Raw genomic sequence first — 57,671 nt, forward strand, 5'->3', positions numbered from 1 at the left:
ACGACTGTTCGGCCGCAGCGTTGAAGTTTGAGCGAGGAGCTCGGAAAGCCCCAATGGTAATATTAGAAGGAATTTCCCAAGCCTCAGCCAAGTAATTATCTACCGCACCAGCAGGGAAACGATTGGCATGAATAGGATTTTCGGGAATACCGCCCCCTTTTACGTGAAAAGCAATCAGGTTTTTGTTTGCGTCTAAAGCCGCACGGTAAGTAGCCGTGTACATCGGACGATAGATGCCGTAAGTCATATCGTCTTCACGGGTATAAATCAATTTGATAGGAGCTTTCAAGCGTTGAGAGATACGAGCCGCTTCATATATATATTGCCCATAAGCTCTACGCCCAAAACCACCACCCATACGGGTCATCTGAATCTCTATTTTATCGGCAGGTAAATTCAAGATTTTTGAAAGTGTTGGCTCCATCCAGCCCGGTGCTTGTAAAGGCCCAGCTACCAAAGCTTTATCTTCAGAAACATGGGCGAAGAAGTTCATCGGCTCCATGGTATTATGGGCTAAAAACGGAGCGTTATAAGTACGTTCAATCACCAGAGCGGCATTTTTGAAAGCCGTTTCTGGGTCGCCATCTTTTCTTAATTGCTGTGCGGGTTTTTTAGCATACTCCGCCATCAATGCCAATTGGTCGCTTGTGGTTTCTAACCTGCCCGGAATGGTTACTTCTCTTTTGCCCCCTCGTCCCATCATGGTTTCTTTGATGTCGCCAGTGGGTTCCCATTGGGCTTTGATTTTTTTACGAGCGTTCATTACTTCCCATGTAGATTTACCCACAATGGCAATCATTTCGTTGGAAGTACGAGTATCAAAACCACCTTGTTCAAACCCATCGTCATAGAGTTTGAAACTAAAAATGTCTTTGATTCCTGGCATTTTTAAGGCTTGGGAAGCATCAAAAGATTTGAGTTTCATCCCAAAAGCAGGCGGATGCTGAATCATGGCAATGAGCATTCCGTCAACTTTATAATCTATGCCAAAAAGCGGTTTTCCCGTAACTACTTTTACTCCTTCTGTATTTTTCTTTGAATGACTAACGATAGAAAAATCTTTTGGCGTTTTTAGTTGTACTTCTTTCGGAACGGGAATAGTAGCCGCCTTGCTCACCATTTCGCCATACTTTGCCGATTTTCCGCTTGGATGCGACAAAACACCTGCTTGGGTCGTAATTTCACTGGCTGGTACGCCCCAAGTTTGAGCCGCCGCCTCGATAAGCATTTGTCTTGCCGAAGCCCCTGCGTTTCTCAAAGGTTTCCAGTACATTCTTACAGAATTACTACCGCCTGTGAATTGCATTCCTAATTTTACGTTATCGTGTGGCCCCATTTCTACGACCACATTTTTCCAATCTACGTCCAATTCTTCGGCTACCATCATCGGGAGCGAAGTCATGACATTTTGACCAAACTCGGGGTTTGGACAAATAATTTTGATAACATTATCGGGCGTAATTTTGATATAGCCATTGAGTTCATTCCATTGGTCAGGCAAATTCATTGCCTCCATTTTGTCGGCAGCTTGAGCATTGGCGAGCCAACTAAAACTCAACATGAGTCCACCACCTGCCAACATGGAAGACTTTAAAAACGAACGACGGTTTTGTGTATTGGTATTTTCCATTTTTAATCAAGGTTAAGGTTGGTTACTTTTGTGCTGCTGCCTTAATCGCCTCTTTGATACGTAAATAAGTACCACAACGACAAATGTTTCCACTCATGTAATTATCAATATCTTCGTCGGTTGGATTAGGATTGGTCTTTAGTAAAGCCGTAGCACTCATGATTTGACCAGCCTGACAGTAGCCGCATTGAGCCACGTCGTGTTCAATCCAAGCTTTTTGTACGGGATGTGTACCATCGGCAGATAGTCCCTCGATGGTTGTAATGGCTTGTTTGCCAACAGCCGAAACAGGGAGGCTACAAGAACGCACCGCAGTACCATCTAAATGAACGGTACAAGCACCACACATAGCCATACCGCATCCAAATTTAGTACCTGTCATATTCAAATGGTCTCTTAAAACCCAAAGGATTGGCGTTGAAGGGTCAACATCTATTTGTTGCGTTTTCCCATTTATTTTTAGAGAATATTTTGCCATAATGCTATGTTTAATTTATATGGATAATTAACAAAATTATAGGAATAATTCAAGGATAAATAATGTATTTCAAACAAAAACTTACGATTTTCAAACCATATACTGTCAATGGTCGCTTTTACTACTATTGACAGGCTTGTGTTTTTATATGATATTTTATTTATCTAATTTTTGCCAAATATATCTTTGTATTAGAACAAGAAGATAAACAGGAGGATAATTTTAGACCAACATCAATATATTCCCACCAACGACAATAATATCTATTTTTTAATCTGAGGAGATAGCTTACTTTGTCGGCAAAGTATAAGAAGAGTGTTGCTTAATCATTCTGAGATGGTTTACCCAAAGAGGCGTTGCGGTCATTCCAAACTCGGTGCGTAAAGAAAAGAATAATGGAGAATTTTAACAGCTTAGATTCTGACCTTGATGAAGTCGATATGGGAAGTATCAAAAATTTAGATACCAAAACATTATAAATAACATTTTGAACTACATAACATTTTGAACTACAAATTCAAAGTTTTCAGATAAGTACACAATTTGTATATACTTATTCATTAAATAGTAATTAAAATTATACTTTGAATGCTATACAAGTATTTTATACAAACGAAGGCTTCTTTAGTAAATCTTTATCGAAGTTTTAGTAAATCTAAAATTGTATAAATAAACGTCCGTTTGATTGGACATAATGTTTTAGATTAATCTTTTTGAGTTTCTAATCTTAGAGGATTAGTATTTAACTTGAAATCCTTCAAAAATAAAAATCACTCTCCAATCATTTCAAGAGAAATGCTGGAGAGCGATTTTGTAAACTTACTTAAACAATATTTGTGAAAACAGAAAAATGTCGTGTCTCCACACAGGCCAAGTATGTCCGCCAGCGTATTCGCTGTATTGGTACTTGATGCCCATGTCATCAAATTTTTTCATCATAATTTGGCAATTGGCATGAGCAATGTCTTCTTTTCCTCCCATCGAAATCCAGAAGTTTTTCAAGTTGGCATTGATAGCCGTGGCATTGTTTTTCATAAATTCATACTGAGGGTCAGACAGTTTGGTATTATTGGCCCACCAACCAGAACTAAATACGCCCAAGTGTGAAAACAAATTGGTGTTTCGGATACCTGCATACAATGTTTGCAAACCGCCCATCGAAAGCCCTGCCAAAGCACGGTTTTTAGCGTCTGTTTCTACTCTCAGATTGCTTTCTACATAAGGAATCGCTCCATTTAATAGCTCATTTTCAAAGGCTTTGAGTTGTACTTCGCCAAAACCTGCTACGCCGCCACCGTTGCCATAAAAATTGCCGTCAAGCATGACGATTACCATTGGTTTTGCTTTTTGTTCGGCTATCAAATTATCCAATATCAAGTCAGTACGTCCTTGTATAGCCCAACCTCGTTGGTCTTCGCCACCGCCGTGTAGCAAGTATAAAACGGGGTATTTTTCATTAGATTTGTCGTAACCTGGCGGTGTATAAACATACATTTCACGCCAAGCATTACTGGCTTTCGAGAAGTACTTTTTGATACGAATATCGCCATGAGGTACGTCTTTGAGGGCATAAAAACCGCCTTCCTTATAAGGAATTTCAATGCCACTTGCTTGGCGACCCATACCGTAAAAGGTTTCACTGGCAGGGTCGGCAAGGGCTACGTCGTCAATCAACAAAGAGTAATAATGAATCCCTCTGCTAATAGAATCGGTGGTAACGTGCCAAAAACCGCTGCTATCTTTTACCATATCGTATTTTTTGCCTAAATCAATTTGTACTTTGTGGGCATTGGGGGCTTTTACTTTGAATACCACACGGTTATCGGGTAAAATTTGAGGGTACTGAGCATTGCGAACGTTGGTACTGGCAGGCGTACCCAACACCGTGTATTTAGTAAATGAAGCTACATCAACAGGTTTAAACAAAAATTGTACATACATATACAAACCGTTTTTCCAAACCTTAAAGTCGTGTCCGCCGGGTTCTAAATAGTAAATATGTGGTACATCGTTTTGGTATAAATAATCGTGGGTACGTTTGCTAAACGAAAGTAAGCCGTCGTTATCGCCGCATGAAATCCATAGGAGTTTTAGTTTTTTTTTGGCTTCTTCTGGATTGGGAACTAATGCCTGCGGAACTTTGGTATTGGGAGCTGACGAAAAACCACCAACCCATGCAAATGTATCTAAATTACCCAAGCCAAAATTCAAGGACTGTCCGCCTCCCATCGAAAGCCCAGCAATGGCACGGCTTTCACGGTCGGTTAAAGTCGGATAGCTTTTTTCAACGAAAGGAATTAAATCGTTTAATAAGTCTTTTTCAAAAGTAGCAAAAGCATCTACTTTTTCTTTGTCGAAAACGTTTCCAACAGCACGGTCGTCTTTCATGGCACGACCATTGGGCATGACCACAATCATCGGTTGAATTTTTCCTTCGGCATATAAATTATCCAAAATCACCTGTGGTTTACCGCCATTGAGCCATTCTTTTTCATCGCCACCGATGCCATGCAACAGATACAATACAGGATATTTTGTTTTTTTATTAAAACCTGGTGGCGTATAAACTAAAGCTTTTCGGGTAGTGCCTACGGTTTTCGATTGATACTTGATGGTGTCTAATTTACCCGTTGCAATGCCCATTCGCACTTGGTCGAAGCCTTTGGGTGCTTCTTTTTCTATTTTTTGTGCATAAACCATCAGGTTCATAAGGAAAAATATAGAAAAATAAATGCTCGTTTTTTTCATATTTGTATAATTAAAAGGTTGATTGTGTTTTGTTCTGGGCTTAATTTGCAAATTGTCCCCGAGTTACTTGTCTGGTATTATTGAGTGGTCAGGTAATATTTATTATTGAAATAATTGTGGTAAAGTATTGGCTAAGAATAATTTACAGTTCATCCAAGTATGTCCGCCAGACACAATAAAAGGATTTAGTTTGACTTTCTTTTCTTGAAACATCGCAATATTTTGTTTCACACTTTCATACAAAAAATCTTCCGTTCCTACGCTTATCGTGAACAATTTCAGTTGTTTGTTGATGTTGGCAACGTCTGGATTCCAGTCTGTAAAATTCTTTTTAAATTCGTCTGTTGCGGTATAAGGAGCATACGAACAGATATAGGCAAATTTATCGGTATTGGTCAGTCCAATATTAAGGGTTTGTCCACCACCCACCGAAAAGCCTGCTACTGCCCGATTTTTACTATCGGTTAGTACGGAATAATTACTTTCTACAAAAGGGATAATGTCGTTGACAACATCTTTGGTAAAATCAGGCATCGGGGCAGGTCTTACATTTCCGTAAGGCATCACAATAATCATGGGTTTGGCTTTGCCTTGTGCTATCAGATTATCGGCAATGAGGTTGGCTCGTCCTACTTTTGTCCATGTTTCTTCGGTATCAGAACCCCCGTGAATCAAATACAAAACGGGGTATTTGATATTTGAAAAAGGATTGTAACCAGGCGGAGTATAGACAAGCAGTTGTCGAGTAGTGCCTAAAGTAGATGATTGATAATAGCAATAGTTGATTTTGCCATGTGGTACATTTTGCAAGGAATGAACCAGCGGTTTATCGCCTTTAATGTCTATAATACTTCGCTTAAATCGCTCATTAGCAAAGATATAAGTGTTGTTTGGGTCGGCTATTTGTACGCTATCTACAAAAAAACTATAAGGGTAAATATCGGGCTTTATGGGCGGCACGGTTACACTCCAAATACCAGCAGTATCTTTTTTGAATGCAACAGGATTGGCTAAAAACTCACCTGCAAGCGTTACTTTCTGAGCGGTTTTAGAAAAATACCTAAAAGTAACGCTGTTGTCGGCGTGTACATCTGGCGAACTAATAGAGGGTGGTCGCTGTGCTACAACCGCAACAGTCGAAAACAACAAGACTTGAAAAAGGTAAATTATTTTTTTCATGGTTTTGATTCTTTTGAATACTTTACGTTGGAAAATGAATTTGAAAAACCTACTTAAACAATAAGGGTAGGGTTTCATGAAGGTATTTTTTTACATTCATCCAAGTATGTCCGCCGTCGTTGACAAATTTTTTATGGTTGATATTTTTTGCAGTTAAATAATCCATAAACTCTAAAGCACCTTTGTACAAAAAGTCTTCGTTGCCAACACTTTTCCAAAGTAACTTTAATTGTTTGTTAGTTTTGGCGGCATCGCCAGTGATATAGCCGAAACTTTTGTCCATTTCGGCAGGCGATAAATAGGAACTATAACTACACACCCAAGCGAAAGTATCCATGTTGTTAAAAGCGGTTCTCAAGGTTTGTCCACCCCCACGAGAAAAGCCCCCAATCGCACGACTTTCACGATTATTTTCGGTATGGTAATTTTTTTCGATATAAGGTAAAATGTTTTTAACTAAATCATTTTCAAAATCTTTCGCCCGTTTTACTGCATCTTCGCCGTCACGTACAGTCGGGTCGGCTGGTTTTTGTCCGCCCAATTGTTCTGATAATCTGGCGGCAATATTGCCATAAGGCATGACAATAATCATGGGTTTTACCTTGCCTTCGGCGATGAGGTTATCCATGATTAAGTTTACTTTTCCTACTTTAAAAAAAGTTTCTTCGGTGTCGGTCGTGCCACTTATGAGGTAATAGACGGGATATTTTGCTTTGGCGTTTTTGTGGTAGCCCGGCGGCGTATAAACGACTAAGTTACCCGTCGTTCCCGAAACAGAAGGATAATATTCATAGCTAACCGTACCATGCGGAACATTTTTCATAGCGTGCACTAACGCAGGGTTGTCGGGTACTTCTACAAGGCTTGCTTTGAAGCGTTCGTTAGGGAAAAAAGCTACATTGGCGGGGTCCATCACCGTAACGCCGTCAACCTGAAAACTATAAGGGTAAATGTCGGCTGCAACTGGGCCAACGGTTACACTCCAAATGCCCTGAGCATCTTTGGTCATGGGAACAAAAGCTTTTTCAAACTGGGCATTCAGTTTTACTTCATTTGCTAAAATAGCCTGATAACGAAACGTAATGGTTTTATCGAAATTTACCTGTGGCGAAACCACCAATGGCCCACGTGGGGGTTGGGCGAATGCTCCCCAATAACCCATGATTAAGCCAATCATTAAAAGTATTCGTATGTTTTTCATAGTTTTGAAATTGTTTAGTTGAATGGTTGAAATGGTTTTTAATCTATCATACTACTCTGTGAAAGATAGCCCGAACCGATGTATATTTCTTTCTTCCTTTTGGGTTTTTGGATGCTACTCTTTTGTGGTTGCATTTCTACAAAGGAAAGGAGCTTGTTGTTTCGCTGTGAAATCAAATACAAGTTTTTGCCGTCTTTCAAATGCAGTTGAGCAATGGCTCTGGCATCGCCATTGACAAAGAAATTACTCTTGCGGACTGCTACATTTTTGAAATTTCCTTTGCCATCTCCTTGCAAATAGTTGCCAATACCAGCGTCATATCTGCCCGTCAGTACTTCTGTGCCGTAGTCGTTGCCCACGGTGAGGATGTCTAAATTTCCATCATTGTTAAAGTCTTTGACAAGCGTACCGTACATCACCGAAAACTGTGCTTCGATGGGTAATGATTGTAGTTGAAAAGTACCATTGCCTTTGTTTTCGAGGTAAGAATTGGCAAAACAATACGCCTGTAAAGTGCTAACGCCTTTCAAATCGCTGGACGTAAAAGCTTGCTCGAAGGTTGTTTGTCCGTATTCTTTGAATGTTTTGAAACGTCTTCTCATGGCAATTAATTGGTCTATCAAAGCTCCTCTTGGGTGTACCAAATATTCTTTGTCTTGGGTGTAAGCCGTGAAAAGTGGGTCAACAATACCGTTTTCGTCAAAATCTTTGAAATGTACACTGACAGGCTGTGATTCGGAGGCTTTTAGTTTGGTGTTAAGTCCCACATTACCAAGTATATAGTCGGTGTCTCCGTCGTTATCGAAGTCACCGCCCGAAATACTATTCCACCAGCCATTTGATTTTTCTAAACCTTTAGGCGTGATTTTGGTGAACGATTTTCCTTGGTTATTTTTATAGATACACACGGGCATAAATTCGCCAACAAGCATCAAATCCATCCAAGAATCGTTGTCGTAATCAGTCCACAAAGCGGCTGTTACCATGCCACAACGACTTAATTCTTGGATAGACGTTGCTATATTTTTGAAATGTCCTTTGCCATCATTTTGAAGTAAATACGATTCGGGCGAAAGGGGGTATTCGGTCGAGCGTATTCTTCCCCCACGGAAAATATCCAAGTCGCCGTCTTTATCAAAGTCACAAGCATTGACACAAGCACCGCTCGACTGGGTGATGGGCAAGTAACCTACCGAAGCATTGAAATTTCCTTTGCCGTCGTTTAAATAGAGTCGGTCTTGATACTTGCTCAGGTTGGTTGTAAATTCAGAACTTCCGCTAACGCAATATAAATCAAGGTCTTTGTCTTTATCAACATCTATGAGCAATACGCCCATATCTTCTTCAGTTTTTTCGAGAAAAGCTTTTTTACTAAACTTTCCATTGGCATTTTGGAGGAAAAAAGCCCCTTGTTTATGAGCCGATGCTCCTACAAAAAAGTCTTCTAAACCATCGTTATTGATGTCGCCAACGGCAATGCCACCGCCTAATTCTGAATGTTTATGCGGTAAAGTATGCTGAATTAAAAAATCGTTATAATCAAATTCTTCTGAACGCCAGTCGATTTGATAGGTTTGAGATACTTCTTTAAAAGTATAGAGTTTTTCTTGGGGAAGCTGCTTGGGTGCAGATAAAGCATTTTTTTCGTAAACCGTTAGTACTTTATCTGGACTGATATTTCTGAGCCATTGTTCTTTTCCCGAAGGCCATGTAATTTTTAGGCTATCTATTTTTGAGGCATTTCCCAAACCAAAATGAATAAAATCCTCTACGGTTGACTTGTATCCTCTGATGGTTTGATGTTCGGCAAATTGTGCTTTCCCCTGACACCAAAGCGATACTTTTGTTCCGTAAGCACTGGTGTTGGGTTTATTGCCTTGAAGTTTGATTCTTAAATAATGATTCTTAACAGCCGAAGCATCTTTTCTGTTGTCAATCAATTTATTACGGTAAATAAAGGCTTCGTCGTCAATGTTATTCATGACTAAATCCAAATCACCGTCGTTGTCGAAATCGGCGTAAGCTGTGCCGTTTGTATAAGAAGCGTCGCCTAAACCGAATGCTTTTGTGGCATTTTCAAATTGTAAATTGCCTTTATTTTTAAACAAGAAGTTTGGTTTTTTTACGCCTGTTAAAGTCGCAAAAGCTTCTTGCATTTTCTTTACTCTTTCTTTTGGATTCCCGATACTTTCAAAATCTCGGCGGTAAACGATAAAGTCTAAGTCGGTGACATCTAAGCGATAACCGTTGGTAATCAACAAATCTCGCCAGCCGTCGTTATCAAAATCGGCCAATAGTGGACTCCACGACCAGTCGGTAGCCGCAACGCCCGTCAAGTAACCAATATCGCTAAAAGAGCCATTGCCATTATTGATTTGGAGTACATTCCGAACATATTGCGGATAAAATTGCTTTCTTAAATTATCTTGAAATCTATCGTATTCGATATTCGCAAACATGGTTTTTTGACGAAGATTATCGTCTGGAAGCATATCTAATACCACCAAATCATTCAAGCCGTCGTTGTTAATATCGGCCATGTCCACACCCATCGAATTTTGCGATAGGTGTCTGAAATACTCATTAATTTTATTGCTAAATGTACCGTTTTTGTTATTGATATAAAGGTGGTCGTTCGAGAAAAAGTCATTTCCGACAAAAATATCTGGATAGCCATCTTGGTTTACATCGTTAACGATTACGCCCAAACCCCAGCCATCATCCAAAATACCTGCTTCTTTTGAAACATTTTTGAAAATCGGCAAGCCGTTGGGATTGTTCCCTTCGTTTCTAAAAAGTTTATCAACTCTTCGCCCCGAAGCGTCGTGATGTTGCCCGATACTGCCGTTTCTGTCGTATCCTTCAATGGCATTGTTGAGCAAATACATATCCAAATCGCCATCTAAATCATAATCAAAAAAAGTAGCTTGCGTTCCATACGAATCATCCGCCAAGCCTACTTCTTTGGCAGCTTCCTTGAAAATCGGAATGCCGTCTTTGTCATTTCCTTGGTTGATAAATAGTAATTTAAGGGCAGATTTATCTCTATTGGGATGAATCGTAGAAAGATAAATATCTAATTTTCCATCTTGATTAATGTCAATCATGGCAACGCCCGTACACCAATCTTTTGTGCCAACGTTTGCTTTGGTAGTAATATTTTCAAAGGTTAAATCGCTTTTATTCAAGTACAGTTGTGAACTTACCTGATTGCCTGCAAAAAAAATATCTGTTAATCCATCATTATTTACATCGCCAACGCCAACACCTGCACCATTATAAATGTACTCGAATTGCAATACATTTAATGAATCAGAAACCTGAATTGTATTGTTGAAGGTAATATTGGTATGGTTGGCACTCAACTTCTCAAACAAAGTGTCTTCAGAAGAACAAGCACTCAACACGAGTAAAATAATGATGGAAAAACAGTATTTCATAGTTAACGGTAATTAGAGTATAAACAGTTGACGCTTTCGCTTATACGAACTTTATTTAGCATATTTTGCATTGATAATTAAGTCACAAACTGCTTGATTTCTATTTTGTGGTTATTGTTTCAAAATTCCTTTATCCTTTTCACTCAAATTAAGTAGCCGTTCATAATCAACGACTACTTAATTACACTAATAAAACATATTATCAACAAGAATTAGCAATAAAAGCCCTTTATTAATATCCTGGATTATTGCCTTTAATGTTTGGATTATTATCTATTTCAAACTGAGGAATAGGTAATAATTCATGCTTGTTATTCACAAAGTATGATAATGGTTCTTTTTTCAATTTTCCTTGTTTTCTCCAACGAACAATGTCTTTTGCTCTTAACCATTCAGCAGCAAACTCCACTCTTTTTTCATGTTGAATAGCCGTAAATACTTGGTCTTTAGTACTTACAGGATAATTTTTAGTTGGATACGCAGGCATTTGTACATCAGCACGATTGCGAAGTTGGTTCAATAAAGCTACGGCAGCCGTAGTATTACCTAATTCGTTTTCACATTCTGCAAGGTTAATTAATACTTCTGCATAACGCATCACACGCATATTGATTCCACTTAAATCATAGAATCCATCGGCATTTCTGTACAAAGCTGAGTATTTTCTCCAACTAATTTTTTGTTCTACGCCGTCCAAAACAGAAGTATTTCCTTGTACCGGATAATCGACTTCCAAACGTCCTTTGCCTTGATTCACTAAATCGCCCTTGAAATATAAGCTAAAATTCATTCTTGGATCTCTTTTAGTATCTCCTTTTTGTGGACGCTCGAACTCGTCAATGAGTCCATTTGAAGGAATAAGGTTTCTCCAACCCACAGCAGAGTATTCTTGGTGACGAATCGACGACCTTCTTGGGCTACTTCCAGCAATGTTATCACTGTCGCCATTGTCCCAGCTCATTCCGTTTTTGCTGTCGAAACCAATTTCAAAAATAGACTCTTTGTTGTATTCTGTTTCTTCCAAGAAGTTGTCTAAGTAATTGCTTGTCAAGCTAAAAAGTCCAGAGGAAACAATTTTAGATAATTCCGTTTTCGCTCCTGCATAATCTCCCTTAAACATCAGTACTCTTGCCAATTCAAGTTGAGCAGCGTGCTTAGTGGCACGACCTAAATCTGCTCCTGTGTAGGAAGATGGCAAGTCTGTTTGAGCTTCGTTGAGGTCTTTGATAATCTGAGCAAACACTTCATCTTGCGTACTCCGAGGTTTGGCATCCGACGATTTTGTAGCACTGCTTGTGTAAATCGGTACTCCGCCCCACATCGTACTTAATTCATAATACGCCATTGCTCGCAAGAATTTTGCTTCTGCAACAATTCTTTTTTTCTTGGTTTCGTCTGCAGCATTAAGCGTTTTGAAATTATCTTTTGCATCAATTACCACATTCGCACGGTGAATCATACGAAACAAACCTGTCCACAAAGCCCCCATAACAGAGTTAGTAGGCTGATGAACGCCATTGAGGAGTTGGGCTCTTGGAGCTTCCAATTGTCCGCCACCTGTGGCAAAATCATCGGTTCTTAAATCATTCGTAAAAAAATACTCTCTTCCAAAAAGATTTGAGCCAGTCAGCAGCCCATACACTGCATTAACTCCCGATTCTAATTCGACGGTATTTGAAAAATAACTATCGGTAGTAAAAGCGCCGGGGTTTGTTTTATCCAACTCGTCATTGCATCCGAAAGCAAGGCCAAGCGATAATACTCCTATGAATAAAAGACTTTTTTTCATGTGCTATTTATTTTCATTTTCTTGAAAATCAGAAGTTTCAAGAAAAAAAATTAAGGGATAAATATTAAAAACCTAATTGAAGACCAGCCATCAAAGTACGAGCTTGCGGATACTGTCCGTTGTCGATACCATAAACCAATTGAGCGTTATCACGAGAACCAATCTCAGGGTCATAACCCGAATATTTGGTGATAGTCAATAAGTTTTGAGCCGATACATATACTCTTACTTTCGTAAGTGTTCCTCTTGCAAATGATTTCAAAATGCTTGAAGGTACATTGTAGCCTAAACTGATGTTTTTCACACGCATAAACGAGCCTTTTTCAACCCATCTGTCAGACGGACGAGTGGTGTTTCCGTTAGGGTCGCCACTGATAGCTCTTGGAATATTCGTATTCGTATTTTGTGGAGTCCAAGCATTCAATACGTCTGTGGTAGCCCCAAATAAACGAACCATTCCTTGTGTCTGCGTTTTTAGGTTATTATAAATATCATTTCCTTGTACGCCTTGTAGAAATAGCGTAAAGTCAAAGTTTTTGTAGTTGAAATCGAAATTGACACCATAAGTAAAGTCTGGAAGCGTGTTTCCAATCATGGTACGGTCAGCATCATCAATTTTGCCATCGCTGTTCAAATCTTTGAAACGAATATCACCCGGAGCAGCTTTTCCTCCTTGGTAACTATCCCATTTTTTACTTTTAGCTAAAGCGTCATCTGCATCAATTTCGGCTTGCGTTTGGTAAATTTTGTCAACCACATAACCATAAAGGTACTGAACAGGCATACCCACTTCTGTTTTGGTAACACTTGCTCCTGTTTCGGCATGACCACCTGCAAAAATTGGTGCTTCCAAAGAAGTTACTGTATTGCGAACAACGCCTAAATTACCGCCAATTCTCCATTTAAAATCTCCCGCATTATGATTGTAGTTGATTTGTAAATCTAAACCTGTGTTTTTCATTCCACCAAAATTGGCAATGGTATTGTTTGAATAACCCAAAGAAGAAGCCAAAGGTCTGGCAAGAATCAAACTGTTTTCAGAAGTTTCACGGCTGTAATAATCGGCTGATACAGTAATTTTATTTTTGAATAAACCTAAATCAAGCCCAATATCTGCCATTTTAGTTGTTTCCCAACCTAATTCAGTATTACCAAGTTGATTCGTTGATAAACCTGGCGTTGCACCATTCGCAAAAACATAGTTCGTTGCTGCTCCTACTAATGACTGCCAAGCATAATTTGGTAAACCACTTGTATTACCTACCAAACCATAACTTGCTCTTACTTTCAATTCATTAATAGCAGGAATATCTTTCATAAATGCCTCTTCGCTGATTCTCCAACCAATCGAAGCCGCTGGGAATGTTCCCCATTTTTTACCTGGAGCAAACAAAGAAGAACCATCTCTACGAATAGAAGCACTTAACAAGTACTTTCCTGCATAATCGTAGTTGACACGTGCTAAGTACGACAAAATCGTTGTTTCGCTTTTACCCCCACCCACGGCTGGACTTGTTACGTTAGGCGTAATAATGCTAAAAGTATTGGTAGTATAATTACCGGAAGCTGTGATACTTTCTCCTGTACCAAATTGCTGTTCAGCCACAACAATCGCATTGACAGAATGTTTTTTAAACGTTTTATCAAACGAAAGTTGGTTGGTATAAAGCGTACCGATAAATTCCCCTCTTGTGTCGGAAATACTATTGAATGGACTACTCATTTGTCCAGCCGTATAAATTGGCGTGCGACTTAAACTTCTTGTGTTATTGTAGTCTAAGCCTACCGAGAATTTATATTTTAAATAATCTGTAAACTTAATTTCAGCAAAAATTGAGCTTAGTACTCTTGTATTACGGTTTTGGCTTCTAATCAATACCGCAGGAATCAAAGGGTTCACAGGGTCAGAGCCATCGGCGTTGGTTGTACCAAAATATCCTCCGATTTCCGTTGGGTTATATACAGGCGTGTAAGGTAAACTTTTAATTACGTTGGCTAAAGCGGTACGACCACCACCTACGCCTTCGTCTAATCTACTTCCCATAGAAACCATGAGTGTTTGCCCAATAGTAAAATGCTTACCAATACTGTGGTCTGAGTTAAGACGAAGATTACCTCTTTCATAATTCGTTCCTACATAAATACCATCTTGCTTGAAATAGCTAAATGAAGTAAGGAAACGAGAAGTGGCATTTCCACCTGTAATGTTAACTGAACTATTTGAAACCCCTGCTGTTCGGTATAAATAATCTTGCCAATCGGTATTGGTATTAGCAAAAGTAACCCCTGAACCAGGATAAGTTTCATTGTTCATCTGACTCCAACGGTCAGGAAAGGCTGCACCCGCAGCAGATAATAGAGCTTTACCATATTGTAAGTATTGTTGCGTATTGAGTGGTGTTAATTTTTTCCAAGGACTTTGTGTCGCAAAATAAGTTTCTACGTTTACGTGTAACTTATTATCTTTTGTTCCTTTTTTAGTAGTGATTAAGACAACACCGTTTGCGGCTCTTGAACCATAAATAGCTGCCGCACTGGCATCTTTGAGTACTTCTAACGATTCTACATCTTTCATGTCTATATCGTTCAAACTGCCAACTGGGTAACCATCAACCACATACAAAGGGTTGGCGGCATAATTGATAGAACCTACCCCACGGATTCTTACGACTGGAGCAACCCCTGGCGAACCGTTGTTGGTTACTTGTACACCTGATACACGTCCTTGTAAAGCACCTTCAATACTTGGTACTGGAAGGGCATTCAGCTCCTTCGGACCAACCGATGCCACTGCCGCTGTTACCGAAGATCTCTTCTGAGTCCCATAGCCCACGACAACAACTTCCTCTAAAGCACTTATATTTGTAGCAAGTATTACGTTGATGGCACTGCGGTTTCCTACTTTTATTTCTTGGCTTACATAACCAACCGAACTAAATATAAGAACATCGTCGGCTGAAGCTTTTAGATTAAAACTTCCACTGGCATCTGTGCTAACTCCTACTTGTGAGTTTTTTACCCTTACACTCACGCCCGGTATTGGGTTGCCGTCATCGCCTGAGACTTTCCCTGAAATATTTTTTTGGGCTTTTGCAAATGAACAGCAAAGTAAAAACCCTAAGAGAAACAAGATTTGTTTTTTCATAATACATGATTTGAGATTAAGAATAGATTGAAATTTAGACGGAAAACATCTGCAACCTTTAGCACTCATCTGTATAGCAAAAGACTAATCTTAGGTTTGGGAAATAAATATTCCTTTCATCCTCCTGCTTGTTTTAAAGACAAAGGAATCCACCCCTTGAATATTTCCGATTGGAGCTATTCAAGACCATAAAGTACTTAATATGTGTTATTTACGGTATTATTCTTTAAGCATATAAGATTGGGCAATTGATGGAATTAATACTAAAGTCTCTTCTATGAAATTAAATTGAGTCTCTCTGGTTACTTTCATTTTGTTTTTTCATAGAAGAGATACTTTGTATCAAAAATGGATGGATGTTCTCGAAAGAAATCCTTTTGATAATGCTTAATAGTCTATTTTACCATAGGCAATGATAATTTTTTATTCGTTTTTCTATAACACCATAGAACACTATATCGAAAACGAATGAACTCTCTCTGGCAAATTCTTCATTTTCAATTAATTAAAATCATTCTGAACAGGCAAAAAAGGGTAGTCCAATAATTTTGAGGAAATGATTGGCTAACATTGTTTAATGTTTGTTTTATGGATTAGGTTTTCACAATTACACAATACAAAACCATTTAGAAATAGTCTCTGTTAAAACAGCCATCAATAAATTTGGCTCTCTCTGGAAAATTTATTGCTATTGATTTAACAGCGATAACAGTAATTATAAAATCATTAAAGGTAACGATTCCATTAGTTCATGAATCTTTCTTTTTTTATCATAAGCAATATCTTTTAGCAATTTAGTATAACACAATAGAACACTTAGTACAAAAAAATATAAAAACTGATTAACTACGAACTTTCACGATAAACGATTTAAAAAAAACTAACAAATGATTCCTATGTATGGATACCTACATAACAAGCTTGTGTCACTATAACACATTTAAAAACAAAAGAAGACCAGAGAGAGACTAATCTCGGAGAGATTTAGATGGGAGTAAAATTAAATATAATATATAATATTAACAACTTTTTCTTTAATAAATTAAAGAAAACTAATTGTTATTCATTAGAAATCACCTGATTAGGTCTTTTAAGCAACTCAATGCCAAAGCTAATCAGGTGAATTTTTGGAGTACAAGAAATAATTTCAGTTTACATTCAGTAAAAATGTATGAAATTTTTACTTCGGCTGAATAATTTGATACTTACCGCTGAGGTGCATCAAACTGAATAGGTACATCAATCCGTCGTAATATGGGTCGAAATAGCCATCTTCGTAAGGTTCTAATTTGGCATTCCAAACGGCTTTTACAAAATCGACCTTACTTTTATCTTTGTTCACAAGCGAAGCTGTGGCTGCCGTAGCCACCAAACCGATAGAATGTCTAAGTTTTGGGACACTTCCTGCCTGCAAAATAAACTCAGGTTTTGTGCCGTCTAAATTAAATTGGTCGTCATAAGTATCCATCCCTTTTGAACGAAGGAAATTTTGAAATCTTTTGGCGTAATCTTCTTGCCAAGTTTTGTCTTTGCCAAACCAAGTATAATCCATAGCAATATTCATCGGTACACGCCATGAATCATAGCGAAAGCCCGGCGGCATCCAGCGAGTTGGGTGAGGAGCTCCACTAAATTCTGTATAATCTGAGTTGAGCCCAGTTACGGGATGGCAAGCCCTGTGTAAGAAAACACGGGAAGTATCGGCACATTCTTTATAAAAAGCTTCGTGTCCGTCTTTGGCATATAAAGCCCATACTTCATAAAAAGCAGGTAAGTGATACGAAGGGTCTGTCCAGTTATAGTTATTTCCCTCTGGCACAAAGGTAATTTGCTTATGTTCTGTATTGATAAGATTGTAAATATTGCCTGTACCATCTTTTTTCCACATCGCATCCAATATTCTGCGGGCTTCGTTGTAGTAATTGATACCCGTATTATTTCCCCATTTGTTAGAAGCAAATAGCAGACTGGTAACATAATACAATTCACCATCGGAAGCCGAACCTTCTGAATTTTTCTTCATGGTTTCGGGGTTGATACTCCATGCAAAATAGCCTTCACGTGGGCCGCTTTGGTGTTGAAGGTATTTTTTTGACCAACGCCAAATTTTATCAAAAACCTCTTTTTTATCCAATTGAACGGCAATCATCATTCCATACGAAAGTCCTTCGGTACGAGCATCATGATTTTTTACGTCTGATACATAAGCCATTGTATCGCCAACAGCAAAATATACCCGATTGGGTCCTTCAAAAACATCATAATAGGCTTTGGCAACTTTGGCATCAATTTCTTTCTGACTATAACCTGCTTCCAAGAACAAATTATGATACTTCGGAGCAAGCTTTGTGTTTACTTTACTTTGCCCAATGACAACAAGTGGCATTACTAAAACCAAGAAAAGTAGTAGCAAAGACACTTGTTGTATGCTGTTGTTTTTTTTCATTATCTTTTCATTACATGATTAAATTCAAAACTCATCTGCCTATTTATTCATCACCGAAAGCATTTTATCGGCATAGCGTTTGCCCAGCTCTCGATAGCCTGCCGCATCAAAATGAAGATTATCGGCGGCATCTGTACAGCCACTTGACGAAACGACATGAGCATTTTTGATAGTTTGGGGAAGCGTAGCAATGATTTTATTCATGCTTGCACAAATGCCTCCTTGGTCGGCATTGACGGTTTCGCCAGCTATCAAAGGTACTTTTTTAGCTTTTAAATGAAGGTCTTTGAGTAAATTATCATATACTACTTTCACTTTTTTTGTCCATAAAGTATCATTGGTATTCGACTCGCCTTGATGCAACAAAATGCCTTTGATTACGCCATCTTTTTGTGCCAGTTTCGCCATTTCTACCAATCGTCCATACGGATTGCCATCGTATTCTTTCACCATATTTTTGAGCCAATTGGGCGTAGTAGCCACGTAAGACTCATAGTTGTCTTTGTCGAAAAGTTCAATTTTACAACCGCCCACCGCTACATTAATTACCCCAATTCTTACATTGGCAGGAAGATTGGCAAGCATGGCTCTTCCAAAATAATCCACAGGCGTAAGTCCAGTACGACAGCGACATAAAGGAGGAATAGCCGTGTACCAATTGCCTTTTTTTCGACCTAAATTTGGACAATCGACGGCTTCTAAAACTTGAAAACGACTATCGACATTGACGGTATCTTGAGGTTCAAATTTAGCGTTTCCTTCCATGTTCGACTGCCCGAAGCTCAAGAAAATATAAAAGTTTTTATCTTGTGAAAAACTTTTGAAACTTGTGGCTAATAAATTGATTATCAGTAAAAAATACAGTTTTTTCATCAGAGCATTATTTGAATAATAGTGGTGCTAATTCCCGTAAACTTCTACGCCATGTTTGAAACTCGTGTCCCGTTTTTTCAGAAATATATGAAACGGCATTAAAATTAGCTTCTTTTAAAGCTGTCACCGCATTGTTCACACCTTCTGGTCTTTCTCTGCTACCGCAACTCAAGAAGATAAGTTTTACTTTTGATTTATCTTTAATGTCGGTTGGAGCATAAGTACCGCCACTCAAAAGTGCATAATACGAAAATACTTCTGGCTTGTTTAAGGTAATGGTTTTTGTTTCCATACCGCCCATACTTAGTCCAGCCATCGCACGGTGTGTTTGTTTGGCAATGGTTCTGAAATGAGCATCCACGTAAGGTATCAATTCATCTATCAAAACCGTTTGGAATGGTTCGATTTTAAATTCTCTGATTTTGCCAAATTTTACTTCGTTGGTCATGCCATAGGTATTTACGATAATAAAAGGCTTGATTTTACCTTCGGCAATCAGGTTATCCATGATTAAATTGGCGTGACCTTGGTTCATCCAAGCGGTTTCGTCTTCGCCCCAGCCGTGTTGTAAATACAAAACAGGGTACTTGTCTTTACCCAATTCATAGCCGGGCGGCGTGTAAACAAAGGCTCTGCGAGAAGTATTGGTGCTTGGCGATGGAAACAACACTTGCTGTACATGACCATGCGGTACGTTTTTGAGGGCATAAAAATCTTGATCATGGGCAGGAATTTCGATACCACTTTCCCAACGAATTGAGCCGTAATAATTCATAGCACCGGGGTCATTGAATTTTCCTCCGTCGATTTTTACATTATAATAGTGAAAACCTTCGTCCATTGGGCCTTCGGTTGTTCCCATCCAACTGCCGTCACTGGCTTTTTCTAATTTTGTGCCACCTCTGCCACCAAGTCCCAAACTTACCCGAACGCTATCAGCAGCAGGTGCTATAATTTTGAAACGAGCATATCCTTGGGAATTGACCATCGGATATTCTTGTTGTGGCTGGTTGAGCGGAGAGGGTTTAAAGTCCTCAATAATAGTACTTTGCTGTGCCTGAGCAAAGGAAACACCACAGGAAATAACTGTGCCGAATAAGACTGATAAAATTTTGATTTTCATTGTTTTAAGGTTAACGTTAGATTAAAATACGATTGATAAATATTGGATTTTACAACCAATTGTTCCGTTTCAACCAATCAAAAAGAGGTTCCATCCAGCCTTTATGTCTGAAAATAAATCCGTGGTCGCCTTTGGGATAAATGTGCATTTCGACCTCAACTTTGTTTTTTCGTAAATTTTCAAAATAGGAAATACTATTGTCCACATCCACCAGTTTATCATCGGCTGCGTGAGTCAGGTAAGCGGGTGGCGTATTGGCTTTGATTTGTAATTCGTTTGAAAAAGTTTCGATGTCGGTAGCGGTAGGGTTTTTGCCAATCAAATTATCACGTGAACCGCCGTGCGTAAGTCCGTCTTTCATGGTAATAACGGGATAAACCAAAATCTGAAAATCAGGTCGTAAGCTGGTGTTATGAGGATTTTCGATATAGGATTTCTCGAAATGCGTAGCGGCGGTACTTGCCAAGTGTCCTCCTGCCGAAAAGCCCATAATGCCTATTTTGTTTTTATCAATTCCAAATTTATCGGCATTTTCACGAAGCAATTTGATGGCTTGTTGAGCATCTTGCAATGAACCTATTTTTTTATCCACCATTATTTCGTCGCTGGGCAACCTGTATTTTAGTACAAATGCCGAAATTCCTTTTTCTACCAATGCTTTGGCGGTACTCAAGCCCTCGCCATTGTAAACAATTACACCATAACCACCACCAGCAATTACAATCACCGAAGTACCGTTTGGTTTTTCGGGTTTTATGTATTCCAACGTCGGTACGGTTACATCTTTATACAGTCCTTTGTCGGCCCCCGTTTCGCTGATATTATTTGCTTTGGCATTGGGGACAGCACCTTCATACAAAGGAATAATCTGCTGTGCATTCCCTGCATAGCTACTGATAAAAAGGGCAAGTACAAAGAGCTTCTTTTTCATTTTTGTATAAAAATGGTTTTAAGATTAAGTATAAATCAAATGGCACTGTAAGAAAATTAGTCTTATCACTTGAATTTCAATGACTTCACTGCAATAGACTTACTGCTTACTTTAGGAAATCTCACAAAAACATCGTGTTGTCCTTTGATGGCTTTGATACTTTTGCTAAAAACTTTCCAGTTGGTCATGCCATTTGTACTCGAAAAAGGTACAGTCGCTATGAGTTTACCAGTGGTGAGGTCGTCTAACCAAATTTCAAGTTTACCACTACTTGTAGCCGAAAGTTCTATTGCTATGGCTTTCGCTTTTTGGTTTTTCCCATCTAAATCAACGCCTGAAATCATGAACCAACCACCATTTTCTGAATCGTTGGTAAGGGCTTCTTCGGCTGTTTTTTCTACGCCATAATAATTACTAAATCCAACCGCAGGAAGTGTTGAAAAACCATCTTTACAAATGAAAAAGTCAAAATCGGCTGGTTTGCCTTCGGTAAATAACCCCAAGCTTGTACCCACCCACGAATTGTAATTGGGTTGTGTTTTATCAAGATTTATAAGGCTAATACTTTCACCAATTTGTGTCCAAACTTTACCATTGGCACTCGCAAAAGCTGTAAGGTTATGTTGTTTTCGGGTCACTTTCAACCAAACTACATTTCCAAAAGTATTTGGGATATTATAAGAAGTTTTGTCAAATTGGAAGAAGATTTTTTGTCCATCCTCAAAACCGCTATACAAACGAGCAAATACTGTTTGGTTGCCATTACTCAGATAAATACCTGCTTTATGGGTTGATTCTAAAGCACTTATGTCAACTTTCGTCAAAGCCGAGTAATAATGGTCAGTTTCTTTTTGTACAATACTGGTTCTGAGGCTATCTGGTGAAAGTCGAAGCCAACCTTTGTGCGTGGTGAGATTGTATAAATCAGCGTGTTTTTTTCGTAAAAAATGCCAATTCAAAGAAAGTACATCCGCTTCAAAATCATCAGACGCAACGCTTCGCCAAGCCGTGCCAGATTTTGGTAGATTGGGCATTTCGATAGGCTGCGTCGTGGGTGCCATGCCCCAAGGGCGGTCGCCTTCCCAAATGACTGGATACAAGGAAGTTTGACGACCCAAGCCCGACCAATCATCACCTTCATATCTTTCATAACTCTGCCCGATTGTCCACCAAGTGCCGTCGGCTAATTGAACTGGAGCAGCAATATGATTTGGGCGACGGAAACCAACTTTTGGGTCGGTAATAGGCTTGAAAAATTCGCCAAGTCGTTCCCACTTAGTTGAATCGCTTGTTAATTCTTTGCCTCTGAGTACGTACTGTCCACCTGACACATCGCCAGCAGGGAAGTAATAATAATAGCCATTGCGTTTGCACATCACGGGGCCTTCTGCCCAGCTATACTGCAATTTGGCGTTTATCCAATCAAGGTCAATTACCGAAGAAGTAAGCTGACCATCTTTTCCTAATTCTTGTAAACGATTGGTTTTTTGTCCATTTTTAATCACCATATAAGGCTTTCCGTCATCGTCCACAAAAATCGAATTGTCATAACCCAAAGGCCCAGTTTTAGGATTAGATTTCACTTGAACAGGCTCAGACCAAGGGCCAGTTGGCGAATCTGCTTTACTAAACCATTGTCCGTTTGCCGAAAAATAAATCCAATAAGAACCATAAAAATAGGTAATTGCTCCCTGCCAAGTACCAGCCGATGGGCGGTCTGTAACCCAAGTAGCCTTTTGTGGGGGCAATACACGGCTGATTTCTTTCCAATGCACCAAGTCTTTGGAATGATAAATGGGCATATAAGGCGTAAAATGAAAACTCGAACCACAATGGTAAAAGTCATCGCCCACTTTCAACAAAGTGGGGTCGGGGTGGTCGCCTGGTAACACAGGGTTGACGTAAGTTTTTACTGTTTGATAAAAAGATTTATCTGCTTGTGCGAATGCTGTTGTATGAAACAATAGCCCAAACACAAGTAAAATATACTGTTGTTTTTTCATGTTAGCTTACTTTATTCTAAACCAATCAATATCTACAAAGCCCCCCGTTTGTTGTGTGGCATAATTAAATAATCCAAAACGATAGCCCATAAAGTGGGGTAAGGTATAAGTCATTTTCAAAGGCTCGCCGATGGCTGTCCAAGATTTGCCATCAAGACTGTAATAAAAATGGGCGGTATCTGCTCTTTCTTTGAAATTACAATCAATTTTAAAATAGACTTTTTCCTGCGTAAGGGGTACGTTTGGACTTTCGATGGCTTTGCCAGAACCTGCATTAATCATCACAATAGCCTTTTGTCCCTTGCTGACTTTTACGCCAACCAAGCCATAATTTTTTTGTAAAACACTCAGTCCTGCAAAATCTCCTTCTTTCAAATTTGCCACATCAAGCGAAGTAATACCCGAACAAACAGGGCCAATGGTACGTTGGGTAAGTGTATTTCTGGCACTCAAAAATGCTGAATCAAGACGGCCTGTTTTTAATCTTAAAAAGCCTTTTCTTTCAGTAACAGACCAAAGCGAGTTATCGGGATTATGGTTCCATTGCCAGACCAAAGGCAAAGGCTTTTCGCCTTTTTTGCGGTTAAATTCATCGGAAGCGACGATGCTTGGAATCAAACTTTTGTTGGCAGGAAGGTCTAATTTTTCAGGAACTTTGCCATTTTCACCTAAAACAGGCCAACCATCCTCCCATTTTACAGGCACAAAATAAGGAATACGTCCTACCGCACCGTAGTCACGGAAAAGATAAGAATACCATTTTCCATCAGGCGTATCAATCAAACCACCCTGAGCAACGCCCAAATCTTGTAAACCAATTTTTCCTTCCCAAGGACCCGTGATTTTGTCGGCACGGTGAATAAGTACCGTTCTCATACCGCCACGTGGCCAACAGATATTGAACAAGTAATATTTGCCATTATGCTTGAAAAGCTGTGAACCTTCGGCTGGTAACATAATGGGGGCATTGGCGGCGGCTGAAGCATTTTCAATCAAAGTTTTTTCTTCTGTGCCTTCCATTTTCCCACTCAAATCTGGCTTTAATTCCAAAATTTTGAGTTTCCCTGCCCCATAAATGAGGTAGGTTTTACCATCGTCATCAAAGAAAATGCTATGGTCGTGGTAAGCAGGGGCAAAGGTCTTTTCTTTCCATGGACCTTTTATATTTTTGGAAGTATAAATATGCGTTTTACCCGATGTAGCGGCAAAAGTACTGACCATAAATTCGCCATTATGATAGCGGATACAACTCGCCCACGAACCTCGACCGTAAGTACTTTGCCCATTCGTAAGATTCATGGCATCGTTTTCTACCAATCTATCATAACAATAGCTTTCGAGTTTCCAATTTACCAAGTCTTTCGAGCTCATAATCGGCACGCCCGGACTCATGTGCATGGTGGTGCTACTCATATAATACGTATCGCCCACACGAATCATCGACATATCTGGCACGTCGGCAAAAATGATGGGATTTTGGGCTTGCTTTACCTGTGCAAATACATTTTGACTCAGTATAAGCAGGAATAAAAGTTTCTTTACCATGCTGTTTTGTTCATATTTTTAATCACTTATCGGGTAAGTAACATACTATTTTTAGAATAATAATGAAGCCGCAAACATGGATAATCCTACAAGAAAAATAATTGTTTTAGAGCGATTCATGATATTCATTTTCAGTCAGTTAAATAGTTTTATTTATTTTAATATCGGGTCATTCCCTTTGTATTTTAGGTATTTGAACGTGGCATTATTGTCAGACTTTTCGCCATTTGAGGTAGCATACATCGCAAAAACACTACCAATAAAACCACCTGAAACTTTGGTAGATAAGTGCTTACCGTCTTGATTTTCAGCCAAAGTCTTAAAATCTTTGCCATTTTCTGAAATGGCAAAATGGCATTTATCCGCATTATTGGTTATGCGTAAAATTAGCTTTCCATTGCCAACAGGTAGCGTATTGATTAACTCTACGTCTTTTTTGCGGTGAACACTTTTATATAATTCTACTTGTGTTTTACCATCTTTGATAGATTTTGCCAAAAAGTAATAATGACTTTCGTCTTGATAAATCACTAAGCCAGCTTTTTCTTTTTCAGATTTTGGAGAAAAAATAAGCTCAGTTTCGGCAGTACTGTTTGTATGTTGCTGGCGTTTGGCTACAAAAGATGGATTGCCAAGTTCTGAAATGGTTTCAGGTTTCAATTTTAATATCAATCCTTTTTTAGAAGTCTTAAACGAAATACTATCTACCGTGCGTAAGTGCATCATCGAAAGGTCAAGTCCTTTATCAAATTTCATTGTATAGGAAAAATTGCCACTTTGAGGCAAAGCACCTTTTTGTTTTACTTCTTTGATATTGGTTTCGTACTTGTATTCGATGGTTTTTTCGCCGTGTTCAATAATGGGCCAATCGTTTACCCAAGTGAGCGGAGCAATAAACATTTCACGACCTGTATTATAATAATCGCCTTCATAAGGGCGAACTGCTAAGAAAATAGAGTACCAATTTCCGTCAGGGCCTTCGATAAATTGAGCGTGTCCTGCCGAAGTAATCGGATTTGGGCGGTCGGCTGGTAACTCTCTTTGCGTTAATACTGGATTTCCTTCAAAGGGTATATAAGGCCCCCAAATATCTTTGCTACGCAAGGCTACTTGTGAGTGATTGACCGAAGTTCCGCCTTCGGCACAATACAAAATATACCAATCGTTGCGTTTCATAACGTGCGGGCCTTCTATCCAAACAGGCTTTTTGGTAATGTCCACGCCGCCGTTTATCAATTGCTTTTTCTCGCCAATTGTTTTCAAGTTTTTGTAATCAAACTCATACATTTGCACAGTACGATGACCAGCGTAAAGAGGCTTATTATCAGGAGCTTCACTGTTATAAACGATGTAGGCTTTATCGGTGGCTTCGTCGAAATAAATAGAGGGGTCGATGCCTCTAACTTGTGGCAATTTTACGGGATTACTATAAGGCCCCGCAGGGTTGGTGGCGGTAACTACAAAGTTACCGTCGTGGTCAATATCGGTACAAGTAACATAGTAAATGCCTTTGTAGTAAGCAATGGCAGGGGCAAAAAGTCCACGACTCATACGCTCGCCCATAAAATCCATTTGTGAGGGACGGTTGATGACATTCCCAATTTGTTTCCAATTTTTCAAATCACGGCTGTGCATGATGGGCAAACCCGGGAAGTAGGAGAAAGTAGAATGAACAGAATAATAATCTGCTCCAACTTTTACCACACTTGGGTCAGGATAAAAACCCGTCAGAACAGGGTTTTGCAAAGTAGTTTTCTGTGCGTTTGAAACACCAACTGTAAACAAATAAGTAAGTACTAAAAAGAATGCTTTTATTTTCATGTTTATAAAATGTCTATGCTAAAATTTATTTTACTGAAAAAGTATAAACTTTACCTTTTTGAGTAGCTACGTCAAAAAGGAAGGTTTCCTTTAATTCAAGTGGTTGGATAGTTGATTTTTCGGAAATGATGGGTTTGGGTATTTCTTCTAATTGATAAAATGGATTGGTATTTTTACCTTGGGCTTTTGCTAAAGTTACTCCTGTACTTAATTGCAATTTGTTGGGCAATCGCAAACGAAGGTTTCCGCCTAAATTAGATTTGACGACCAGTTTAACCAGCTTGGCATCTTTCCACTCCATTGCTACAATTTCAAAACCGCCTTTGGCACGAAGTCCACGGATAGAGCCTGCTGTCCAAACATCGGGTAACGCTGGCAAAAGATGTATGGCATCTTCGGCACTTTGCATCAGCATTTCGGTAATACCCGAAGTACAACCGAAATTGCCATCAATTTGGAATGGCGGATGAGCATCGAACAAATTGTTGTACGTTCCGCCTCCATCGGCATTTATTCCCAATGGCGTAAGCTGATTTTGAATCAATTTATAGGCATGATTTCCATCTTGCATTTTTGCCCACCAGTTTACTTTCCAGCCCATACTCCAGCCTGTCGAAACATCACTGCGTTGAAGCAAGGTATTTTTGGCAGCCGCAAATAATTCTGGCGTGCGGTAAGCTGATATTTGATTAGAAGGAAACAAGCCATACAAATGTGAAATATGGCGATGGTGGTCGTTGGGGTCGTCCACGTCGTCGAGCCATTCTTGCAACTGATTGTGCTTGCCGATGTGCATGGGAGCTAACTTACTGCGTATTTGTTTGAGGGAATCCACAAAAGCAAGGTCACTGCCAAGCACTTCGGCGGCTCTGATAGTTGAGCTGAATACATCATACACAATTTGGTTATCCATCGTTGTGCCTGCGTCTATGGAAGAACCTTCATGTGCGGCAGGAGCGTTTTCTGGCGAGTTGGCAGGAGCTACCACCAACCAGTGATATTTGGGATGTTCTACCAAAAAATCAACATAAAAAGTTGCTGCTCCTTTCAAAATGGGATACACCGAAGCTAAGTATTTTTTGTCGCCATTGTACAAATAATGTTCCCAAAGGTGCTGACTCAGCCAGCCACCGCCTGCATTCCAAACGCCCCAAAATGCCCCGTCAACTGGGCCGTTGATTCGCCAAATATCGGTATTATGATGAGCCATCCAACCCTTAGCCCCGTACATCACTTTGGCGGTTTCTTTGCCTGTTTCCGACAATTCTTTTATCAATTTAAGTAATGGTTCGTGCAATGCTGAAAGATTGGTTTTTTCGGCAGGCCAATAATTCATTTCAGTATTGATATTGATGGTGTATTTGCTGTCCCAAGCTGGTCGTAATTTATTGTTCCATATCCCTTGTAAATTGGCAGGTTGTCCGCCCGGTTGTGAAGATGAAATCAACAAATACCTTCCATACTGATAATACAACGTAACAAAATGTGGGTCATAGCTTTTGTTAAAATTTTTCAATCGCTCGTCGGTTGGCAATTTTACGGCATCCGTTGTACCCAAATCCAATTTTACTCGATTAAAATACCGCTGATAAGCAGCGATATGTCCTTTTAAAATAACTGGATAAGCTTTTGGAAAAGCTTTATTCAAATATTCCGAAGCTCTTTTGTTTTCATCGCCACTTATATCATCATATTTGTTGAAATTGGTGGCAATTGAAATAAAAATAGTGGCAGTATTGGCATTTTTCACCACAACCGAAGTATCAGTGGTACTCATGTTGCCACCCTCAATTTTGATTTTTGCGATTCCTTTGAGCCTGACCAAGCCTTTTACGCCTTCGTGGTCTGCGGTTGTAGCAGCCAAAGTAAGTTCTTTATTGGGCGTAACAGCAATGCTTTTCTTGGCATGAGGCGAAGAGTAAGTGGCTGAAAATGAAAGACTATTAGCTTTGTCGGCTGTTAGTCGTACTACAATTACTCTATCTGGAAAAGAAACAAAGGCTTCACGGGTGTAAGTCACGCCTCCTACTGCATAAGTAGTTGTAGTTACGGCTTTTTCAATATCCAATTCACGGCGATAATTGCTAAACTGTTGGTGTCCTTCAAAAGTTAAATGCAAATTACCCACAGGCTGAAACATTTGTCCATGCGATTTTTTGGTGACAATCGACTGGTTGGTCAGCTTTTCGGCTTCTTTGTATTTTCCTTCAAAAATCAATTTTCTAACTATCGGCAAAGCCGCCAAGGCATCGGGGTTATCGTTGCGGTTAGGGCTACCACTCCAAACAGTATGTTCGTTGAGTTGAATCGTTTCCTTTTCAACATTGCCATAGACCATTGCCCCTAAAAAACCGTTCCCGATAGGCAAAGCATTTTCCCAAGTATTGCCTGCTGGTTGTTTGTACCACAAGGTCAATTTTTGTCTTTCTTGTGAAAAACCGCCATTCGCCAAAAAGAGTAACAAGACTATGTAAAATCGTTTCATAAATATTTTGAGATTGTTTTAAGTATTAGCATTTATTGTAAATTCTCAACTTTAGCTAAGAATTATGCTAATTTCCTCTAAAACACTTAGTTTCTATCCTTTTTTATCTTTACTCATCATTTGGCGGCTTTTAAATTCAGTACTGCTTGGTAAGCTTTTTTAGGTTCTAAAGCTCTATCGAACAACAAAGGGTAATTGGTTCTGTTCCGAATTGGGAACCCGTTTAGCCATGAATGGCTATCATCCACGCCCCAAAAAGTTACTCTACTGATTTTGTCTTTATGTTTCAAGAAAAGTTTAAAGAGGTCTGTGTAACGGTCGGCCAAAGCGGTTTGCACCGAATCGGGCAAAGAATCTTTGTATGGGTTCATTTCAGGACTTTCGGCAAAGCGTTGGTTCACATCCGCACCTTTTAAATCCCAAGGGTTAGGTAATACCGTAAGGTCTAATTCCGTAAAAGCTATTTTGATTCCTAATTTTGAAAACTCAATGATTGACTCTTCGATTTCTTTCAAATTGAGGGTTTTAATACTCCAGTGTCCTTGAATGCCAACGCCGTCAATTTTTGTTCCGCTTGCTTGCAATTTTTTGATAAGTTCAATTGCTCCTTTGCGTTTGGCAGGTTGTTCAATATTGTAGTCATTATAATACAAAGCCGCTTTTGGGTCGGCTTGGGCGGCTAAATCGAACGCTTCTTTGATATAGCCTTCACCCAAGGTATTCAAGAAAACAGATTTGCGAAGTGTACCATCTTCATTCAATGCCTCGTTTACGACATCCCAACTGTTGATTTTACCTGCATAACGCCCTGCTACGGTGTTGATATGTTCGGTCATAAATATACGTACAGAATCGGCATTTTTCATTCTGAAAACAAAAGACGGTAATTGCGAATGCCAAACCAAGGTATGCCCAACTATGTACATTTGGTTTTTTTGTCCGTACTCTACATATTTATCGGCAAGTGTGAAATTATAACGGTTGGGTGCTGGGTGAATAATCTGAGATTTCATAATATTCTCAGGAGTGATAGCATTAAATTCACGCTTGATTAATTGATTCGCTTTTTCGTTCTTTTCCAAAATATGCTCTACGCCCAAAGCTGTTCCCATCAAGAAATCATCATGATAAACCGACTTTAGCGAAACAGGTGTTTTCTGAGCAAAAGATAAGTTAAGAGATAAGACACTTATAAAAACTGTGCGATACATCGCTCTTGAAATTCTATAATAATTCATGCTTTTTGTTTGTCTATTAAACTGCTTCTATAAGCGTTATTTTAATGTTGTAAAGTAAGTAAATGCTTCAAAAATTGAATAGCACAAATTATCAAATATGCTTCCCAAATGTTCAGTGAATAAAAAATTGTCTGATTAATATAAATAATATTACAAAAAGAAGCTTGTTTATTGATATTTTCAGAAAATTTGCTGAACACTTAGCCCAATTGCTTGAGTTAAGTATTCAGCTTTTTGGAGGAAATAATGGATAATTTGCTGATATTAAACCGCAACATTCTTGTTGAGTGCCACGTACTCTGATGGCGAAACATTGTATTTTGCTTTAAAGGCTCGTGCAAAATAGTTCGGGTTTGAAAAGCCCACCGCATAAGCGATTTGTGAAATTTTCATGTCATTTTTCTGTAATAAAGACAATGCTTTTTTCAATTTCAATGACCTTACATACTCTACGGGTGTTTCGCCTGTGAAGCTCAAAACTTTCACATACAAAGTACCTCTACTCACAAACATTGCTTTGCTCAGTTCTTCAATCGAAAGATTAGGACTTTCGATGTGTTCTTCTACGTAGCGAGAAAACTTCAACAAAAATTTCTCGTCTTCTGAAACAACCTCTGTTTCGGGTATTTCTACTTGTATATGTTTGGTATAAGTATTTTTTAATAAACTATTCAAACTCAGTAGATTTTCAATCTTGATACTGAGTAAATGAAAACTGAAAGGCTTGGTCAAATAATCGCTTGCTCCCGATTCCAAACCTTTTAGTTGGTCTGTTTCTTCCGACAAAACTGTCAACATAATCACAGGAATATGCTTGGTTCGGTTATCGTTTTTAATTTTCCGAACCATCTCAATGCCATCAACACCGGGCATATTTACGTCACTAATAATTACTTGTGGATGACAAGCCAACGCTTTTTGCCATCCCTGTCTGCCGTCTGAAGCTTCGATAATTTTGTATTTAGTTTTCAAACTTTCTACTAAGTAGGCTCGTAAATCGTCGTCATCATCTACAATCAATACTACTGGCATTTCCATTTTGGGAGGTTCGTTTTTGGCAAAACTCTCGATAGGTGCAGATTCTTCTTTTGCAATGATTTGCGGCGAAGTTTGCTGAAAAGCTATCGGCAAAAGTGGCAAAGAGATAATAAAAGCACTTCCAACGCCTTCTTCACTCTCTACTTTTATCGTTCCTCCATGCAGTTTTACAAATTCTTGGGCAATCGACAAGCCTATGCCACTGCCTTGGTTCAATATATCTGCGTGATTATTTATCTGGAAAAATCTTTCAAAAATTTTATCCGTCATATCGCTCGGCAAACCAATTCCAGTATCACGCAGAATCAATTTTATGCCATTTTCGCCATCGCCAGTAATCTGAAAACTTACGTTACCGCCATCATTTGTAAATTTGATGGCATTGGAAAGTAAATTAATCAAGATTCGCTCTAATTTATCTTTATCGAAAGTAGTTACATAATTACTATAAGCACTTACAAAATGTAAATTGATATTTTTTCTTACGGCAATGTATTTGAATGAATCTACGATTTCTTGGGTAAAATCTATTAAATCTCCTTCGGTTTTGTGCAAATTCAATTCGTTCGCTTCAATTCTTCTGAAATCAAGTAATTGATTCACTAAATTCAAAAGCCTTTTGGCATTTCTACTGATTAAATTGAGCATTTCTAATTTTTCAGTACTATTTTCCTGAAACATCAGGTTTTCGATAGGGTTCAATACCAAAGTTAAAGGCGTCTTCAACTCGTGACTCAAATTGGTTAAGAACTTGATTTTTATTTTTTCAAGTTCCATTTTTTGTTCGGCATCGTGTCTTTCTTTTTCAATTAAATGCTTCATTTCCAAACGTTCTTGCGTTCGGGCAAATTCATTTTTCAATTTTTGGATAGAACTTCTTCTAATAGCCCAAACTGCTCCAACAATAAGTAAAAGGTAAAAGAAATAAGCATAATAAGTACGCCAAAAAGGTGGTTTTACAATAATATTAATCACCTTTTCGGGCGTTTGCCACGAACCGTCTTCACTGTACGCTTTCAATCTAAAGGTATATTCGCCCGGGTCCAGATTGGTATAAACAGCAGTATTTAATGTTCCTGCTTGATTCCATTCTTTATCAAATCCTTCTAATTTGTAAGTGTATCTGTTTTCGTGTGGTACTGTATAATTCAAGGCGATAAAGTCTAAAGAAAAATTCTGCTTGTAGCTCAAAACCATTTCTTTTGCTTTGGAAATATGTTCAGTTATTTCTGAATTTTCAGAAGCATTTACTTGTTTGTTGTTGATTTTCAGACTGGTAATTACTAAAGGTGGAATATTTTTTTTCTGAAAAATATTGGCTGATTTAAAATAATTAAAGCCGTCTAATCCGCCAAAAAACAAAGTTTTGTCTGAGGTTATCAGACCAGCTCCAATATTAAAAGTGCTCTGTTGTACTCCGTTGTAATGGGTAAAATTTCTAAATACTTTTTTCTGAGGGTCGAAAGAACTGATTCCTTTATTAGTACTTATCCATATTTTGCCGTTTTCATCTTCTAAAATTTTAGAAATCACATTGTTTGATAAGGAATAACTTTCATCAAATCGTTCAAAAGAATTTGTCTTGGGTTGATACAAACACAGTCCGCCACCCAAAGAACCAATCCAGATTCTGCCTACATGGTCGCAAAAAATATTCTGTATTTTATCTATCGGCAATCCACTATTTCCATGATTAAATACTTTAAAACGTTTTTGAGTGGGATTATACAGAGCGATACCTGTACCATTTGAACCAATCCAAAAATTACCCGATTTATCCTGTTCAATACTTGTGATAAAGCCATTCAGTGGAAATTTTTGCCCTGTTATCAATTGAAAAACCTTTTCTCCAGATGCCATTGTATTAGTTAGCGGATCATAGCGATAAACGCCATTTCCGTTAGTTCCAATCCATATTTTTCCTTCTGAATCTGTTTTAAAACAATTTACGGGCAAGTCAGTAGCATCTGTTTCGCTTTTAGGAATATGATAGTACTTCGATGCCCCAGTTTTCATATTCACTGTGTATAAACCCGCTTGATAAGTACCAATCCAAAGTGTTCCTCCAGAAGCCTCCAAAGCAAGTACAGAAGCAGCATTTACCTTTTGTTCTTTGAAACGAAATGGTTTGATTTGTCCCGTTTTGCGATTAAATACATTCAAACCTGTACCTTCTGTTCCGATAAATATATCGCCAGAAGGGCTTTCGGCGAATGCCATCACGGAACTGCCTGTTAGACCGTTGGGGTCATAAGAATTATATTTTTTATGGTTGAAAAACGCCAAATTGGTGTCATACTTATTTACGCCTCCTTGGTAAACCGCCAACCAATAAATTCCTGCATCATCGATATAAATATCCCTCACCGAACGCCCACTGGTACTTGGCACAAAACCGCTTTGCTCCAACAGCGAACTTTTTACTCTGGTTGCTTTGCCCGTTTGTGGGTTAAAAATATCAATACTTCCTTCAGAACCAACCCAAAGTTGCCCAGCTTTATCAAACACTACTTTATAAATATGATTACTCGAAAGTGTATTGATGTCATTTGCATCCGATTTATAGCTAAGGAAAGTCCCCTTTGCTACATCCATTACGTAAAGTCCTCCTATGTTTGTCCCTATCCAAAGCTTACCGTTTTTGTCTTCGGCAATGCTATTAATCTGATTAAAAGGGATGACATCAGGGCGATTGGGGTCTTTCAGAAAACGGGTAAATTGTTCTTTCTGAGGATTATAGAGGTGTAAACCATTGTCTGTTCCAACCCAAATACGATGATGACTGTCTTCGAAAGTACAGAGAACGGTATTTGAATTTAAACTAAATCTTTTGTTTGGATTTGCTTTAAATGCTTTTACTTTTTTAGTAACAGGGTCGAAAACAAATAAACCTGAGTACGTTCCTACCCAAATTTTTCCTGCATGGTCGGCACATAAACTGATAATCCAGCCAAACTTTGTAAAGTCGTAATTGATGAAAGAATCTAAATTCAGATTGTAAAATGACAAAGTAAAATTAGTTGCCAACCATATACTTCCTTTATTATCTTGTGTGATAGCAGTTACTGGCCCTCTGCCAATACTGGTACTATCGGTATCTTTGTGGTGGTACGTAACAAAATTTTGTCCATCAAATCTATTAAGTCCGTCTTCTGTTCCAAACCACATAAAGCCATTGCAATCTTTTACGATGGCATTAATTGCATTAGAACTTAGTCCGTCTTTACTACTAAAATTGATGAACTTATATTCCTTTTGCTGCCCAAACGTAGCTTGAACTAATAAAAAAGAGATAAAAAAAAGGTACAGTTTTTTCATTTTCATAGACTTTAACCTAACGACTATTAGTTTGGCATTCAAAATCAGCTTCATTCTTTTCTCCAAACCGATTATACTTCTGAACAAATTGACAATAGCCTTCAAATTTTTTCTAAAAAACCTTGATGCTGAAACATGGCAATGCTCAATCCTTTTATCGAAGTAAATCCCCCATCATCGCAGGACGTGGGGGATTGCAGGATTTCTCCAAAAATATTACTTACTATTGGCTTTCATCGCTTCTGCTACATAGGAGTACGCCATTTTTCTTACGTACTGTCTTGTCCATAATCCAACAGGTTCGTCTGCTCTCCAACTTGAATTGGCAGGACTATCCAGCGGACTCCACAGCGTAATGCCGTATCTTTGGTTAGCAGGAATAAGCTCAAAATACTTGTCAATCACATACTTATACATTTCTGCTTGCTCTTTGTATAAATCCTGTGTAGCACCTGCTGTTTTTACGCCAGCAAGACCAATGTCCAATTCTGAAATTTTAATTAATTTTCCAGTTGCCGCCAACAGTTTAAACATTTCTGCAATTTTACCTTTATCCGACTTAATATCAATGTGCATCTGTGTGCCGATACCATCTACTTTTGCTCCTTTACTTTCGATATAGTTTACATAAGCAATGATTCCACGGCATTTATCAAGGTTGTATTCAAGGTTATAATCGTTGATAAAAAGAATATCATTGGCATTTCCATACTTTCGTGCCAACTGAAAGGCCGTTACGGCGTAGTCTTTCCCCATGTAATCTTGCCAGTAAAATTCATCTCCTGCCAAAATTCTGCCTACGCCCGTTTTAAGCTCATAAGGTTTGCCATCGTCCATAGGTTCATTTACGACGTCCCATGCTTTTACATAAGGTTTACTTACATTCAACATTCCAGCCATCCACTTATCTAAAGCATTGGTAATGAGTGTCTTCTTTAACTCAGGTGTTTTTTCCTTAGTTTGTACACTTCCTGTGGCATTGTACTTGGTTAAAGTGATATTATCGAAATAATAATTTGTGGCATTTTTACCAAGATTAAATGCAATTGTACCGCAGGTAGCCATATCTGAGGTAACCGTAATTTCCTTGGTATAGGTAGTCCAAGTTGGAGTAGCCGAAATAGTTCCGAAAAAATCCCAGTGCTTATATGCTCCCGGCGTTACGTGTGCTTGGGTTGGATACGATGCAGAAACATCTGCCTTCACGTCCATTTTAAGAATGTATTTTTCTCCTACAACAGCGGCGGGGGAAAATTTTAAGAAAAATTGAGACTCCCAATCATTGGCACGAACACTTGCATTGTTAATTTTCAAGGCCCTTCCAACACCGTTAGCCCCCTCTCCTACTGCCGTGTAAGAGGTTACGGCATTGGCATTAGTTTGAAAATTACTGGTTGCATCACTTTCAAAATCTGCCGCAGTGATTAAATCCCACCCCGGCCCAGTTGATGAAAGAATATCGGGGGCAATCAAACTTTTGAGGTAATTCGCATTTTGATTGGCGTGCCAGCACAAAGTATGTCCATACACGGTAACATTATTTTCTTTGGCTGTTTCCAGTAATTTACTAACGTTATCAAGGGCTAAATTTCCATTGGCTTGTACGACAGCTCCGTGCTTCATTTCATAGCCTAAGACTATTTCATCAAAGTTTTTATTGGCAAGTCGATACATTACGCCTTTATTGACGTATTCTGAAAGCGAAAGAGCTACTCCAAATTTAAAATTAGGGTAAGTCCTGCGATTGATATAAGACTTCAATGCTGGATAAGCATCTATATCTTCCTGAAGAGCAATACTTTCAGGTTTGAGTACGCCATATTCCAGCGGCTCATACGTGCTACACGAAGTTGCCAAAATAGCAGACAACCCAAGTGCCATTTTATATAATTTATTCATAAGATAACTATTCGAGTTAAACTAATCATTACTTCGCTACTGGCGAAAAGGTTTCCATCGTCACGGTACGGTCACGCATTACCAGTGTGTCGGTAGTGCTTACTTGCATTCCTCCAAGATTCACATTATACTTTAAATACAGTGCGTCTCGGTCTTTGTTTCCCCAGCTATTTTTCTCGCCTTTTTTCACAAAAACACCGCTGCCCGTAGCCGTAAAACCACTTGTAGTTGAAGTGATGCTACATTTTCCGTCAGCTTCAAACTTTAAAGCAAGGGTTACATTGACATTTTTATTGTCCTTGTCTTTGAAAACCACAGGGAATTCTAATTCGCTCAACGACTTGGTTGTCAGTTTGTTTACTTCATCTTTTTCAACATATTGTGCATGACGAACCAGCGTTTGATTCACTGTACCCGTTACAACATCCTTTCCACGTCTGAGGTAATTCCCGTGCCATGGATTTACATATTTGATAGCATACAAAATAAAGTGCTTGCCATAAAGTATTGAATCGGCATCGGTAACACTTGTCATCGTTAATGGAATGACATACGTATTTTTAATTGATTTTGGGTCAGCAAAAAACGCATCTGTCAACTGTACATCTACTCCACCTGCCAAAGTACCTTTAGGAATAATAATCTTGTCAGAAGCTAAAGAATAATAATTGGTAGGCATCGGCAATATTTCATCCTTGCCTGTACCAAAGCGTAAACCATTCTTTAACAAAGAGTTATCAACCGCAACTTTAATAGATACGTCTTTTCTACTTTCGTAAACGCCACCGATAGAAGCATAAATCTGACATTTATAAGCATTGTCCAAATCAGTATTTACGTAAGTGTCTTCCCCTAAAGTGATTGTTCTTACTGGATACTGATAAGCGAAATATACTGTTTGATATTTATAATCTGGGAACTCATTTTCCGTATTGCAGGAGGCAAGTCCAATCAGGATCAGTACCGACATTAAAACTAATTTTGTCATAGATATTAAATTTTGTCAATAGTAAATTGTAAGTGATTATTAATTCCAACCTTCATTTTGTTCAAGTGCTGGAAATTTCAAGATTTCAGAGTAAGGAATTGGACCATATTTCATATAAGTCTTGAATACTCTATCTTGCACAGCAGGCAAAATTGTGTAAACCCCATTCTGGATACTTACTCCTTTGGCTGGTTCGGTAAGTTCAGCATTCCAGCGACGTAAATCCCAGAACCTAAAACCTTCAAAGCAAAGTTCTAAACGACGTTCATTACGAATGAGCTGACGCATGGTTTCTTTATTGCCTTTTGCACTTTCCAAATAAGCGTCGTTATTACTTGTTCCGATGCCTGCTCTTCTACGAATGGCTCTGATAATATCATAAGCCGAATAAGCATTTGTTCCCGTACCAGTAGGCCCCCAAGCCTCGTTGGCAGCTTCGGCATAAGCCAAAGCGATTTCTGTATAGCGAATATGCGGTTTGTAATGACGCTGATTCGTAGCAGAAGTCGGATTCAAGTTTACATCTTGACGCAATAATTTTCGCAAATAATACCCTGTTCTGGTAGAAGTAGCCACTCGGTTTAGGGCATCATTCGTAGTACCATTGGCAGTTGTATTGATGGCGGTGTTATTCACGCCCGCAGTTGCTCCATTCACAAGTACAAACATTTTTAATCGTGGGTCACGATTGGTATAAGGGTCGGCTGGATTATAACCACTGTTAGGATTACTAATCGGATAACCATTTAACATCGGAAAAGCATCTACAAGATTTTGCGTTGGATTGATACGACCATTTCCAAATAAAGTAGGCGGAAAATTGGCTTGTTCCAAGTCTCTGTTTTCTCCCCAGTTGTTACGCCATAATATTTCAGGCGGATTAGCTCCGTCTTTGATATTGGCAATCTCACTGGTATTCGAATACCACGTAAGTCCACTTGCAGCATTACTTGTCACTGCGTCCAGCCCACCTTTCAAATTCAATACATTAGCAGCATAGTTGGCGGCTTCTACCCACTTATTTGTACCTTCGTTGTTATAGGCAGGACTGGCCGCCAGTAATGCCGCTTGTGCCCTCACCGCTTTAGCGATACGTCCTGTAAATAAACCGCTAAAAGTAACCCCAAAAGCACGGTTGTATTGTTCAATGGTTACTTGTCCATACTTGGTTGGAATCAGTGATTCCTGTCCGATTGAAAAATTCTGATAGTCTAAAGGAAGCTTTACGTCTGCACTGTCTAAATCCTGATAAATTTGTTTCATACAATCATCAAAAGATGCTCTTGGTAAATTGTAATTATCAGAAGTAGTCTGTGGTTTCAATAAAATCGGTACTCCGAGCATCTTGCCACTTGTTCCTTTGCCTGCATGTGTTAGCAAAAGATGATACATCAATAAAGCCCTAAGCCCATAGGCTTCTCCTTTAATTCTGGTAGTAAACAATCTGTTGGCAACGGGGTCTGTTACCCATTGTACTTTGTTTACTTCTTCAAGCATAATGTTTAAGTACTGAATACCGGCAAAACAATTTGTCCATTGGTTCGCTGGATTATTATTGGCTGTCCATTGTCCTGTTGCCATTTTTAAATAACCATTGTCTTGGTCATTACTTACGGCATCGTCGGTAGCCACATCGTTGAATGACCACGAGTTTGTAGGTATTCTGTTATAACCATTCAATAAAATACCAAAGGGAAATCTTGAGTCACTTGGTAGATAAGCACTTGGGTCCAACTGCCTGTTATTTTCAATAGCAGGTTCAATCAGGTCTTCACATCCGGTTAGCAATACAGCAGCACAAACCAGTATTTTTAATATTCCTTTATTCATATAAAACATTGTATGATAGTCAAAATGTGATAGTCAAAAAACTTAGAATAGAGCCTTTACTCCAATATTGAACAAGCGTGTTTGTGGAGCAGTACCCACATTCAATTCCATGATTTCTCGATTGTCTGAAACTGTTAGTAAATTGAAGCCATTGACATAAACCCCAAGCTCACGTACAAAAGATTTCATCTTTAATAATTCCGTCAAGTCATAGCTTACCTGTACTTTAGCCAAGTCAAAGCGATTGGTTTTATAAATCCAGAAGTCTGATGAACGAAAATTATTATCACTTGTTAGCGTAGTCAATCTTGGATATTTAGCCGTCAATTTTGATTCTTCCGTCCATCTATCTCTCACTACAACCGAGTACTTATCTTCGCCATCAATCCAGAAATATGAACCACTACGCATTGCATTTGCTCCAAAACGTCCAACACCCATCGCAAAAAAGGTAAGTTTTTTCCACTGAGCCGTTACGTTTACGCCCAAAGTAAACGGCGAACCAAACCAACCGCCTTTTCCTAAAAATACTTCATCACGGCTGTTGATGATACCGTCGCCATTTTGGTCTTTGTACTTAATATCGCCCGGTTTTACTTGTCCGAATGTTTGAGTTGGCGAATTGGCTATATCGTTTTGGTCTTGAAATAAACCTAAACTTTGTAAGCCCCAGATTGCATCAAGCGGTTTACCTTGACGATTCTGGTAACTATCTTCATACAATTCAGCTCTTTGGGTTGCCTTTGTTTCGTAATAAGTACCGTTTAGGCCCAAAGTCCAATTTACTTCACCATACTTTTTAGTTAGGTTTGCTCCAAAGTCAAAACCAATTCTTTGGTCATCGTTATAATTCACGTAAGGAATAAATGAAGAAACAGGAAAACCAGTAGTGAAATAGCTTGGAAATAACACAGAAGCTTGAATGATATTTCCCGAAATTTTATTGACAAAAAATGTCCCGTTTAAAGTCAATGCTCTTTTGAAAAATGAACCTTCAAAACCTACATTGATTTCTTCTCTTTTCGGAAAACGCATATTTGGGTTATCGCCTCTTCTTGATTCTGTCGCTTGAATCCCTGTTCCATCTTTCCAGCCATACCATGAACCAGCCCCTGTATAAACGCCCTGATACAAGTAGTAAGACTGAATATCGAGGTCGGTATGTAAAATACTGGCTGATGCAGTCAATTTCAAGTCGTCAACTACAGTTGAGTTTTTGAGAAACCCTTCTTGGCTTAATCTCCAGCCTAAAGAAATTGACGGAGAAAATGCTTGACGATTATTAGGTGGAAGTTTAGCAGAATGAATATAAGCCGAACTAAAATCTAAGTAATACTTCTGTTTGTAATTGTAGCTTGCTAAAAATCCTAAGTTGGCATTGCTGGTTTTATGATAAATCGCAGACTCAGATTGTTGAAAACCATTGGCTAACAAAATCGCAGATAAATGATGGTCGTCGTTGAAAGTTCTATCATAATTAAACTGCCCCGAAAATGCAATTGTCTGGCGGTATCGGTTTCCTGATACATTTTGTGTCCCAGATTTTGCATCTTGGTTATACACAGCAAGGCTACTGATTAAATCTTGTCCGTTATAATTATTCCAAGTGGGTGCATAAGTAGCATAAGAATAATTGTAAGATAAAGTATATTCTGTGGCATAGTCAACAGCGAAACCAGATTTGAAACTCAAGCCTTTTAATACATTGCTAAGATTTGCTTTGATACCAGTATTAAACTGAAATTGGCGATTTGCATACTGGTTGTTACCGCCAGAATAAATCGTGGCAATAGGATTCGTTTGGTCTAATTGCGTACCTCCAAGTAAATACTGTCCATCAATAATATTATTACTATTTTGGATTAAAAGCTGAGAAGCTGCATCCTCTTGTTCAATCATATTGATAGGAATCAGTGGAGCAAAACGGTTTGGACGAACGCTTTCAGCACTACTCCAAAAATTAGCATTTACTCCTCTACCAGTATAAAAAATAGCCGTAGCATCAGCATTTAAACTTATGTATTCGTTCAGATTAACGTCTATGTTTCCACGGAAATTAAGGCGGTCGGAATTATTATACGTTTTTGCTTCCCCGAAATTTAAAAGTGAGCCAGAAGTAGCAAAACCTAAATTGGTATAATATTTTACTCTTTCGTTTCCACCCGAAATTTCAGCCGTAGCATCATAACTGCCATAAGCACTTTTTAGGTATTCTTGTGAATAAAAGTCTATGTTCGGATAGCGATATTTGTTGATTCCAGAAGCATGATTATAAATGTCAACTTCTGAATACAAATTCGGTAAACCGTCATTTCTGCGTGCTTCGTTATACAAAGTCATGTACTCTGCCGAACCCAAATACTTAGGAAAAGCTCTTGGTACATTTACGCCACTGTTTACTCTAAGGTCAAATCTACTTTTACCTGCTACGCCTCTTTTCGTAATTACATTCACTACGCCTTTTGCTCCACGACTACCGTACAAGGCTACGGCATTCGCTCCTTTCAAAAACACAATTTGGTCAATCTCCGTTGGCATTACGTTGCCTGTCTCACGAGGAACACCATCAATCATGAACATATAGTTTCCCATTCCCCAATTGCTATTGCCATTAAAGCCGGGAATGAATGATGCCATTCCGTCTAAAGTATAGGTAAAATAATTCTTTTTCAAAAGTTCACCTACATTTACAGAAGATACTCCACCTAATAAATCTTGTTTATCAACTTTACGAAAAGCTATTTGTACTTGTTCCTGATTTTCTTCGGGCAACATCTGCAAGGTTTCTTCAACTCGTTGATTGGCTGTAATGTATTTTGTTTTAAAGCCTTTTGCAGCAATTGACAAAACCTCGTTTTGGGGAATTTCAATACTAAAAGTACCTAAAGCATCTGTGGTAACAGCCTTCCCGATTTCTTCGGAAGTACTTACAACAGCTCCGACAATGGGTTGCTTGTCTAAGCCAATCACGGTGGCTTTAATTTTAATGGTCGAGGTATTTTGTGCCATTGTTGCCACTTTAGAAAAAGTCAGCAATGCACACAAAACCATAATTATTTTTATAAACTTCATCTCTTGTTCGTTTATCTATTGATTATCTCATTTTATGATTTGCTCTTTCCTTACCAACCAGGATTTTGTGCAAACTCCAGATACAAATTCACGTCATTTACCTTCAATGGCAACCAATTGTGCTTGTCGGTAAACTTTCGTTCCAATATCAAAGATTCTCTGATGTTCAGTACTCTATTGTCTTTAGGGTCTTTGGTAGGGTCAAGGGTGGTAGCTCTATCAAATTCAACTGACTTTTTGAGTGTGTATGGGCTTTTGCTAATCATTAACCAACGACGGAGGTCATTGAAGCGATGTCCTTCAAACGAAAGCTCAACGGCACGTTCACGTCTTAACTCTTCCATATAAACGTCAAGCGAAGCTAAAAACTTAGCATCTACATGCCCCACTCCTGCTCTGTCTCGGATGACATTAATGGCATCCACTGAAGTTTTAGTATAAGTACCAGCTTTGCCCATTGGCGAGCCATAACCTTGTGCTGCGGCTTCTGCATACATCAAATAAATATCAGCCAAACGCATATAAGGCAAGTGAATATTAAGGCTTTTGTCGTAGCCATATCCTTGGTCATACTTATTCGCTGTTCTTGGAACAAATTTGAATAATAAATACCCTGTACGACTACCCGTAGCAATATCACGATATGAACCTCCTGTGTGTAAATTGGCAAAACGGTTATTTACTTCATTGGCATTCGGAATACTTCCTGCTACCATTCTTACACCATCGAAAACAATGTCATTATAAAAACGAGGGTCTCTACCTTTCCAAGGATATTCAGGATTATAGCCCGACTCTGGGTCTGCTTTGGTAATATCTTTGATAGGTAAGCCATTTGCCATACCATAATTGTCAACATAATTGGCTGTGGGCAGAAACTTCACGTCTCCTTCACTGATAATCAGCGGACTGTATTGTTTACTTGTTCCCCAGTTTGAACCATTTGCACCATAATAAGGCCCACGGAAAATAGCTTCTGTACCTCCCGGCATTTGCCAGTTTTGACCCGTAGTATAAAAATTGGTATAATACTGAGCAAAAGGTAACAAACGATAAGGAGCTTCTCCACTTTCACAAAGTTTCAGTAATTCAGCAAAAGCGTCTGCTGCTTTTTTGCAATAGTCAGCATTGTAAGAAGTACCTCCCCCTGAAACAGAATTCATCAATGGACTACCTGCCCAAAGGTAATTTTTACCTAAGTAGCCAAGTGCCATGATTTTGTTGATACGCAAGGTATTTTTTCCTAAAGTCCTTTTTCCTGCGGTAGTATTATCCCAATTGATAGGTAATAAATTGGCGGCTTCTCTAAAATCTGCGGCAGCTTTATCGGCACACTCGCTGTATTTTAGGCGTGGAAGTGTCAGTTTTTGGTCACCCGGCAGTACTTTGTCAATATAAGGAAGTCCTCCAAAATACTGCATAAACATAAAGTGATACCAACCTCTGAAAAACAACAGTTGCCCTTTGATTAAATCTTTTTCTTCCTGTGTGGCATCGGTTAATTTGTCGATGTTCTCTAAACCTAAATTAGCTTTACGAATGCCGTACCAGCCTAAGCCCCAAAGTGATTTTGTAAAACGGTCATCGTTAGTTTGATTATTGTTTCGGTCCATCCAACCTGCTTGCCAGCCGTCGAAATTGCGTTGCCAACCCCAAAAATCGCCATTGTCAATCTTTACTCCAAAGTGAAAGTTTTGAGCCGTCGATTGGATTTCATCTTCGCCCCAGTTCCAAGAGTTTGTCCAGTATCCATTTGAAAAATCTGGTATGGTATGATAAAGTTCTTCGGTAAAGCCTTGAAAATTTACAAAGTTTTTAAAGGCGTCTTTTTCAGACACAAGAGATTGTGGATCACGATCCAAAAAATCCGAGCATGAAGTAACCCCGAAAGTCATAGAACAAACCACAGCTACAAACAAAAGTTTTATTCTTTTTTTCATGTTTTTTTTATTAGAAAGTAATGTTTAAACCTAAATTATATCTTTTTACAGTCGGGTAAGCTCCTTGTGAAGCCCAGCCAGTACCCGCAAAATTTGATTCTCTATCGTCTGGCATTTTACTCCAAGCAATTAGGTTGTTCCCGTTCAAATAAATTCGCAGACTACTAAGTCCAAATTTTCTACTAAGCTCAGAAGGTAATGTATAAGCTATTTCAGCATTTTTTAGTCTTACATACGAACCGTCGTACATGTACTGTGTTCCTCTGTAATCGCCAAATGGGGTTGTTAGCCAACGTGGCATAGGTGTTCCGTTCGGATTCGATGGAGACCAGTATTCGCCTTCTTGATACACAGTGTGGCTTTGTGAACTCAAGCTCGTAAACACTACTTGACGAGTGGCGTTATTCACTGCATAAAACTGTACAAAAGCTGATAAACCTTTCCAGTCGATGCCAAAAGTAGCGTTATAAGTATTTTGTGGCCAGCCTGTATGTCCATAAGGAATTCTATCTTGGGTATCAATCACGCCGTCTCCGTTATAATCAACCAAGTAGTAGTTTCCCAATAGTTTTTGGTTGTCGTTTACGTTGTGCATGGCACTTCCATACAATTGGTCCCAGCTATTATAAATGCCTTTGCTTACGAATGAATACGCTTGGTCAATCTGCATTCCTTCTGGTTTTTGGTAATCGGGCAATAATTCTGGCGTGGCACGCTCAATGATTTTGTTTTGCGTGTGCGTCATGTTCAAGTCTGCCCACAAACGGAATTTTCCTACACTTTTATTGAAATGAAGTTCTAATTCATAACCACTTGCTTTTACAGCACCTAAGTTGGCTACTGGAGGCGATGCCCCGAAATAACTTGGTACGTCAGACCTGCCCGTCAACAAAATTTTACTTCTGTTATCCTGAAAAAAGTCCGCTTTCCCTCTGATGAATCCTCTGAAAAGTTCAAAATCTAAACCTAAGTTAAACTTCTCCGATTGCTCCCATTGTACTGTGGGGTTTCCTACGGTTGACTGCGAGTACCAAGTATATGGGCTTTGTTCTGCTCCTTCGCCACTTACGCCTAATCTTGATAATCCTCCATAAGTCCATTGTTCTAAGTAAGGCCATCTTACCCCTAAATTATCAAAGCCCGTTTGTCCGTAAGACATACGCAGTTTCATTGAGTTGATGAACTTCAAAGAACTCATGAACTTTTCGTTGGATATAACCCAGTTAGCTCCACCCGAAGAGAAAAATGCAAAACGGTAGTCTTTTGCAAATTGCTCTGAACCATTGTAAGCTCCGTTGTATTCAATCGTGTATTTGTTGTTGTAGGTATAAGTAGTTCTAAATACCCAGTCTTCACGGTATGAAGGAATTGTACTTCCGTTGGCAAATACGTTTCTGTTGGTCAGACCCATCAAAGTAACATTGTGCAAGCCTGCAAATGTGTTGTTGTAATTCAACTGTAATTGATAAAACAAACGACGCTGACTTGCTCCGATAGTTCCTACTGCTGGCGACCATTTGATTCCTTCTTGAAAGTCAAAACCAGTGATACCATCGACGGCTTGTTGGAAAGTTTCAACACCCGTTTCAGGGTTTACCCACTTGCGTTGAGTACCATTATAAAGGTCATTTATCCCACGGTCCGACTCAATAAAAGTATTATCTAAAGAAACCGTACCTGTGGCTTTCAAGCCTTTTACCAACATTTCCAAATCTTGGTCCAAAGTAAAATCAGTAGTGATACGAGCTGTCGTTTGATATTGAAGTCCCCCAATTGCAAGACTCAAAGCTGAGTTTTCTGCTCTGGCTTGGTTAGGAGCATAAAATCCCCATGAACCATCTGCGTATTTGGGCAAAAACAAATCTGGTGCTGCATTGTAGGCATCAATCCAAGGGCCGTACTGACTTCCCGTAAATCCCCAAGGACTTTTTCTTACACCATAAGAACCCGAAAGGTTTGTTTTGAAAAGTGTACTTGGCGTTAATTGAAAATCTAAATTACTCCGCACATTCAAGCGATTGAAACCAAAGCCTTGTTGGTAACCTCTTTTGTTATCATACACTTTGAATAAATCGGCTTCTTGTAAAAAATCGGCACTGGTAAAATACTTTACAAGATTTGTTCCGCCACTGATATTCAAATTAGCATTGTTGGAAATGGCGTAATCATTAAAAAGAGCTTTTTCCCAATCAACATTTGGGTAGCGTTCGGCTTCTTCTACACTTGCTGGATTGCGGTACTTGTTCAGAATTTCTTGAGGCAAATAATCTCTCCAACCGTCTGGTTTTGTTGGAAGTTCATATTCAATTGCTTCATTTCTAATCCTCAAAGCATCATAGGAATCATACTTTTTAGGTAATTTAGAAGGAGCTTTTACGATTGTATTCACCGTAGCTCTGATAGATGCTTTTCCTGTTTTACCTCTTTTGGTCGTAATCAAAATTACACCATTCGCACCCCTTGAACCGAAAACTGCCGTAGCTGACGCATCTTTCAAAACGGTAACCGTTTCAACAGAACTGATGTCCACACTATTCATCGGACGCTCTACACCATCCACAAGAATAAGTGGGTCAGAATTGTTCCATGAACTACGACCACGAATGATAATCTGAGGGTCTTCAGCACCAGGAAGACCAGTACTGGCATTGGTAATCAAGCCCGGTACATTTCCCGTCAGTGCCGCACCGATACTCGAAACCCCACCCGCTCGCTCAAGCTCTTTGTTGGTTGTTTGCGTAACAGATGCTACTACTCCTTCCTTCTTTTGCTTTCCATAACCTACCACTACTACTTCGTCTAAGGCAGATTGAAATTCCTCCAATACTACATTAATAGCCGTTTTGTTGCCCACTAAAACTTCTTGCGTTTTGTAACCAACCGAACTAAAAACTAAAATTGTTTTAGGAGTACAAGTAATAGAAAAAACGCCATCTTTACTGGCACTCACTCCACGGCTTGTTCCTTTTACACTAACGGTTGCACCGGGGATTCCTTCCCCCGAAGCGGACTTCACAGTCCCTTTGACTATTTGAGCATTTAGAGAAAAGCTCGAAAATCCAATCAGAAGGGATAAGCACCATACCACTAAGTATCGCTTCTTCTTGGTGACTGGAATCATTGAGTTGAATTGTTTCATAGGTAAATAATATGATTCATTTAATAAATAATATGAAATTACTTTGCAAAGTAAGGTAATGGCTCAAAAATAGATTAGCACTAATCACTAAAACTATATTACAAATGTTCAGTAATCTGAGAAAGTGTCTATTTAACACTATTATTATTTAATAAAGTGAGTTTATTGAAAATTTCAAGATAAAAATGGACTATGTTTATACGTGCTAAATGATATTTAGAAAGTTCTCTTTCTTTCTAACCTGTACTCAACTGACTGTAAAAAGATGGAAATTGTAGCCTTAAATCTCATGTGAAATACCTGATTTGCTACAATACTTTTGTGCTATACCAATAGCAAGAAGAATAGTGAGGGCTTGGGGAATTGTGTAGTGGCTAATGGTCAAAAATAAAAATTGGCTGATTTTTAAATCCCATGCTTTTAGCGATAGTATTTAAAAATCAACCAATTTTTTGTTTTAAATAGATTTAGGGCTTCCTTTTATAAGCAATTATTCATCCTATGGTAAATGCTGGCAATAGTACAAAGAGCTATTGCCAGCATTTTTTGTTTAATTAATATCCCGGATTTTGTGTAAATGGTGGGCCTTCAACAGTACGGTCAATTTCAGACTGAGGAATTGGTCTCAAAATATGGAAGTCTTGAACATAAGGAGCAGCTTCTTTATTCCAAAGCTTAATGCGTCTTACCAAAGATTTTGTACGTACCAAATCTTGGTTTCTCATCCATTCGCCAAATAATTCACGGCTTCTTTCATCCAAAATAAAGTCAATCGTTACGTCTGATTCTTTTATTAACATCGCTTCGGCGGCAGCAGCATTTTGAGCTGGCGTGTTCGTCTTGCGATAAGCCGCACGTTGACGAATGACATTCAACAATTCAGCCGCTTTTGCTTTATTGCCAGCTTGAAGATAAGCTTCTGCTCCTACAAGATATACTTCTGCAAAACGAGTAATGACAACTGGACGAGTGGAAGGGTCATTAAAATTACTTCCACGACTTGGATCCATGTGTTTTTTGATAGCAGGGAAAACGTCCGCTTTCCAAAGACTTGGCGGAACTACAATACCTTTAAATGGTCTTGTTCCAACGAATTGTGGAGCACCCGGTACTTCAAAGTCTGGCAACCAAACGGCAGTATCAACACCAATTTGTGTGGTATAACTGATACCTCTTTTATTATTTGCCGCTGTTGCAGTATTGGTAATTGATTGATTCGAAATATAAACTGTATAAAAAGTATTGGCAAATCTTGAATCAACATCTCTTTTCACAAAAGCTTGGTCGAGGAAATAGTTTTTTCCTGCAACTTCGCCAGTAGTTTGTTTTACGCTATTTGGACGAATACGTTGATAAGGACGACCATAATACGAATCACGAACCATTAAAGAAGTACCCGAATTTACCAATACTCCGTTGGCATTAACGATTGAGTTAACGCCACTGTTGTTCGGATAATTCCAGTTGGTGAACCACGGTGTAAGGTTTTGTGCTGCACCGCCACTTGCACCACCACCCACAGAGTAGTAGCCAAATTTTGCATCATTTGAATGGTCACTTACAAACATGGTTTCTTTACCATAATCATTGGCAGGCACGAAAGCATCGCCAAAGTCTTGCCACAAATCCAAACCATAGGTTGCTTTATTAGCAATAATATCACTTGAAATTTTGGCAGCTTCCGTAAAATCCGCTTGTGAATTGGTCAACCAACCACGAGTAAGATATGCTTTCGCCAAGAAGAAAAGGGCAACAGGTTTGGTGGCTGCTTTTCCTAAAAATGGAGCAGTTGGTTTATCTGGCAAATCGGCCGCCGCTTCTGTAAAATCTTTAATGATTAATTTATACACTTCAGAGGCTGGGTCTCTTTTGGCAGCTTGAGAAGGTACAGTGATAAATTCTGTATGCAAAGGCACATCTCCCCAAGTCTGAACCAAGTAGAAATACCAAAACGCTCTTAAAAATTTGGCTTGTGCCAAGTATTGTTTTTTGGTTGCTTCGGGTAAATCAATGCTCTGCCCAAACTTCAATACACCATTGATGGTATTCACACAAGTAAAGGCTGTTCCCCAAGCCGAACCAAAGTTTGTACCGTTCAAGCCATTGAAAGTATGAATAGGCCCACCGCCACTACTTGCTCCTTGAATAAATTCATCTGTTCCTGCTTGCATTTCAGAAGAAAAACCTTCCGTTCCCCATTGGTTACGGATTTCGTTATACACCCCTGCAATTCCGCCAAGTACACCTGCTGGGCTATTGAAATAGGAAGGTACAATTTGCGATTGAGGTTTTTCTTCAAGTATTTTTTCACAACCTAAACTTAAAAATAAAGTACAGGCGAGTATGGATATTTTTATTTTTTTCATATTCTTAGCTAACATTAAAATTTGAGATTTACACCTAAAGTAAACTGACGTACTGGCGGATTATTTAGGTTTACACTGATTACACGGTTGAAATTACCGCCTTGGATGGTGTTTCCATATCCGTTTCCTTCTGGGTCGATAGCCAGTTTGTCTCTAACTAATGGCGAATAAAGGATAAATGGATTAGTCGTATTCAAATAAATACGAGCCGAGCTAATGCCCATTCTGCTAAGTACTTTGGTTGGGATAGTATAGCCCAAATTGATGCTTCGTACTTTGATGAATGAACCATCTTGGTATTGTGTTGTTGAAGTAAAGTCTCTTACGCCACCACCTGCGTTGGGTCTTGGGAAAGCATTGGTTGGGTTATCAGTTGTCCAATAATCCATTACCAATTGGTTTGAACGACCTTGGTTAAGGAATCCAAAACCTGAACCACCGCCTGATGTTCCAGCCAAATATGGAACTAATACTTTCATTCCCATACGTGCGTAAGTAACGATTGATAAATCAAAACCTTTGAAAGACAATCGGTTCGTAAAGCCTCCCTCCCATTGTGGTTGGAAGTTTCCGATAACTTTACGGTCATTAGCATCAATTTTACCATTGCCATCAACGTCTTCTACTCTGATTTCTCCGGGTACTTGTACTGGCGAAGTTTGTTTGGCTAAAGTACCGTCGTCTTTGTCAGATTGTTGCCAAATACCGATTTTGTTATAATCATAAATAACCGTTAGAGGCTCTCCGACAAACCAGAAGTTTCCTTTGTTATCCAATTCAGTAGGAGTAGTAAGTTGCGTGATTTTTTCACGGTTAAAGAAATAAGTAAGGTCTGAACTCCAATTGAATCCATTTTTATTTCTGATAATGTCAAAAGTCAACGATGACTCAAAACCACTACCTTCTGTTTTACCTAAATTTTTCAATGCCGAACCCGCACCATTACTCTGAGGAAGGTTTACTGAAAGCAAAATATCTTTAGTATTTTGTTTATAAATATCAAAAGAACCAGTGATACGGTTATCCAATAAACCGATTTCTAAACCAAAATCAGACTGAGCCGTAGATTGCCAACCTAAATCACTTGCAGGCAAACTTGTTACGGTATAAGCAAGAGCCTGACCAGCCGTAGTAGTACCAAAATTGTAATAGCCAGACGATAAAGCTCCCAAAGTAGCATAAGCTCCAACGTTACGGTTTCCAGAAATACCCCAACCACCTCTTAATTTCAAATTAGAAATAAAAGTAAGTTCTTTCATAAATGCTTCATCAATGATATTCCAACTTAAACCAATCGCTGGATAATTGAAGTACTGATTTCCTGGCGATAAAGTAGAAGAACCATCTCTACGGAAAGTAGCCGTCAAAGTATATTTATCATTGAAAGTATAGTTCAAACGTGCCATGTACGAGAGTAAACCCGTTCTTGAGAAAGCATTACCAAAACTGGTATTGGCAGTCACTACGCCTGAGGCTAAAGCAAAGTTTCCTGTTTTGATATAATCTGCTGGTACACCTTTTACATTAAAATTACTTCCTAAACTGTGGTTTTGTGTCACCTCGTACAAAGCTGTAAAACCTACTTTATGTTTTTGGGCAAATACTTTATCGTAGTACAATAAGTGCTGAAAGTTCACATCCCAATATTCGGTGTTTCTAATATCTGCACTTGATACACTTTGGTCTGTTCCTGTATTCACAAAAGTATTTGGTGGGGAATAACCATTAAAATGTACTTGGCTAAAGTTTAAACCTGCATTGAAACGATATTTCAATCCATCCAAAATGTTTACTTCTGCATACAAACTGTTGAAAGTTCTCAGCGAACGCTCATTTGAAAGAATGTCATCTCCACGAGAAATCAAGGTTAATGGGCTAACCGCCTGAGCTTCGATAGTTCCTTTTTTAGGGTTCAAGTTTACCGTTCCATCCGCATTATAAGGTAAAACCAGAGGAGAAAGACGAACTAATTCTGTTGGAATTCCCCCTCCCGCAGGGTCATTTCTGTGTGTTAGTGTATTGATGGTATTCAAACCAATTTTCACGTGCTTTCCAATTTTCTGGTCTATGGTGGCACGGATAGTCATACGGTCAAAATTTTGGTTTGGCAAAATCCCCGTTTCGTTGAAATAGCCAATGCCCATACCGTATTGTGTATTTTCTACCCCACCTTGTAAACCAAGTTGATGACTGGTATTAAAGCCTTGTTTGTACAATAAGCTTTGCCAGTCGGTTGAAACACCAGCCGCCAAATTTGCTTTTTCCTCTTCTGTCAAAGGATACGCCGTTGTACCTGCTCCTTGCGTATTATAAGCGGCAGATAATTCTTTGAATTTAGCATATTGCTCGCCATTCATTACGTTGTATTTTCCCATCATGTTTGTAATTCCATGATAGCCATCGTAAGTAAATACAGGCTTACCAATTTTTCCTCTTTTGGTGGTTACAAGAATAACACCCCCTGCCCCACGTGAACCATAAATGGCAGTTGCAGAAGCGTCTTTAAGAATTTCGATATTTGAAATATCATCAGGGTTGATGTCGTTCAAACCGCCATAAGGAATACCATCTACTACTACCAAAGGGCCGTCGAGTCCGTCGCCGTTTCCTGTGGTCAATGAGCGGTTACCACGAATACGAATTGAGGCTTGGCTTCCCGGCGTAGAGCCATTACTTACAATAGATACCCCTGCGGCTCTACCTTTTAATGAATTTAAAAGGTTGGGGGCTGGTACTTCTTTGAGGGTAGCTTCTGTTACAGATACCACCGAACCAGTAATGTCTCTTTTCTTTTGCGTACCATAACCCACTACGATTACTTCTCCCAACTCACGGGTATCAGTAAGTAATACAACGTCAATGGTCGTTTTATTTCCAACCACTATTTCTTGTTTTACATAACCAATACTTGATACAACAATCGTAGCATTTTTAGGTAAATTATTGATAGAATACTCTCCATTACTGTTTGCTACTGTACCGATATTTGTACCTTTAACCAACACCGAAGCACCGGGCAATTCTTTTCCTGCATCCGTAGTAATACGCCCTTTTAGGGTTTGAGCGATGGTACTAAAGCTGGAAATTGATAAAAGTAGCATGCACCATACCAGAAAATATGGGACACTCCTCCGTTGAAAAAGACGATAGTTGAATTTTTTCATAAGACTGTTAAATATGATTGTTTTAATAAATTATTTAATCTTCCTGATACAGAAGGCTTTTTTGACGGCGTAAAGTAAGTGCATGCGAAAAAAATTGTACGGCACATATTATCAAATCTGATTCACAAATGTTCAATCAACATAAAATCGTCAAATCGGCACAATTAATATTACAAAAAGTGAGTGCTAAGCGTACCGAAGGAGTACAAAAGCAGGTGAAAAAGGGATAAAAAATCGAAAAATTGATTTTGTTTAAGTTTTTCTTTTTTATGTGATAAAGAAAAAATGAAGGTATTATGATTGGAAATAGTAGGGCTGATGACGCTCGACAAAGCTCATTTAAGCTTTTCTAAGCCTAAAAATCATCTTTACATTTAGTGATAATTCTATGGTAAAATAAAAATACCGTAGCTTTTTTACTTAGCTACGGTATCTGAATATTCCTTAATGTGGCATTGGCTCTTCTATATGGCTGCCAATTTTTGCAGGGTCTCTTTTCAAAAGTATGTATTCAGAAGGCGAAACATTATACTTTGCTTTGAAGGCTCTTGTAAAATAATTGGGATTAGAAAAACCTACTTCATAACCAATATGTGAAATTTTCATGTCGGTTTTTTCTAAGAGCATCGCCGCCCGCTTGAGCTTCACCGAACGGACAAATTCTACGGGCGTTTCACCTGTCAAACTCAAAATTTTACTGTACAGTGTTCCTCGGCTTGTATTCATTTTTTTACTGAGTTCAATTACCGATAAATCTGGATTACTGATGTGATCTTCTACAAACTGCGTAACTTTCAATAAATACTTTTCATCTTCTGACATAAATTCCATTGTTGGAATTTCAATATTGATTTGTTTGCTATAAGTATCTTTAAATGTACTGTTCAGATTCAATAAATTATTGATTTTTACATTCAATAATTGAAAACTGAAGGGTTTCGTTAAATAATCGTTTGCTCCAGTTTGTAAGCCATTCAATTGGTCCACTTCTTCGGATAAAACCGTCAGTAATATTACAGGAATATGTTTGGTTCGGTTGTCGCTCTTGAGTTTTTTCAGTAAAGCGATTCCGTCCATATTGGGCATATTTACGTCGCTTACGATAATGGCAGGATGTGCCGAAAGGGCTCTTTGCCAACCTTGTTTTCCGTCCGAAGCCTCTACAATTCTGTACTTATCTTTTAAATTATCTCTCAAGTAAGTTCTAATATCTTCACTGTCATCTACTAATAAAACCGTCGGTTTTTCGATTTTAGCCATTTCGTTCGATACTTCTTCTGTCGATTCTATTTGCTTTTTCTTTTCTTGTACTGTCAATGAAGTACGCAAGCCTTCGCTTTGCTTTTTTTCGAGCAAAGGTAAAATAACGGTAAAGACACTGCCTTCACCTTCTTCGCTACTGACATTAATTGTACCGCCGTGTAGCTTTACAAATTCCTGCGTAATTGAAAGCCCAATGCCACTGCCTTGGTTGAGAATATGAGCTTTGTCGTTTACCTGATAAAATCTATCAAATATTTTATCCAAAACCTCTGCCGATAAACCAACACCTGTATCTCCGATAATTAGTTTGATACCATTTTCAGCATCTGGTTCGATATGAAAATACACGCTTCCGTTTTGGTTGGTAAACTTAATGGCGTTCGACAACAAATTAAGTAAAATACGTTCTACTTTATCTTTGTCGAAAACCGTATAAAACTCATTGATTGAACTAAAAAAATCAAGATGGATGTGCTTACGCTCTGATATATACTTAAAGGAATCGAATATCTCTCTGGCAACTGAAACTAAGTCTCCTTCCGAAAGATTCAGTTTCAATTCGTTCTCTTGAATCTTTCGTAAATCCAATAATTGATTGACAATATTTAAAAGTCTTTTGGCATTTCTGTTAATCAAATTCAAGGTTTCTACTTTTTCTGTACTTTTTTCTTTCGATAAAAGGCTTTCAATTGGATTTAAAATCAGCGTCAATGGCGTTTTTAATTCATGACTGAGATTGGTCAAAAACTTAATTTTGAGTTGCTCCAATTCCATTTTTCGCTCGGCTTCGGTTCGTTCTTTTTCGATGAGATGTTTTATCTCAAGGCGTTCTTGTGCCAAAGCAAATTCATTTCTTAGTTTCTCTATTGCCCTTCTACGCAATGTCCAGAAAATCATTATCAAAATCAGCACATAAGCAATATAGGCATAATAAGTACGCCAAAAAGGTGGGTGAACGATAATCTCAATAACCTTTTCGGGTGTGTGCCAAGAGCTGTCTTCACTTTTGGCTTTGAGCCTGAATTTATAAGCTCCGGGGTCTAAATTGGTGTAAACAGCCGTCGTAACAGTTCCGACTTTATTCCAATCTTTATCAAAACCCTCAAGCATATAAGTATATTGATTTTCCTGCGGGGCGGTATAATTCAAGGCTACAAAATCTAATGAAAAATTCTGTTTGTAGCTCAAGTCAATTTTTTTCGCCAGCGAAATGGGTTCTGTAATTTCTGTATTTTCAACTGGATTTACGCTTTTGTTGCCAATTTTTAAATCTGTAAATACCAATGTTGGCGTATTTCTATTCTGATTGAGGTATTTGGGATTAAAATAATTGAAGCCTTCGTTTCCGCCAAAATACATTTCTCCCGTACTGGTTTTTAGTCCAGCACCGAAATTAAAATTACTTTGCTGAATGCCATTATGATAAGTATAATTCTTAAATATCTTTTTTTGTGGGTCAAAAACGCTGATACCTTTATTATTACTTACCCATAATTTACCCGATTCGTCTTCTAAAATTTTACAAATTACTTCATTTGAAAGCAGGTTTTTTACACTGTATTGGCGAAAGTTTTGACTTTTCGCATCAAAAAGGCATAATCCGCCACCCATCACTCCTACCCAGATTTGCCCCTTTTTATCGCAATGAATCGCCAAAATCATGTCAAATGGCAAATGGCTATTGTCATGATTAAATATTTTCAGTTGTTTTTCGTTTGGATTATAAATCGTCAATCCACTTCCATTCGTTCCTATCCATAAGTTTCCTTTGAAGTCTATTTCAATAGTGGTGATATAACCATTTTTTAAAGTACTCCTTGCTTGGTTTTGGTAAAAAATACGGCTAAAATGCAGTAATTCTCCTGTTTTGATATTGTACTTGTACAGCCCTTTTCCATTTGTTCCTATCCAAATATTTCCTTGTTTATCGGCTTTTAGGCAATTTATCGGAACGCTGGTAGCATCTGTATTACTTTTTGGAATACGAATATTTTTGGTGGTATTCGTCCGCAAATCTTTGATGTACAATCCATACAAATAAGTACCTATCCAAAGGGTATTTTCCGAACGTTCCAAAGACAAAATAATGCCTTTGTTTGCGTCCATGCCTGCCAATTGAATGGGACTTATCAAGCCAGTTTTTGTATTGAAAATATTTAGCCCTCTGTTTTCAGTACCAATAAATATATCTCCCGTCGGACTCTCCGCAAATGATAATACCGAACCACTATTAAAATCCGAAGGATTTAATCTTGTATGATTGAAGTATGCCAAATTGCTATCGTACTTGTTTACGCCAGCTTTGATTGTTCCAATCCAGTAAATGCCACAGTTATCCAAATAAATATCTCTGACCGAATTCCCAATAAATCTGCCTGCACCACTAAATTTATTCGATGCCGAATTATTAATTCTAAGCGTTTTACCGTCTTTCGGATTAAAGATATTCAATCCGTCTTCTGTGCCTACCCAAAGTTTTGAATCTTTATCAAAAGCAATTTTGTAAATACTATTATCGCTGAGTGTTTCTGCATCCGATTTTACACTTTTGAAATGTTCAAAAGTTTGTCTTTGCACATTCATTTTGTCCAGCCCCTCGCCTGTACCAAGCCAAAGATTTCCCTCTTTGTCTTCTACTACATTACGAACTATGCCACTGGCAATACTCAAGGGATTATTATCATCATGAAAGTATCGAACAAACGTGCCTTTGGCAGGATTCAACAAATGAAAGCCTGCATTTGTACCTACCCAAACGTTGTTTTTACTGTCTTCAAATACTGAAAGAATTACATCAGAATTCAGCTTATCTTTTCTTGAAGGATTAGCTTTGTAAGTAATTATTTTCTTTGTCTTCGGATTAAAATAATGAAGTCCACTGTATGTACCTACCCAAATATTACCTAAATGGTCGGCTCGAAGGCAACGAATCCAACCAAGTTTACTAAAATCAACATTGATAAAATTATTTAAACTTCTGTTGTAAAGCGATAAAGTAATATTTGAACCAACCCACAAATTCCCGTTTATATCTTCTTGCATCGCCATTACTACTCCCCTGCCGATACTGTTTGAGTCCGTTTCACTATGCCGGTATATGGTAAAATTTTGTCCGTCAAATTTATTCAGTCCGTCGTCTGTACCAAACCACATAAAGCCGTACTTGTCTTTCAAAATAGCGTTGACGCTATTGGACGATAGTCCGTTTTTATTATTGAGGTTGATAAAATTATAGTCTTTTACTTGTCCAAATGAATATTGGCAGAGTAAAAGCAACAAAATGATATAATACTTAGTCTTCATAGTCAATCAATTTTTTCTTTTTTTGAGTCGAAAAAATCTTTGAATGGGTTGTCAATACTTGAGGTTTTTGAATACACAAAAAATCATTTAGGTGTTTTACAAATAGAATGACGTAATTTTTTAAATGTGTAAAATAGACACAAATATAAGAGCTATAAATGAGTGTCTAACTGTTTTTATTCAAAAAAATATTCTTTTAGTATAATTTATGATTTGTTTGGTGATACTCTTTTACTTTTAAGTTTTGCCAAAAAGGTAAAAAACGATTTTTTTTGA

27 protein-coding genes are annotated in these 57,671 nt (G+C 38.5%); all 27 read right to left on the reverse strand.

From position 1 onward, the window contains the following. The coding region (locus VB248_RS21020; RefSeq protein ID WP_323298805.1) for a xanthine dehydrogenase family protein molybdopterin-binding subunit at positions 1-1,630 on the reverse strand (1,630 nt) is incomplete at its 3' end. A gap of 22 nt (positions 1,631-1,652) precedes the next feature. Then, entirely contained in the window at positions 1,653-2,108 is a 456-nt protein-coding gene (locus VB248_RS21025; protein WP_166580176.1) for a (2Fe-2S)-binding protein, read from the reverse strand. 819 nt (positions 2,109-2,927) lie between these two features. Continuing rightward, a complete protein-coding gene (locus VB248_RS21030; RefSeq protein ID WP_323298806.1) occupies positions 2,928-4,856 on the reverse strand; it encodes an alpha/beta hydrolase-fold protein in 1,929 nt (642 codons plus the stop codon). A gap of 102 nt (positions 4,857-4,958) precedes the next feature. Continuing rightward, the gene (locus VB248_RS21035; protein WP_323298807.1) at positions 4,959-6,035 is read right to left on the reverse strand and encodes an esterase; all 1,077 of its coding nucleotides are present in this window, start codon (positions 6,033-6,035) and stop codon (positions 4,959-4,961) included. Positions 6,036-6,084: 49 nt separating this feature from the next. Then, a complete protein-coding gene (locus VB248_RS21040) occupies positions 6,085-7,236 on the reverse strand; it encodes an alpha/beta hydrolase (protein ID WP_323298808.1) in 1,152 nt (383 codons plus the stop codon). 38 nt (positions 7,237-7,274) lie between these two features. Beyond that, the gene (locus tag VB248_RS21045; RefSeq protein WP_323298809.1) at positions 7,275-10,676 is read right to left on the reverse strand and encodes a VCBS repeat-containing protein; all 3,402 of its coding nucleotides are present in this window, start codon (positions 10,674-10,676) and stop codon (positions 7,275-7,277) included. 232 nt (positions 10,677-10,908) lie between these two features. Next, positions 10,909-12,465, reverse strand: coding sequence for a RagB/SusD family nutrient uptake outer membrane protein (locus VB248_RS21050; protein ID WP_323298810.1), 1,557 nt, complete (start codon positions 12,463-12,465; stop codon positions 10,909-10,911). 64 nt (positions 12,466-12,529) lie between these two features. Continuing rightward, complete coding sequence (locus VB248_RS21055; protein ID WP_323298811.1) at positions 12,530-15,610, reverse strand: SusC/RagA family TonB-linked outer membrane protein; 3,081 nt, start codon at positions 15,608-15,610, stop codon at positions 12,530-12,532. A 1,180-nt stretch (positions 15,611-16,790) separates the two neighbouring features. Next, complete coding sequence (locus VB248_RS21060; RefSeq protein ID WP_323298812.1) at positions 16,791-18,056, reverse strand: glycosyl hydrolase family 8; 1,266 nt, start codon at positions 18,054-18,056, stop codon at positions 16,791-16,793. Between the two features lie 39 nt (positions 18,057-18,095). After that, positions 18,096-18,929: a sialate O-acetylesterase gene (locus tag VB248_RS21065; RefSeq protein ID WP_323298813.1), complete on the reverse strand. Its 834-nt coding sequence runs from the start codon at positions 18,927-18,929 to the stop codon at positions 18,096-18,098. Positions 18,930-18,936: 7 nt separating this feature from the next. Then, on the reverse strand, positions 18,937-20,052 hold the full coding sequence (locus tag VB248_RS21070) for an alpha/beta hydrolase-fold protein (protein ID WP_323298814.1): 1,116 nt from the start codon (positions 20,050-20,052) through the stop codon (positions 18,937-18,939). Between the two features lie 49 nt (positions 20,053-20,101). Then, on the reverse strand, positions 20,102-20,983 hold the full coding sequence (locus tag VB248_RS21075) for an alpha/beta hydrolase (protein WP_323298815.1): 882 nt from the start codon (positions 20,981-20,983) through the stop codon (positions 20,102-20,104). 65 nt (positions 20,984-21,048) lie between these two features. Next, positions 21,049-22,986: a family 43 glycosylhydrolase gene (locus VB248_RS21080; protein WP_323298816.1), complete on the reverse strand. Its 1,938-nt coding sequence runs from the start codon at positions 22,984-22,986 to the stop codon at positions 21,049-21,051. Positions 22,987-22,992: 6 nt separating this feature from the next. Beyond that, a complete protein-coding gene (locus tag VB248_RS21085) occupies positions 22,993-24,531 on the reverse strand; it encodes a glycoside hydrolase family 43 protein (protein WP_323298817.1) in 1,539 nt (512 codons plus the stop codon). 153 nt (positions 24,532-24,684) lie between these two features. Continuing rightward, complete coding sequence (locus VB248_RS21090; protein ID WP_323298818.1) at positions 24,685-26,352, reverse strand: glycoside hydrolase family 43 protein; 1,668 nt, start codon at positions 26,350-26,352, stop codon at positions 24,685-24,687. A 25-nt stretch (positions 26,353-26,377) separates the two neighbouring features. After that, positions 26,378-28,837: a glycoside hydrolase family 95 protein gene (locus tag VB248_RS21095; protein ID WP_323298819.1), complete on the reverse strand. Its 2,460-nt coding sequence runs from the start codon at positions 28,835-28,837 to the stop codon at positions 26,378-26,380. Positions 28,838-28,953: 116 nt separating this feature from the next. Continuing rightward, positions 28,954-30,075, reverse strand: a complete 1,122-nt coding sequence (locus tag VB248_RS21100) for an endo-1,4-beta-xylanase (protein WP_323298820.1) — start codon at positions 30,073-30,075, stop codon at positions 28,954-28,956. Positions 30,076-30,339: 264 nt separating this feature from the next. Further along, a complete protein-coding gene (locus VB248_RS21105) occupies positions 30,340-34,431 on the reverse strand; it encodes a hybrid sensor histidine kinase/response regulator transcription factor (protein ID WP_323298821.1) in 4,092 nt (1,363 codons plus the stop codon). A gap of 216 nt (positions 34,432-34,647) precedes the next feature. Further along, on the reverse strand, positions 34,648-36,330 hold the full coding sequence (locus VB248_RS21110; RefSeq protein ID WP_323298822.1) for an endo-1,4-beta-xylanase: 1,683 nt from the start codon (positions 36,328-36,330) through the stop codon (positions 34,648-34,650). A gap of 28 nt (positions 36,331-36,358) precedes the next feature. Continuing rightward, complete coding sequence (locus tag VB248_RS21115) at positions 36,359-37,318, reverse strand: DUF5627 domain-containing protein (protein ID WP_323298823.1); 960 nt, start codon at positions 37,316-37,318, stop codon at positions 36,359-36,361. A gap of 39 nt (positions 37,319-37,357) precedes the next feature. Beyond that, on the reverse strand, positions 37,358-39,148 hold the full coding sequence (locus VB248_RS21120) for a RagB/SusD family nutrient uptake outer membrane protein (RefSeq protein ID WP_323298824.1): 1,791 nt from the start codon (positions 39,146-39,148) through the stop codon (positions 37,358-37,360). Positions 39,149-39,190: 42 nt separating this feature from the next. Then, positions 39,191-42,157 (reverse strand): SusC/RagA family TonB-linked outer membrane protein, encoded by a 2,967-nt coding sequence (locus VB248_RS21125; protein ID WP_323298825.1) that lies wholly within the window; start codon positions 42,155-42,157, stop codon positions 39,191-39,193. A 113-nt stretch (positions 42,158-42,270) separates the two neighbouring features. Beyond that, a complete protein-coding gene (locus tag VB248_RS21130; protein ID WP_323298826.1) occupies positions 42,271-44,160 on the reverse strand; it encodes a RagB/SusD family nutrient uptake outer membrane protein in 1,890 nt (629 codons plus the stop codon). Positions 44,161-44,170: 10 nt separating this feature from the next. After that, positions 44,171-47,281 carry a SusC/RagA family TonB-linked outer membrane protein gene (locus VB248_RS21135; RefSeq protein WP_323298827.1) on the reverse strand — a complete coding sequence of 1,037 codons (3,111 nt, stop codon included), beginning with the start codon at positions 47,279-47,281 and terminating at the stop codon, positions 44,171-44,173. 572 nt (positions 47,282-47,853) lie between these two features. Next, positions 47,854-49,665 carry a RagB/SusD family nutrient uptake outer membrane protein gene (locus VB248_RS21140; protein WP_323298828.1) on the reverse strand — a complete coding sequence of 604 codons (1,812 nt, stop codon included), beginning with the start codon at positions 49,663-49,665 and terminating at the stop codon, positions 47,854-47,856. A 14-nt stretch (positions 49,666-49,679) separates the two neighbouring features. Continuing rightward, positions 49,680-52,766: a SusC/RagA family TonB-linked outer membrane protein gene (locus VB248_RS21145; protein ID WP_323298829.1), complete on the reverse strand. Its 3,087-nt coding sequence runs from the start codon at positions 52,764-52,766 to the stop codon at positions 49,680-49,682. A 507-nt stretch (positions 52,767-53,273) separates the two neighbouring features. After that, on the reverse strand, positions 53,274-57,395 hold the full coding sequence (locus tag VB248_RS21150; protein WP_323298830.1) for a two-component regulator propeller domain-containing protein: 4,122 nt from the start codon (positions 57,393-57,395) through the stop codon (positions 53,274-53,276). Positions 57,396-57,671: the final 276 nt, after the last annotated feature.

It is taken from the genome of Arcicella rigui, assembly GCF_034929435.1.
GTDB classification, from domain to species: domain Bacteria; phylum Bacteroidota; class Bacteroidia; order Cytophagales; family Spirosomataceae; genus Arcicella; species Arcicella rigui.

Excerpts from the sequence above, each read along its gene's own strand:
- VB248_RS21070 (WP_323298814.1), bottom strand. The coding sequence starts at position 20,052 with ATGAAAATCAAAATTTTATCAGTCTTATTCGGCACAGTTATTTCCTGT.
- VB248_RS21135 (WP_323298827.1), bottom strand. The coding sequence starts at position 47,281 with ATGATTCCAGTCACCAAGAAGAAGCGATACTTAGTGGTATGGTGCTTA.
- VB248_RS21125 (WP_323298825.1), bottom strand. The coding sequence starts at position 42,157 with ATGGCACAAAATACCTCGACCATTAAAATTAAAGCCACCGTGATTGGC.
- VB248_RS21045 (WP_323298809.1), bottom strand. The coding sequence starts at position 10,676 with ATGAAATACTGTTTTTCCATCATTATTTTACTCGTGTTGAGTGCTTGT.
- VB248_RS21025 (WP_166580176.1), bottom strand. The coding sequence starts at position 2,108 with ATGGCAAAATATTCTCTAAAAATAAATGGGAAAACGCAACAAATAGAT.
- VB248_RS21090 (WP_323298818.1), bottom strand. The coding sequence starts at position 26,352 with ATGAAAATAAAAGCATTCTTTTTAGTACTTACTTATTTGTTTACAGTT.
- VB248_RS21115 (WP_323298823.1), bottom strand. The coding sequence starts at position 37,318 with ATGACAAAATTAGTTTTAATGTCGGTACTGATCCTGATTGGACTTGCC.
- VB248_RS21040 (WP_323298808.1), bottom strand. The coding sequence starts at position 7,236 with ATGAAAAACATACGAATACTTTTAATGATTGGCTTAATCATGGGTTAT.
- VB248_RS21060 (WP_323298812.1), bottom strand. The coding sequence starts at position 18,056 with ATGAAAAAAAACAACAGCATACAACAAGTGTCTTTGCTACTACTTTTC.
- VB248_RS21120 (WP_323298824.1), bottom strand. The coding sequence starts at position 39,148 with ATGAATAAAGGAATATTAAAAATACTGGTTTGTGCTGCTGTATTGCTA.
- VB248_RS21130 (WP_323298826.1), bottom strand. The coding sequence starts at position 44,160 with ATGAAAAAAAGAATAAAACTTTTGTTTGTAGCTGTGGTTTGTTCTATG.
- VB248_RS21050 (WP_323298810.1), bottom strand. The coding sequence starts at position 12,465 with ATGAAAAAAAGTCTTTTATTCATAGGAGTATTATCGCTTGGCCTTGCT.
- VB248_RS21055 (WP_323298811.1), bottom strand. The coding sequence starts at position 15,610 with ATGAAAAAACAAATCTTGTTTCTCTTAGGGTTTTTACTTTGCTGTTCA.
- VB248_RS21095 (WP_323298819.1), bottom strand. The coding sequence starts at position 28,837 with ATGAAACGATTTTACATAGTCTTGTTACTCTTTTTGGCGAATGGCGGT.
- VB248_RS21030 (WP_323298806.1), bottom strand. The coding sequence starts at position 4,856 with ATGAAAAAAACGAGCATTTATTTTTCTATATTTTTCCTTATGAACCTG.
- VB248_RS21080 (WP_323298816.1), bottom strand. The coding sequence starts at position 22,986 with ATGAAAAAACAACAGTATATTTTACTTGTGTTTGGGCTATTGTTTCAT.
- VB248_RS21140 (WP_323298828.1), bottom strand. The coding sequence starts at position 49,665 with ATGAAAAAAATAAAAATATCCATACTCGCCTGTACTTTATTTTTAAGT.
- VB248_RS21105 (WP_323298821.1), bottom strand. The coding sequence starts at position 34,431 with ATGAAAAAACTGTACCTTTTTTTTATCTCTTTTTTATTAGTTCAAGCT.
- VB248_RS21075 (WP_323298815.1), bottom strand. The coding sequence starts at position 20,983 with ATGAAAAAGAAGCTCTTTGTACTTGCCCTTTTTATCAGTAGCTATGCA.
- VB248_RS21145 (WP_323298829.1), bottom strand. The coding sequence starts at position 52,766 with ATGCTACTTTTATCAATTTCCAGCTTTAGTACCATCGCTCAAACCCTA.
- VB248_RS21035 (WP_323298807.1), bottom strand. The coding sequence starts at position 6,035 with ATGAAAAAAATAATTTACCTTTTTCAAGTCTTGTTGTTTTCGACTGTT.
- VB248_RS21100 (WP_323298820.1), bottom strand. The coding sequence starts at position 30,075 with ATGAATTATTATAGAATTTCAAGAGCGATGTATCGCACAGTTTTTATA.
- VB248_RS21065 (WP_323298813.1), bottom strand. The coding sequence starts at position 18,929 with ATGAAAAAACTGTATTTTTTACTGATAATCAATTTATTAGCCACAAGT.
- VB248_RS21150 (WP_323298830.1), bottom strand. The coding sequence starts at position 57,395 with ATGAAGACTAAGTATTATATCATTTTGTTGCTTTTACTCTGCCAATAT.
- VB248_RS21110 (WP_323298822.1), bottom strand. The coding sequence starts at position 36,330 with ATGAATAAATTATATAAAATGGCACTTGGGTTGTCTGCTATTTTGGCA.
- VB248_RS21085 (WP_323298817.1), bottom strand. The coding sequence starts at position 24,531 with ATGGTAAAGAAACTTTTATTCCTGCTTATACTGAGTCAAAATGTATTT.